54 protein-coding genes (2 of these 54 running past the window's edge) are annotated in these 55,774 nt (G+C 62.9%); 21 read left to right on the top strand and 33 right to left on the bottom strand.

From position 1 onward, the window contains the following. Together HNQ60_RS20400 and HNQ60_RS20405 are read right to left on the bottom strand one after the other, a co-directional pair. Positions 1 to 161: the 5' portion of a YihY/virulence factor BrkB family protein gene (locus HNQ60_RS20400; RefSeq protein ID WP_184334632.1), read on the bottom strand. Its footprint begins 679 nt before the window's first position; the window shows 161 of its 840 coding nt (coding positions 1-161); the start codon lies at positions 159 to 161; its stop codon lies beyond the left edge, outside the window. Between the two features lie 93 nt (positions 162 to 254). Then, positions 255 to 2,417 carry a xanthine dehydrogenase family protein molybdopterin-binding subunit gene (locus HNQ60_RS20405; RefSeq protein ID WP_184334633.1) on the bottom strand — a complete coding sequence of 721 codons (2,163 nt, stop codon included), beginning with the start codon at positions 2,415 to 2,417 and terminating at the stop codon, positions 255 to 257. Positions 2,418 to 2,536: 119 nt separating this feature from the next. Between HNQ60_RS20405 and HNQ60_RS20410 the strand changes: the two genes are divergently transcribed. After that, entirely contained in the window at positions 2,537 to 3,403 is an 867-nt protein-coding gene (locus HNQ60_RS20410; RefSeq protein ID WP_184334634.1) for a LytR/AlgR family response regulator transcription factor, read from the top strand. Between the two features lie 29 nt (positions 3,404 to 3,432). On the opposite strand, the gene HNQ60_RS20415 is transcribed toward HNQ60_RS20410, so the two are convergent. Continuing rightward, positions 3,433 to 4,986: an MltF family protein gene (locus HNQ60_RS20415; RefSeq protein WP_184334635.1), complete on the bottom strand. Its 1,554-nt coding sequence runs from the start codon at positions 4,984 to 4,986 to the stop codon at positions 3,433 to 3,435. Positions 4,987 to 5,187: 201 nt separating this feature from the next. Between HNQ60_RS20415 and HNQ60_RS20420 the strand changes: the two genes are divergently transcribed. The 3 genes from HNQ60_RS20420 (at position 5,188) to HNQ60_RS20430 (ending at position 8,734) form a co-directional block, all read left to right on the top strand. Then, positions 5,188 to 6,780 (top strand): DUF3300 domain-containing protein, encoded by a 1,593-nt coding sequence (locus HNQ60_RS20420; RefSeq protein WP_184334636.1) that lies wholly within the window; start codon positions 5,188 to 5,190, stop codon positions 6,778 to 6,780. 27 nt (positions 6,781 to 6,807) lie between these two features. Continuing rightward, complete coding sequence (locus HNQ60_RS20425; protein ID WP_184334637.1) at positions 6,808 to 8,091, top strand: DUF2950 family protein; 1,284 nt, start codon at positions 6,808 to 6,810, stop codon at positions 8,089 to 8,091. Positions 8,092 to 8,170: 79 nt separating this feature from the next. Next, positions 8,171 to 8,734 carry a hypothetical protein gene (locus tag HNQ60_RS20430; RefSeq protein WP_184334638.1) on the top strand — a complete coding sequence of 188 codons (564 nt, stop codon included), beginning with the start codon at positions 8,171 to 8,173 and terminating at the stop codon, positions 8,732 to 8,734. Between the two features lie 66 nt (positions 8,735 to 8,800). On the opposite strand, the gene HNQ60_RS20435 is transcribed toward HNQ60_RS20430, so the two are convergent. Both HNQ60_RS20435 and HNQ60_RS20440 read right to left on the bottom strand, forming a co-directional pair. After that, entirely contained in the window at positions 8,801 to 10,273 is a 1,473-nt protein-coding gene (locus HNQ60_RS20435) for an amidohydrolase family protein (protein ID WP_184334639.1), read from the bottom strand. 238 nt (positions 10,274 to 10,511) lie between these two features. After that, positions 10,512 to 11,756, bottom strand: coding sequence for a dipeptidase (locus tag HNQ60_RS20440; RefSeq protein WP_221304338.1), 1,245 nt, complete (start codon positions 11,754 to 11,756; stop codon positions 10,512 to 10,514). Between the two features lie 161 nt (positions 11,757 to 11,917). Here HNQ60_RS20440 and HNQ60_RS20445 point away from each other — a divergent pair, with 161 nt between their 5' ends. After that, positions 11,918 to 12,823, top strand: a complete 906-nt coding sequence (locus tag HNQ60_RS20445; RefSeq protein WP_184334640.1) for a DMT family transporter — start codon at positions 11,918 to 11,920, stop codon at positions 12,821 to 12,823. On the opposite strand, the gene HNQ60_RS20450 is transcribed toward HNQ60_RS20445, so the two are convergent. Both HNQ60_RS20450 and HNQ60_RS20455 read right to left on the bottom strand, forming a co-directional pair. After that, a complete protein-coding gene (locus HNQ60_RS20450) occupies positions 12,824 to 13,699 on the bottom strand; it encodes a DMT family transporter (RefSeq protein WP_184334641.1) in 876 nt (291 codons plus the stop codon). A gap of 74 nt (positions 13,700 to 13,773) precedes the next feature. Beyond that, on the bottom strand, positions 13,774 to 14,451 hold the full coding sequence (locus tag HNQ60_RS20455; protein WP_184334642.1) for an outer membrane beta-barrel protein: 678 nt from the start codon (positions 14,449 to 14,451) through the stop codon (positions 13,774 to 13,776). Between the two features lie 277 nt (positions 14,452 to 14,728). Between HNQ60_RS20455 and HNQ60_RS20460 the strand changes: the two genes are divergently transcribed. From HNQ60_RS20460 to HNQ60_RS20475, 4 genes are read left to right on the top strand one after another with little or no spacing between them, the layout of a single operon-like run. Continuing rightward, a complete protein-coding gene (locus HNQ60_RS20460; protein WP_184334643.1) occupies positions 14,729 to 15,859 on the top strand; it encodes a dipeptidase in 1,131 nt (376 codons plus the stop codon). A gap of 30 nt (positions 15,860 to 15,889) precedes the next feature. Then, entirely contained in the window at positions 15,890 to 16,516 is a 627-nt protein-coding gene (locus HNQ60_RS20465; RefSeq protein WP_246433772.1) for an NUDIX domain-containing protein, read from the top strand. An 18-nt stretch (positions 16,517 to 16,534) separates the two neighbouring features. Next, entirely contained in the window at positions 16,535 to 16,801 is a 267-nt protein-coding gene (locus tag HNQ60_RS20470; protein ID WP_184334645.1) for a hypothetical protein, read from the top strand. Positions 16,802 to 16,845: 44 nt separating this feature from the next. Further along, entirely contained in the window at positions 16,846 to 18,294 is a 1,449-nt protein-coding gene (locus HNQ60_RS20475) for an amidohydrolase (RefSeq protein WP_184334646.1), read from the top strand. 277 nt (positions 18,295 to 18,571) lie between these two features. On the opposite strand, the gene HNQ60_RS20480 is transcribed toward HNQ60_RS20475, so the two are convergent. From HNQ60_RS20480 to HNQ60_RS28375, 3 genes are all read right to left on the bottom strand, one after another. Continuing rightward, complete coding sequence (locus tag HNQ60_RS20480) at positions 18,572 to 19,261, bottom strand: coiled-coil domain-containing protein (RefSeq protein ID WP_184334647.1); 690 nt, start codon at positions 19,259 to 19,261, stop codon at positions 18,572 to 18,574. Positions 19,262 to 19,669: 408 nt separating this feature from the next. Continuing rightward, complete coding sequence (locus tag HNQ60_RS20485; RefSeq protein ID WP_184334648.1) at positions 19,670 to 20,269, bottom strand: DUF2946 family protein; 600 nt, start codon at positions 20,267 to 20,269, stop codon at positions 19,670 to 19,672. Positions 20,270 to 20,367: 98 nt separating this feature from the next. Then, on the bottom strand, positions 20,368 to 20,583 hold the full coding sequence (locus HNQ60_RS28375; protein ID WP_184334649.1) for a DUF3565 domain-containing protein: 216 nt from the start codon (positions 20,581 to 20,583) through the stop codon (positions 20,368 to 20,370). 123 nt (positions 20,584 to 20,706) lie between these two features. On the opposite strand from HNQ60_RS28375, the gene HNQ60_RS20495 reads away from it, so the two are divergent. Both HNQ60_RS20495 and HNQ60_RS20500 read left to right on the top strand, forming a co-directional pair. Then, complete coding sequence (locus HNQ60_RS20495) at positions 20,707 to 21,663, top strand: ABC transporter ATP-binding protein (RefSeq protein WP_322096891.1); 957 nt, start codon at positions 20,707 to 20,709, stop codon at positions 21,661 to 21,663. Continuing rightward, positions 21,660 to 22,421 carry an ABC transporter permease gene (locus tag HNQ60_RS20500; RefSeq protein ID WP_184334651.1) on the top strand — a complete coding sequence of 254 codons (762 nt, stop codon included), beginning with the start codon at positions 21,660 to 21,662 and terminating at the stop codon, positions 22,419 to 22,421. Before HNQ60_RS20495 ends, HNQ60_RS20500 begins: the two co-directional genes overlap by 4 nt. A 66-nt stretch (positions 22,422 to 22,487) precedes the next feature. Here HNQ60_RS20500 and HNQ60_RS20505 read toward each other — a convergent pair whose 3' ends face one another. Further along, on the bottom strand, positions 22,488 to 22,685 hold the full coding sequence (locus HNQ60_RS20505) for a DUF6496 domain-containing protein (protein WP_184334652.1): 198 nt from the start codon (positions 22,683 to 22,685) through the stop codon (positions 22,488 to 22,490). A 222-nt stretch (positions 22,686 to 22,907) separates the two neighbouring features. Between HNQ60_RS20505 and HNQ60_RS20510 the strand changes: the two genes are divergently transcribed. Beyond that, the gene (locus HNQ60_RS20510) at positions 22,908 to 23,684 is read left to right on the top strand and encodes an acid phosphatase (RefSeq protein ID WP_184334976.1); all 777 of its coding nucleotides are present in this window, start codon (positions 22,908 to 22,910) and stop codon (positions 23,682 to 23,684) included. A gap of 84 nt (positions 23,685 to 23,768) precedes the next feature. Continuing rightward, positions 23,769 to 24,827 (top strand): L,D-transpeptidase, encoded by a 1,059-nt coding sequence (locus HNQ60_RS20515; RefSeq protein ID WP_184334653.1) that lies wholly within the window; start codon positions 23,769 to 23,771, stop codon positions 24,825 to 24,827. Here HNQ60_RS20515 and HNQ60_RS20520 read toward each other — a convergent pair whose 3' ends face one another. The 3 genes from HNQ60_RS20520 to HNQ60_RS20530 form a co-directional block, all read right to left on the bottom strand. Further along, positions 24,828 to 25,670, bottom strand: a complete 843-nt coding sequence (locus HNQ60_RS20520) for a hypothetical protein (protein ID WP_184334654.1) — start codon at positions 25,668 to 25,670, stop codon at positions 24,828 to 24,830. Positions 25,671 to 25,882: 212 nt separating this feature from the next. Further along, positions 25,883 to 26,722: a hypothetical protein gene (locus tag HNQ60_RS20525; RefSeq protein WP_184334655.1), complete on the bottom strand. Its 840-nt coding sequence runs from the start codon at positions 26,720 to 26,722 to the stop codon at positions 25,883 to 25,885. Positions 26,723 to 26,793: 71 nt separating this feature from the next. Continuing rightward, complete coding sequence (locus tag HNQ60_RS20530) at positions 26,794 to 28,065, bottom strand: Na+/H+ antiporter (protein WP_184334656.1); 1,272 nt, start codon at positions 28,063 to 28,065, stop codon at positions 26,794 to 26,796. A 121-nt stretch (positions 28,066 to 28,186) separates the two neighbouring features. Here HNQ60_RS20530 and HNQ60_RS20535 point away from each other — a divergent pair, with 121 nt between their 5' ends. Then, positions 28,187 to 28,780, top strand: coding sequence for a hypothetical protein (locus HNQ60_RS20535; RefSeq protein WP_184334657.1), 594 nt, complete (start codon positions 28,187 to 28,189; stop codon positions 28,778 to 28,780). 12 nt (positions 28,781 to 28,792) lie between these two features. On the opposite strand, the gene HNQ60_RS20540 is transcribed toward HNQ60_RS20535, so the two are convergent. The 3 genes from HNQ60_RS20540 to HNQ60_RS20550 all read right to left on the bottom strand — a co-directional run bounded on the left by HNQ60_RS20540 (position 28,793) and on the right by HNQ60_RS20550 (position 30,942). Next, positions 28,793 to 29,176, bottom strand: a complete 384-nt coding sequence (locus HNQ60_RS20540) for a response regulator (RefSeq protein WP_184334658.1) — start codon at positions 29,174 to 29,176, stop codon at positions 28,793 to 28,795. Between the two features lie 138 nt (positions 29,177 to 29,314). After that, entirely contained in the window at positions 29,315 to 29,980 is a 666-nt protein-coding gene (locus tag HNQ60_RS20545; RefSeq protein WP_221304340.1) for a response regulator transcription factor, read from the bottom strand. Between the two features lie 26 nt (positions 29,981 to 30,006). Next, positions 30,007 to 30,942, bottom strand: coding sequence for a sensor histidine kinase (locus tag HNQ60_RS20550; RefSeq protein ID WP_184334659.1), 936 nt, complete (start codon positions 30,940 to 30,942; stop codon positions 30,007 to 30,009). 185 nt (positions 30,943 to 31,127) lie between these two features. Between HNQ60_RS20550 and HNQ60_RS20555 the strand changes: the two genes are divergently transcribed. Then, positions 31,128 to 32,183: an AraC family transcriptional regulator gene (locus tag HNQ60_RS20555; protein WP_184334660.1), complete on the top strand. Its 1,056-nt coding sequence runs from the start codon at positions 31,128 to 31,130 to the stop codon at positions 32,181 to 32,183. A gap of 27 nt (positions 32,184 to 32,210) precedes the next feature. On the opposite strand, the gene HNQ60_RS20560 is transcribed toward HNQ60_RS20555, so the two are convergent. From HNQ60_RS20560 to HNQ60_RS20585, 6 genes are all read right to left on the bottom strand, one after another. After that, complete coding sequence (locus HNQ60_RS20560) at positions 32,211 to 33,041, bottom strand: porin family protein (RefSeq protein ID WP_184334661.1); 831 nt, start codon at positions 33,039 to 33,041, stop codon at positions 32,211 to 32,213. A gap of 53 nt (positions 33,042 to 33,094) precedes the next feature. Then, positions 33,095 to 34,204: a DUF1513 domain-containing protein gene (locus HNQ60_RS20565; protein WP_184334662.1), complete on the bottom strand. Its 1,110-nt coding sequence runs from the start codon at positions 34,202 to 34,204 to the stop codon at positions 33,095 to 33,097. A 5-nt stretch (positions 34,205 to 34,209) separates the two neighbouring features. Then, a complete protein-coding gene (locus HNQ60_RS20570) occupies positions 34,210 to 35,649 on the bottom strand; it encodes a di-heme oxidoreductase family protein (protein ID WP_184334663.1) in 1,440 nt (479 codons plus the stop codon). Next, entirely contained in the window at positions 35,649 to 36,866 is a 1,218-nt protein-coding gene (locus HNQ60_RS20575) for an imelysin family protein (RefSeq protein WP_184334664.1), read from the bottom strand. The genes HNQ60_RS20570 and HNQ60_RS20575 overlap by 1 nt, the downstream gene beginning before the upstream one ends. 280 nt (positions 36,867 to 37,146) lie before the next feature. Next, on the bottom strand, positions 37,147 to 37,368 hold the full coding sequence (locus HNQ60_RS20580; protein ID WP_184334665.1) for a hypothetical protein: 222 nt from the start codon (positions 37,366 to 37,368) through the stop codon (positions 37,147 to 37,149). Between the two features lie 135 nt (positions 37,369 to 37,503). Further along, a complete protein-coding gene (locus HNQ60_RS20585) occupies positions 37,504 to 38,112 on the bottom strand; it encodes a superoxide dismutase (RefSeq protein ID WP_184334666.1) in 609 nt (202 codons plus the stop codon). A gap of 253 nt (positions 38,113 to 38,365) precedes the next feature. Here HNQ60_RS20585 and HNQ60_RS20590 point away from each other — a divergent pair, with 253 nt between their 5' ends. Both HNQ60_RS20590 and HNQ60_RS20595 read left to right on the top strand, forming a co-directional pair. After that, positions 38,366 to 38,719: a hypothetical protein gene (locus HNQ60_RS20590; protein ID WP_184334667.1), complete on the top strand. Its 354-nt coding sequence runs from the start codon at positions 38,366 to 38,368 to the stop codon at positions 38,717 to 38,719. Positions 38,720 to 39,011: 292 nt separating this feature from the next. Then, complete coding sequence (locus HNQ60_RS20595; protein ID WP_184334668.1) at positions 39,012 to 41,669, top strand: TonB-dependent receptor; 2,658 nt, start codon at positions 39,012 to 39,014, stop codon at positions 41,667 to 41,669. Positions 41,670 to 41,773: 104 nt separating this feature from the next. Here the strand turns inward: HNQ60_RS20595 and HNQ60_RS20600 are convergent, their stop codons facing one another. Then, entirely contained in the window at positions 41,774 to 42,445 is a 672-nt protein-coding gene (locus tag HNQ60_RS20600; protein WP_184334669.1) for a nitroreductase, read from the bottom strand. A 157-nt stretch (positions 42,446 to 42,602) separates the two neighbouring features. Between HNQ60_RS20600 and HNQ60_RS20605 the strand changes: the two genes are divergently transcribed. Continuing rightward, positions 42,603 to 43,460 (top strand): alpha/beta hydrolase family protein, encoded by an 858-nt coding sequence (locus HNQ60_RS20605; RefSeq protein WP_184334670.1) that lies wholly within the window; start codon positions 42,603 to 42,605, stop codon positions 43,458 to 43,460. 503 nt (positions 43,461 to 43,963) lie between these two features. On the opposite strand, the gene HNQ60_RS20610 is transcribed toward HNQ60_RS20605, so the two are convergent. From HNQ60_RS20610 to HNQ60_RS20650, 9 genes are all read right to left on the bottom strand, one after another. Next, a complete protein-coding gene (locus HNQ60_RS20610; protein WP_184334671.1) occupies positions 43,964 to 44,392 on the bottom strand; it encodes a VOC family protein in 429 nt (142 codons plus the stop codon). 157 nt (positions 44,393 to 44,549) lie between these two features. After that, complete coding sequence (locus tag HNQ60_RS20615; RefSeq protein WP_184334672.1) at positions 44,550 to 45,368, bottom strand: helix-turn-helix domain-containing protein; 819 nt, start codon at positions 45,366 to 45,368, stop codon at positions 44,550 to 44,552. A 5-nt stretch (positions 45,369 to 45,373) separates the two neighbouring features. After that, a complete protein-coding gene (locus HNQ60_RS20620) occupies positions 45,374 to 46,282 on the bottom strand; it encodes an Fpg/Nei family DNA glycosylase (protein ID WP_184334673.1) in 909 nt (302 codons plus the stop codon). Positions 46,283 to 46,298: 16 nt separating this feature from the next. Further along, positions 46,299 to 47,489, bottom strand: a complete 1,191-nt coding sequence (locus HNQ60_RS20625; RefSeq protein WP_184334674.1) for an ABC transporter permease — start codon at positions 47,487 to 47,489, stop codon at positions 46,299 to 46,301. Further along, positions 47,490 to 48,641, bottom strand: coding sequence for an ABC transporter permease (locus HNQ60_RS20630; RefSeq protein ID WP_184334675.1), 1,152 nt, complete (start codon positions 48,639 to 48,641; stop codon positions 47,490 to 47,492). Between the two features lie 22 nt (positions 48,642 to 48,663). Further along, entirely contained in the window at positions 48,664 to 49,353 is a 690-nt protein-coding gene (locus HNQ60_RS20635) for an ABC transporter ATP-binding protein (protein ID WP_184334676.1), read from the bottom strand. Between the two features lie 216 nt (positions 49,354 to 49,569). Then, the gene (locus HNQ60_RS20640) at positions 49,570 to 50,811 is read right to left on the bottom strand and encodes an efflux RND transporter periplasmic adaptor subunit (protein WP_184334677.1); all 1,242 of its coding nucleotides are present in this window, start codon (positions 50,809 to 50,811) and stop codon (positions 49,570 to 49,572) included. A gap of 145 nt (positions 50,812 to 50,956) precedes the next feature. Then, positions 50,957 to 51,820: a c-type cytochrome gene (locus HNQ60_RS20645; protein WP_184334678.1), complete on the bottom strand. Its 864-nt coding sequence runs from the start codon at positions 51,818 to 51,820 to the stop codon at positions 50,957 to 50,959. A gap of 189 nt (positions 51,821 to 52,009) precedes the next feature. After that, entirely contained in the window at positions 52,010 to 53,131 is a 1,122-nt protein-coding gene (locus tag HNQ60_RS20650) for a sensor histidine kinase (protein ID WP_184334679.1), read from the bottom strand. 474 nt (positions 53,132 to 53,605) lie between these two features. Here HNQ60_RS20650 and HNQ60_RS20655 point away from each other — a divergent pair, with 474 nt between their 5' ends. From HNQ60_RS20655 to HNQ60_RS20665, 3 genes are all read left to right on the top strand, one after another. Next, on the top strand, positions 53,606 to 54,166 hold the full coding sequence (locus tag HNQ60_RS20655; protein WP_184334680.1) for a TetR/AcrR family transcriptional regulator: 561 nt from the start codon (positions 53,606 to 53,608) through the stop codon (positions 54,164 to 54,166). A gap of 67 nt (positions 54,167 to 54,233) precedes the next feature. After that, the gene (locus tag HNQ60_RS20660) at positions 54,234 to 55,412 is read left to right on the top strand and encodes an efflux RND transporter periplasmic adaptor subunit (protein WP_184334681.1); all 1,179 of its coding nucleotides are present in this window, start codon (positions 54,234 to 54,236) and stop codon (positions 55,410 to 55,412) included. A gap of 3 nt (positions 55,413 to 55,415) precedes the next feature. Next, positions 55,416 to 55,774, top strand: partial view of an efflux RND transporter permease subunit gene (locus HNQ60_RS20665; protein WP_184334682.1) — the beginning only. The gene runs 2,803 nt beyond the window's last position; only the first 359 of its 3,162 coding nucleotides appear in the window; its start codon is at positions 55,416 to 55,418; the stop codon falls past the right edge of the window.

Consider the following 55,774-nt stretch of genomic DNA (forward strand, 5'->3'; position numbering starts at 1 on the left):
AGATTCGCGTGCGCGGCTTCGAGGCCGACGATCCAGCCCATGAACGTGACCAGAATGATGAGCAGCGGCGCCAGCGAGAATGCGCAGTAGAACGCGAGTGCAGCGCCCAGCGTCGGCGCTTCGTCAGCGGACCAGTGGGTCGCTGCGCACCGCAGGTGCATCCATCCGGATCTAAGCCAATGATCGCGTCGCAAGGTTGGAAATCCACGCTCTCACATCGCAGCAATGCGCTGCGGCGAGCAGCGGTTCCGGGATCAGGCGCCGAGGATTGGCCAGGTCCGGATGCGTCGCCCGAGAAGCCGCGACGCGGCGTTGCTGACCGCGGCCATGGCAGCAGGGGTCACGATCTCCCCAATGCCGCAGATGCCTGAGTCGCTCGGCACCAGCACGACTTCGACGGACGGACATTCGTTCATGCGCAGGAGCCGGTAGTCCGCGAAGCTTCGCTGCTCGACTGCGCCGCCCTGCAACGAGACGCGCTCATGAAGCGCCGCGGAGGCACCCATCACGAAGCCGCTGATGGCCTGTGCCTCCACGATGCCGGGATTGATGACGGTCCCGACATCGACGGCGACGGTCGCTTTCAGAAGCGTCGGTGTACCATCGCGCAAGGTCATCTCCGTGATCACAGCCGCGTGGCATTCAGGCGAGTCGTAGATACCGCAGGCGAGGCCGCGAACGACATCCTTGTCTGGAGGTCGCCGCCATCCCGCGCGGTCAGCCAGCGAGGTCAGCACCTGCCGCATCCGCTTCGGATCGAACGTCACGCGCGTCTCCGCGTTGACGACGAACGATTGCGGCTGGGCATGCAGATGCCGGAGGCGAAACTCGAGCGGATCGTGACCGCATTGCTGCGCAGCTTCGTCCATGAAGCATTCGACTGCCGTCGTCACGTTGTTCCAGTACGTGCCGCGCCACCACGCGCAAGGCGTCATGGGTTTCGCGGCGCGATGCTCGATGCGAATGTTCGGAACGTCATAGAGCAGCGAGACGAGGGGCGTGGCAATCGTCCAGTCGGCGCCTGCGGCGTCGATCTGCGATGGTTCCTGCTGACGAAGCACGGATTCGGCGGCACAGCGATGTTCGAAGCTCACGAGCCTCCTGCTCGCATCGATGCGTGCGCGTAGACGATGCACGCTGGCCGAGCGATAGAGACCGAATTGCACGTCGTCTTCGCGCGTCCAGAGCACTTGCACGGGCCGTCGCAGCGACTTCGCGAGTCGCGCCGCTTCGAGGCCGTAGTCGATCTCCAGGCGGCGTCCGAACGAGCCGCCGATCAGGCATGAATGAACGACGACTTTCTCCGGCGCGAAACCGAGCTCGCGGACGATCGCGTCCTTGAGGCGCGTCTGGCGCTGGTTGCCGCACCACACTTCGATGCGGTCATCGACGATGTGGGCCGTCGCGTTCGGCGGCTCCATCGGCACATGAGCGAGGAATGGCTGTCGATACTCCGCCGCGATTGTTCTGCCGCCGTCGATCTGTCCGCGTTCGAGCGATACGATGCCCGGCTCGTTACAAAGCCGCGCCAGCGCTTCGAGCGGGGAGGGCGTGACCGTCGAGGGCTGCGTCCATTCGACGCGAAGTGCTTCGCGTGCGCGCTGCGCAGACCAGGAGTCCTCGGCGACGACCGCCACCGCATCGCGAACGTGATCCGTCGACGGCCACGCATTCCCGGGCTGTGCGACCGTAGCGATAAAGCCGGGGGTCCTGAGTGCAGCGGAATCGTCGAAGCGTGCGAGTTTTGCGCCGAGTACCGGCGCGCGTACCAGCACGGCAAAGCACAATCCCGGCAGGCGCTTGTCGATCCCGTAGGCCGCCCTGCCAGCGATGATCTCTTCGTGATGCGCAACCCTTCCTGGTCGCCCGATGTATCGCCATGTCTCCGGCGTTTTGAGGCTCACGGCCTCCGCGGCGGGAGGCGTCAGCGCGGCAGCCTCATCGACCAGTTCGTTGTAGGCAATTTTTCGCCCGGTCGGCCGATGCGTGATTTCCGCATCGAAGGTACTGAGCTCGGTGATCGGAACGGTCCAGCGTGTCGCCGCGGCCTGCAGCAGCATCGAGCGAGCCGTCGCGCCGGCTCTGCGCATGCGGTCTTGCCAGCCCGCGACCGTATAGCTGCCGCCCGTGAGGATCATGCCGAAGCGGGGATCCGAGGGCACCTGCACGATTTCGATGCGGCGCGGGTCGACGTCGAGTTCTTCGGCCAGCAGGGTCCTGAGCCCGGTATGTGCCCCCTGGCCCATTTCCACGCGGCTGGTCAGCATCAGGATACGGCCGTTGCCATGGAGCTCGACCCACCATTGCGGGGCCAGAACGCGCTGCGGTGCTGCTTTGCACCCCACGAAGGCGAGGCCGATGCCTCCGACCAGCAGGATTTGTGCAAATTGTCGTCGTGTCAGGGGAACCTGGGTCATCGCGATCCGTCCGAAGGTTTCGGCGACTGGGCGCGCAGGCGGCGAAGCACTATTCTGCGCGGCGCGGTCCGGCCCGAACCGGTCCTGTGCTCAACGACGGCTCCATGTGACGAACGGCTATGACGACACTCACTGAATTCCCGATGCTTGCGAGCGTGCAGCGCCGACTCGTCGGCAATCGCATGAATTGCCTGTGGCTGCTCGGTCCTTCGCTGGTCCTGGCATTGATCGGCTGGTGCGAGCTGCACACCACGCTGTTCGGCGGCACGTCCCCGGGCCTGTGCGTCTCGGGTGTCTGGGCGGTGCAGGTGGCGGCGGGCTGGATCCTGGCGGGAGCCGCACTGCTGCAATGGGGAGACAGGATCAGTCAGATGGCACGGGCCCTCGGGCATCCGGCTGTGGCCATCCTGATAGGAGCCGCGGTCATCGCAGGATTCACACTCGTCAGCGAATGGGCGCTAGCGCATCCGGACGCGATCTTCATGAAGTTCGTTTACGGACGCGCGCCCTTGCACGTGGCCGTAGCAGCGCTGCTCGTCGCGAGTTTCGTGTGGATGCAGCGCGATCGTGAACAGCCGGAGGTCGCGACAGCAACGACTACTGTCACGCCGCCCGCTGTGGAGAGGGTGTCCGTTGAAGAGATCGAGCCTGAGCCCGCGCCGGTGACTATCTCTCAGGACTTCCTGCGGACGCTGGAAGTCATGACGGGACGGGGACGCACTACCGTCAACGTCAGCGAAGTCGAATGTCTCGAAGCCGATCGCAACTACATCAGCGTATTGCACTCGTCAGGCCGGACGTATCTCGTTCGTCAGACGATGGCATCGATCGAGCAGCTGCTCGATCCCGGGATGTTCGTGCGCGTGCACCGGTCCACGATCGTGAATCGCGAGTGCCTGCGTGAGCGTCGGGCGGGCGGCGTGCTCGTGCTGCGGTCTGGCCGCACGGTGAAGATCGGACGGGCGTATCGCGAACGGGTGAACTGACTCCTGCGCTGGAGCCGGAGTGTGAAATCCTAGTTAGTCTTCGCCTGACGCTCCTTCTCCCGCTGCTCCGAGACCAGCGAGTACGCCACGTAATACTTGTAGATGTTGCTGACGTACTGAACGGTCTCGCGGCCGACTTTCTCCGAGACCACCACCTCGACGTTGTTGAACCATTTGTTCGGATCGAGGCCGCGCTTCGCGGCCGTCTCGCGCAGGCTGCGGATGCGGTTCGGTCCGGCATTGTACGAGGCGAACGCGAACAGGGCCTTGTTGACCTCGTCCATGGGTTCGTCGGCGTAGTACTGGTCGATCATGAAGCGCACGTACTTCACGCCGGCGTGAATGTTCGGTTCGATCTGGCGGATGTCGCCGACTTTCATGTCTTTGCCCGTTGCCGGCATTATCTGCATGACGCCGATGGCGCCGACGTGGCTGCGCACTTTCTGGTCGAGACCGGATTCCTGGTATCCCTGCGCGGCCATCAGCAGCCAGTCGATCTGGTACTGCTCGCTGTATTTCTTGAACAGTTCAGCCAGCTGAACGAACTTCTGGCGCTCCGCATCGGAGGTGGCGCTCTTCGCCCAACGCGTGTTCTGCAGGTATTTCTGGATGACGACGTTGCCGAAGGTCGTGCCGCGCTTGTTCTTCTCGATGAAAGCATCGAGCTCGGCCTTCAGTTGCGGGCTGTTCTTGCGCACAGCGAAGGCAATGTCGCCGGCCTCGCGCACGACCAGGTCCTCGCGAACCTTCATGTCCTTGTAGATCTGGCTCCAGAACATCGCGAGATAGCGGTCGACGACGCTGTATTTCACCAGGCCGGCGTTCACCATCTCCAGCACGTCTTCGGCCTCGAATGTCGGCGGCGCATCGCGCAATGCGATCGGTGCCTTGCCCCGCTTTTTCAGGTCGGCATTCAGCGCCGTCAGGCTGCCGTAGTAGCTCGACGTTCGCTGCACGAAGATTTCCTTGCCGGAGAGGTCGTCGAGCGACGCGATCGGCGGCGCGTCGGCTGAGGTGACCACGATCTCCTTGACGCCTGTTGCCAGCGGTGTCGTGAACTCGACGAGCTTGCTGCGCTCCGGTGTGACGGTCATGTTCGCGGCGATGACATCGCCATGCCCGGCATTGAGCTGCGGAATAAGTTGGTCGCGCGACGTGGGGAAGAACACCACGGCGACGCGCAGTTTGGTGAGCTTGTGCTTGGTGTTCAGCGTCTTGTCGAACTCCTGCATCAGCTCGTAGCTGAGACCGCGCTGCGTCGCATTGTCGAGGAAGTAGAACGTCTTGCTGTAGGGCACGAGCACGCGGATCATCCGCCGCTCGATCATGCCGTTCAGATCGCCGGTCCATGGCTTGGTGTTGACCTCGAAGTTGAGGCCATCGTCGACACCCTCGTCCTCCGCAGCGGACTGCGCGGTCGGACTATCTGCAGGCAGAGTCTCGGCGGGTGCCGCAGTCTGCGCAGCGGGCTCTGGTGCGCGCTGATCTGCAGGCGCAGCAGCAGGCGGCTGCTTCTGTTCAGGCTGCCCGTCGCCGCATCCCGCAGCGAGAAGAGAACACAGGAACAAGGGGCCAAACCGCATTTCCGCTCCGGCAAGGCGCGTCACCCGCCCCATTGTCGGCTGTGGGGAGGCGAGATGTATCCGTAGTAGGTGAAAGCGGGCATCCGCGAGGGCTGCAGCGGATATTTCGGCGATTTGCCCCGCCCCGGGCGCTGCCCACTTCCCCTATTTTCGCCGCTTCCGAGTCGGTCCACAGTGCCGCCTCGACCTCGGAGGCCACCCATGCATGCGTCGTTGACCGATCCACGCCGCGCCGTTTCGCGCGGAGTATTGCTAGTCGCCATCGCCGGTACCGTCTGTGCGTGCGGGTCCAAGACGGAACCGACCGGCCCTGCCGCGTCGACAGATCCGGCTGCGCAGTCAACCGGCATGACACAGGCGGGAGCCCCGGCCGAAGTCGCGCCTCCCGTTCCGGCGCCCGCGGTGACGCAAGCATCGTGGGCTCCCGATGCACTCGAGGAGTTGCTGGCGCCGATTGCGCTGTATCCGGATCAACTGCTCGGTCAGGTCCTCGCGGCGTCCGTGAATTCGCAGGAAGTCCTCGATGCGGGCAACTGGCTGCTGCAGAACGAGAGCCTGAAAGGGAACGAGCTCGACGCCGCCGCGCAGAAGGCCGGGTTCGGTCCGGCCATGCGCTCGCTCGTTCAGTTTCCGACCGTCGTCGACATGATGTGCCAGCAGATCGACTGGACGCGGCAGGTGGGATCGGCGTTCAGCTCCGATCAGGCGGCAGTGCTCGATGCCGTGCAACGGCTGCGCGTGCAGGCCCAGGAGACGGGCAACCTGAAATCGACGAAGGAGCAGAAGGTCGAAACGAAGACGGAGAACAGCAAGGTCGTCGTGGAAGTGAAACCGGCCGATCCGCAGATCGTCTACGTGCCGACGTACAACCCGCAGACGGTCTACACGACGCCACCGCCTGCACCGACGACAACGACGACGGTGGTCCACGAGGAAGACACCGTGAGCACGGGAGCCGCTGTGGCCGGCGGCCTGATTGCATTCGGGCTGGGCGTCATCATCGGCAACGAGATGAACGACGACTATTACCCGCACTGGGGATACGGCAGCGTTTACTACGGCCCGCGTCCGTTCTATCCGCCCGCGTATGTCTATCGACCTGCGTACGGCCCGGCGTTCCGGCCCGCCTACGGCTACGCGTCGCCCCCGGGTTATCGCTACAACTACAACAACGTCAATATTCGTAACGATGTGAACATCAACATCAATAACGACTACTTCAACCGATTCGACAACAATCAGAACCTGCGCGGCAACACCAACAGTCCGCTGCGTCCGACGCAACAGCCGCGCGTCGGTCAGACAGGCGGCACGCAGCGGGTGGGTCAGACGGGGGGCACACAACGCGTCGGCCAGGCGAAAACCGCCGAGAACTGGAAGGGACAATCAACGTACCAGGGCGCGAAGAACCCTGCGACCGCCGAGCGGCTGAATCAGGCAGCGGGCGGCCGTGCGGGCACACATGAGTCGCGCGATGTCGGTGGTGCCGGCGGCACGCGCAATCCCGCACTCGCTCAAACGCAACAGCGTGAGCAGCCGGCGCGCACTCAGCATGCGGATCGCGGTTACGGAGGCTCGACCCGAACCGACGCGAGGGAGCACACGCCGACGCGAGATCTGGGTGGCGCAACCGCGTCGCACCGGCCGGCAACTCAGCATGCGGCACCCGAAAGGCGCGACAACGCATTCTCCGGTGCGCATCGGGAAGGCGGTGGATCGTTCGATCGCGCAGCCAGCACGCGCGGCCATGCGAGCGCTGGTCATGCACGCAGCGGCGGCGGACGTCGGCGCTGATCATAGGCAATGGGTGGAGTGACTCTCATGAAGTTTGCGTTCGCGTTGATGATCGGACTCGCGTTGACGTTGAGCGTCGGCGGTTGCAGCAAGCAGGCCAGCAGCCCGTCGGACGCCACTCAGGCATCCACCGGATTCGAAACGCCGGAAGCAGCCATCGAGGCGCTTGTTGCCGCGGTCGAGAAGAACGACAGCGCGGCGTTGAAGGCGCTGCTGGGTTCTGGCACGCAGGATCTCATCAGCTCAGGCGATGAAGTTCAGGATCGGGCCGAACGCGAAGCTTTCGTTGCACGCTACCGCGAGAAGCATGCGCTGGTTGCCGGCGGGCCCGACGACCAGGTCCTGCAAGTCGGTGCGGACGATTGGCCGATGCCGATTCCTCTCGTGAGAAAGAACGGTCAGTGGTATTTCGACGGCGAAGCGGGCGCGAACGAGGTGGTCGTTCGGCGCATCGGTGCGAATGAGCTGCGCACGATCGATGTGATGCGCGGCTACGTGCAGGCGCAGGATGAGTACGCGTCTGTCGGACGCGATGGCGGTCAGCCGGGTGTATATGCCCAGCGGCTACGAAGTCAGCCCGGCAAGCACGATGGATTGTACTGGGAAGCCGTCGCAAACGAGCCGCAGAGTCCCGCGGGTCCATTCCTCGCCGATGCATCGGCGGAAGGTTACGACGCGAGCAAGAACTCGCCGTATCACGGTTACATTTATCGCGTGCTGTCCGGGCAGGGCGCTGCCGCGAATGGCGGCGCACGCGAATACGTCGTCGACAGCAAGCAGACAGGCGGATTCGCACTGATCGCGTGGCCCGCGAATTACGGCGCAAGCGGCATCATGACTTTCATGGTGAATCAGGACGGCGTGGTCTGGCAGCGAGACCTTGGGGACGACACCGCGGACATCGCGGCGGCTATCGCTCAGTTCGATCCGGATGAGACGTGGACACCGATCGCGACGGAGGCCGATCAATCCGACGAGCCGGTCGCACGGGCGAATCCGGCATCGGAGAACTGCATCCAACAGGGCGGCAATCTGCGGATCGAGAAGACTCCGCGAGGCGACGAGTACGGCGTCTGCACTTTCGAAGACAACTACCAGTGCGAGGAATGGGCGTTGTTGCGCGGGGAATGCCGGGCCGGTGGCGTTCGCGTCACGGGCTATCTGACGGATGCTGCGCGGTTCTGTGCGATCACGGGCGGCCGGTATGTCGTGACGAGCGATGGTCCGCCGGAGCAGGGAACGTGCACCTTCCGGGACCGCAGCTGCAACGCCGACGCCTACTACCGCGGGGATTGCGGCAGAAACAGCTGACATCGATTCCCGCTCCCGCAGGAACGAAGGTGAGCCCGTTGGCGTTGCAGTGACAGCAGCTGCAACGTGCGAGGCCGTCATGAGTCCTGCTGCCGATGCCGGCAAAACACCGGCAATGATCACTGGGCTGTTCAATCGCGCAGCCGACACCGAACGAGCCTATCGGGCCACGATGGCCCTGGGCTACACGAGCGACGAAATCAATCTGGTGCTCTCCGAGGAAACGCGCCAGCAGCATTTCACGCTGGGCGAGGTGAGTGCGGGTCTCGCACGAAAAGCGAAGGAAAGCACCGAGCACAAACCTCCGGATGCGACTGAACTCGGCGGGCCGGCCGGCGCTACTGTCGGAACGATCGCACCTGCCGCAGCCGCCGTTGGCACAGCGCTGCTGTTGCCTGGGCTCATATTCGCGGGACCCATTGCCGTTGCGCTCGCAGCAGCAGGTGCGGTCGGGGTCGCGGGCGGACTCGCCGGGGCGCTCACGAACTGGGGCATTCCGAAAGGCCGCGTCGAATCCTACGAGAAAGAAATCCGCGACGGCGGCATCCTGATGGGCGTGAAGCCGAAGTCAGCGGAGGATGCCGCTGAGCTCGCGATTCAGTGGGAGAGTGCGGGTGGGGTGATGGTGAAAGAGAGGGAGTGAGGGACGTCCGTCATCCCCGCGCAGGCGGGAATGACATTGGTGTGATTGCCCGAGTCGGTTCCCATATCACCTGTCCGCTGCCAACGCCTCGCGCTCAATCACTTTCCCCCTCAGCACCACTTTGTCGATCTGACTCCACGCCCGGATCGAATCCAGCGGATTCGCATCGAGCAGCAACAGGTTCGCGACCCTGCCCGTCGCTACCGTCGAATAGGTCTTTTCCCAGCGGAACTGGCGGGCGCTGTTGATCGTCCCGGCGCGGAAGACATCGAGAAGCGGAATGCCCGCTGTCGCCATCAGGCGCATCTCGCGGTAAGTGTCGTAACCAGGTTGATTTCCGTAAGTCGGCGCGGACGGCGTATCGCTGCCGAGCAGCAGCGGATGTCCCAGGTCGTGCAGATAGCGCGCCGCACGCATGCCTTGTTCGCCGATCTGCAGTTCCATCGATGCGATCTTCGCGTCGGGCAGGTCGCCATAGTTCTGCTTCATGACCTTCTTGAACCATTGTCCGGCGTCGGTGCGATACCACTCGAGCAGCGGTGCCGGAACGACCTTCTTGTAAGTCGGATCTTCGAGCGTGTCGGCGCGGAACAGGTCGGCGGTTCCCGCCAGCACGCGGAGCGTCGGCTGATATCCCGTGCCGCTCTTGTGGATGCGATTCATGTGAGCGGCGATCTCGGGCGGCACGCCGGGCTTGCCCGACGCAGGCCCCCAGTTCCAGAGGCCGTGTGCGAGGACATCCACTTTCGCATCGAGGGCAATGCGTTGCATGTCGAGTGCGTTGGCGTGCGCCAGGATCGGCAGGCCTCGCTTCGTCGCAGCGGCACGCAACCGCTGCAGCGATTCCTTGCTCAGCACGGGCCAGTCCGATGAATCGCCGAAACCGTTCTCGATGAAGATCTTCACGCAGGCGGCGCCGCTGGCAGCTATGCGGTCTACGATGGCTTCCGGCGTGTGTGCAGCAGCGTCCGCGCCTTCAGGAAGAGGATGCTTCGCTGCATTCGCCGGCTCGTAGATGTAATCCGGCATCGCGGTGTAGCGCAGTGGCTTGTCGACGAATACGGAAGGGTAGCCATCGAGCGGCATCGTCGCGCCGCATCGAAGCAGATCCGGATGCTGCGGCTGAGCTTCGAACGCTGCGATGGCCTCCGGGACGTTCGCGAGATCGAGAACCTGCGTGACGCCGAAGTACAGATAGCTGCGCGGTTGCTGGCGATAGAACGCGTCGGTGAGCGGCTTGAGCTCCGACAGGTGCGCGCCCTGGGGCAGTCCCACTGCATCCGATACATGAACGTGCGAATCCGTCAGGCCAGGCGTCAGGAATTTTCCGGCGCCCGGCACCCGCTGCGCACCCTTTGCGTCGATGGGCTTCGAACTGATCTGTGCAATCCGTTCGTCGCGGATCAGAACCCATTGTGAGCGCAGTGGCTGCGATCGTTCCGGCGAGACGATCGTGACGTTCTCGATCAGTACGTCGGCGGCCGGGGCCTGCTGGCAGAGAATCGCAACTGCAAGCGCGGAGGTTATCTTTCGCAGCATCCGTTCACCTTCCCGTAGTGCAGGCAAGACTACGGGAAATGCAGCGGATCGGGTACGGCGTTGGCCGGCGGAACGGTGCCGCAGGCCGGCTACGAGGCTCGCCAGCGGTCATTCCTGCGAAAGCGGGAATCCATTCTTGGGAAGCCGGATGGACTCCCGCGTGCGCGGGAGTGACGGACTGCCTATCGGCATGACGTCCGGCTGAAGCCGGACCCACAGCCAGCGTCGAATCGAAAGCTCAATTCCCCAGTCCCGGCGGCGCCGGCTCGCTCTTCATCGAGCGCGCGACCGCTTCAGCCTTCTCCATCGCACGCAACACATTCTCACCGGCCAGCAGGGTGAGGTCGCGATCGCTCCAGCCGCGGCGGATCAGTTCGGCGAAGAGATTGGGGTACATGGACACGTCCGAGAGTCCTTCTGGCCAATCGGAGTTGCCGTCGAAGTCGCCGCCGATGCCGACGTGCTCGACGCCGGCGACCTTGCGGACGTACTCGATGTGATCGGCGACCTTCGCGATGCTCGTGACCGGCATCTTCAGTTTGCCCATGACTTCGTCTTCGATGCGCTGCTGCTCTTCGAGCGACTTGCCCTGGGCGCGGCGTCGATATTCTTCCATGGCCGGCATCTGCACGGCCGCCACGGCCGGATCGATGAAGCCCGCGACGAACGTCACCATCACGACGCCGCCGTTCGCGCCCAGTCGCTTCAGGATGTCGTCGGGCACATTGCGCGGAACGTTGCAGAGTGCGCGTGCGGACGAATGCGAGAAGATCACCGGCGCTTTCGATACGCGCAAAGCATCGTCCATCGTTTCCACGGCCACATGCGACAGATCGACCAGCATGCCGAGGCGGTTCATCTCGTGGACGACTTGTTCGCCGAATGGCGTGAGTCCGCCGTGCTTCGCCGGCAGCGCGGCGGAGTCCGCCCAGTCGGTGTGCACGTTGTGAGTCAACGTCATGTAGCGCACGCCGAGGTCGTAGTACGTGCGCAGCGCGCCGAGCGAGTTCTCGATCGCGTGACCGCCCTCGATGCCCATCATCGAAGCGATGCGCTTGTTCTTGTGAGCCGACCGGACGTCCGCCGCCGTCAGCGCGACCCGGAAGGCATCGGGGTAGTGCTGGATCATCCGCGTGGCGATGTCGATCTGTTCGAGCTGCGTGCGGGCGTAGTGGCCGGGCGCTTCGCCGGGCGTATACACCGACCAGAACTGGCCGCCCACGCCACCTTCACGCAGTCGCGCCAGATCGGTCTGGCCCGGTACCTTGCTGCGCAGGTCGTAGGCTTCCACGTTGCCAGGTGCCTGCTTGTCGTTGCGGATCGCCCAGGGCAGGTCGTTGTGCCCGTCGATGAGGATGACTTTCTTCAGCAATTCCCGGGCGTGAGCCAGCGCGGGATCTGCCTTGTCGGCAGCCTGAGAGGAGGCTGCCATCAGGGAAAGCAGGAGCGTGCTGGCGAGAGCGAGGCGATTGGTTGTTTTCATGGAAGCGCCGGAGAGGTGACCGGACGAGGAGAATAGACGTCCGCACGCATCGAAGGGAACCCCGGCCCGCGCAATCGCGGGTGGCGAGGCTCACATCGTCGATGACGAAGTCGTCATGCGGAGCGGTCCGCATACAATAGGCCGAGCCAAGCGCCCCTCTCATGCAGACCGCAACCGAATCCCTTCCGCGTTCGACCTGGCCCGGCATCCTGCTGGCGAGTGCCGGCGCGATCGCGTTTTCAGGCAAGGCGATCATCGTGAAGCTGTCGTATCGCTACGGCGTGGATGCGGTGACGGTGATCATGTACCGCATGCTGTTCGCGATGCCGCTCTTTCTCGCGCTCTCCTGGTGGGCGAGCCGGGACAAGCCGGCGCTCAGCGCCCGGGACTGGACGGTTCTCTTCGGTCTCGGCTTCAGCGGCTACTACCTGGCCAGCTTTCTCGACTTCGCCGGATTGCAGTACATCACGGCGAATCTCGAGCGACTCATCCTGTATCTCAATCCGACGATCGTGCTGCTGCTCGGAGTCGTGCTCTTTCACAGACCCGTGACGAAACGGCAGTGGATGGCGCTGGGAGTGAGCTATGTGGGCGTGCTCGTCGTCTTCGGGCACGATATCGCGATCGGTGGAGAGAACGTGCTGCTCGGCGCAGTGCTCGTATTCGGCAGCGCCGCGAGCTACGCGCTGTATCTCGCTTACAGCGGCGAAGCTGTGAAGCGCATCGGCGCGCTGCGAATCACGGGAGTTGCGACCAGCATTGCGTGCGTGCTGTGCATAGCGCAGTTCTTCATCCTGCGGCCTGTATCAGCAATGGAAGTTGCGCCGCAAGTCATCTGGCTCGCGATACTGAACGCGACGTTGTGTACGTTCGTGCCCGTGATGATGGTGATGCTGGCAATCGAGCGCGTCGGCGCGGGCGTCACTGCGCAGGTCGGAATGGTGGGCCCGCTGTCGACGATCGCGATGAGCTTTCTTCTGCTCGGTGAGCCGTTCACTGCGTGGATGGTGGCGGGGACAGTGCTCGTGCTCGCCGGTGTGTGGTTGCTCGCACGATCGAAGCGCTGATCAGGCCGGCGCAAGCTCCGGTGTCCGGCTGCTCGCGAGCCACGAACCGCCGAGAATCATCGCGAATCCCACGACGGTGCTGACACCGAACGGCTCATTGAGCACCAGCACGCCGAGAAGCGTGGCCACAGCCGGATTCACGTAAGCGATGAGCGCGGCACGAGCCGCACCGGCTGTTCCTATCAGGTGGAAGAACAACAACAGGGCGAGCGCAGTGCAGACGAGCCCGAGCACTGCTACGGATGCGATCGTGAGCGTCGAAGGCATCTGCGCAGGCGCGGAAGCGAGTGCGAACGGCAGCAGGATCACCGACGCAATCACCAGGCTCAGCGCGAGTGCACCGAGCTCATCGACATCGGCCAGGTGACGCTGAACGATCAGCGGGCCAATGGTGTAGCCGATGATCGCGAGCAGCATCGACGCGACGCCGACCCACAGCATCGGCCCGTGCCCCGGATCGAGCCCGAGCAGCGTCACGACGCCTGAGAATCCGATCGCGAGGCCGGCGAGCCGCCGCCCGCTCAGCTTTTCATGCACGCCGAAGAACGGCGCGATGACGACAACGGTCAGCGGCACCGTCGCAATCAGGATTCCCGTGAGCGAAGACGAGAGCCATTGTTCGCCGAAGGCGATCATGAAGAAGGGGACGACCAGTTCGGCGACCGCGAAAGCAGCGACCATGCGGATGCGCCCGACGGCAGGACGCAGCACGCCTCGCTTCCATGCGATCGGCACCAGGACCACGGCAGCAAGCGTGATGCGCAGCCACGCAACGCAGGCGGGCGAGAGCTCGAGCAATGCGAGCTTGATGAAGAAGTACGGTACGCCCCAGATGACGCACAGAACCGCAAACACGATCCACGTGCGCGCGCTCATGGACGTAAAGATCTCCCGCGTGGAGTGAAGCCGTCGTCTGCCGGCGGCCTCGCCCCAGACGTCATTCAATCATTCTACAAGCGGAAGAATACGCTGAACGAGACGGTTTCGATCGCGGCCTCGGCCGACATGAGCGTCGCTGCAAGCTTGGCCGTGCGCAGGTACTCCGCCCGTAGCATCCAGCGATCCGCCACGGACCAGTCCACTCCGGCACCACCGAACCAGATCTCTTCGCCGAAGGTCATCTCTTGCGATCCGCTGGTGAATTGCGTTTCGACGTCCTGGTCGGCAAACAGCATTCCGGCGCGCAGGAAGAGATCGACGCGTCCGAGTGGGAGCGACCCCAGCACCGAAACGGCTGGGCCCGACACCGTGGACGAGTATCGATTCTTGAACTCGATGGGCGCCGGGAAAGGAAAGCCGGGATCGATTCTGTAGGTCTCGGTCACTTCCGATTCGCCGAAACTCAGGTAGGCGACTTCCGCGGCCAGGTAGCGATTGAGTCGGTAGCCGATCGTTGCCTGCCATCCAAGATTGCCGTCCTCCACCTGAACCTCTTCCGGGAACGCCTGGAACACGACGCCGAACGGAGGTCCGATCCCGATCACCGTGCCCTTGCTGTCTCCCATCTCCTGCCACGTTTCGCCGATACCGGCGCCCATGTAGAAGCCCGGCTCCGCGCCGAACGCACTGCTCGTGAGTGTGATCAGGCCAAGTGCTGCCGCAACCTGCAGTTCCCTGTTCGTTTTCATTGGATTTTCCCGCTCCGTCGTTCGTATGCGCACGCATTGTGCGGCACGAATGCCCCGTGCGGCGCATGCCACGAAACTTCTTTTTCTTTCCGGATTTCATTCGTTTCAGAGATTTCGCGGGCCACATTCGTTGCCCGTCGAGTGACGCCAGCTCAGGGAAAGCCGCAGCGCCTGCGATGGGCCTGTATGCAATGGATTGTGCGGGCAACACCGCGAGCCGGCCGGCGAGCTGTCGTGGCAGACTTGCCGGGAGGGCGGATCAAAGATGGGCGGGCAAATGACAACGACAATCACGCGTCGTGATGTCCTTGCGGCTGGGCTTCTGAGCGCGGTGCCGTTCGGCATCGCTCGCACGGCGGACACGAGCTGGGGCGGATACGATCAGGCCATCGTCATCGAGGGGCTCGGCGGTCCCGGGAGCCTGACTGCGGATTCCAATACCGCATGGACTCCCGAGCATCTGAGCGACGTTCGCGCCTCGGGGCTTACGTGCGCGCACATGACGATCCTTCCTGTCGGCACGACCCCGACGGATGCGGCATTCACCGCCGCCGTGCGTGGCATCGCCTGGGTCGAGCGCGAGATCGACGCGCATCCTGATACCTTCGCCAGGATTCGCACGGTTGCAGACATCACGGCGGCGAAGCGTGCGAAGCGCACGGGCTTGATCTACGGCTTCCAGGACGGCGTCGCCTTCGAGACGGATCTCGACCGGCTCACCGATCTGCACTACTTCGGCATTCGCGTGATCCAGCCGACCTACAACCGCCGCAATCTTCTTGGCGATGGCTGTCTCGAGCCGGCCAATGCGGGCCTGAGTCGTACTGGCTTCGACGCCATCGAACGGATGAACACCCTCGGTATTCTCGTCGATCTCAGTCACTGCGGACGTCAGACCGCTGCCGACGCGATAAGGACGTCGAAGAAGCCGGTCGCCTTCACTCACACGGGATGCTTCGCGCTGGCGAATCATCCGCGCAATCGCACGGATGAGGAGCTCCGCGCCGTGTCGAAGACAGGAGGAGTGTCGGGCCTCTACATCATGCCGTACCTCTCGGGCGGCCGGCAGCCGACGGCGGCTGACGTGATCCGCCACCTCGAGCACATGATCAACGTCGCAGGCGAGGATCACGTCTCCATCGGCACCGACGGCACGATCTCTCCGGCGGTGCTCGATCAGGCCTACAAAGACGCCTTCGCCCGCAGCGTGCGCGATCGCCGGGCCGCCGGAATCGGCGCGGCGGATGAGAACGAAACGGGCTATCTGTTCGCAGGCGATCTCAATACGCCGCGCCGGTTCGAAACGCTTTCCGCGATGCTCGCCGGACGGGGACACAGCACGTCCCGGATCGAGAAGGTTCTCGGCCGCAATCTCATGCGCGTGTTCGCGGATACCTGGAAGAGTTGAACGCAAGGAAGGACGCCCCCCGTGAGTAAAATGAGTAGCGTGAGCGATGAGAGCAAACTGACCGCGACGATCGTTTCATCGACGCGCCTGTCGAGCGGTTTCATCAAGCTCGATCGCGTGGAGTTCGATACCGCCAAGCACGCAGGCGGACGCCAGCGCGTCACACGCGAGATCACGGATCGCGGACATGCGGTGGGCGTGCTGGGCTACGACCCGGATCGCGATGAAGTGGTGCTCATCAACGAATTCCGTCCTGGCTGTCTCGTCGCAGGCGATCCTGCCTACACGGATAGCGTGGTGGCCGGTGGCATGAGTGCTGACGAGTCGCCGCTCGAAGCCGCCGTGCGCGAAATGCAGGAGGAGACAGGGCTCGAGCTGTACGACCCGGTGCTGGCGCACCCAGGGGCGTATGTCAGTTCGGGCGGCAGCACGGAAAGGATGGCGATCGTTGTCGGATTCGTCGACACGAACGGGGCAGGCGGCGTGCACGGCAATGCGGAGGAATCCGAGGACATCCTCACCGTCGTTGTCCCGTGGCAGAAATTCATGCTGCGCGTCCGGGACGCGCAGATCACGGACCTCAAGACACTCGTCGCTGCGTACTGGCTGGCCGAGCATCGCGACCGGCTCCGTGCGCAGCGACGCACACATCGATAGTTCGCGGAGAATCGAATCATGCGGTATGAGAAGCAGACATTCAGGAACGAGACGGTCACGCTCGACGGCAACGAGTTCATCGAATGCACGTTCGCGGGTTGCCGGTTCCAGTACAGCGGCGGTGATTTCAACATCGATCGCATTCGTTTCGATTCGCTCGAGTTCACGGTCGACGGCCCCGCGGCCCGGACCGTGTTGTTGCTGCAGAGTTTGTGGAGCAACGAGGTCGGGCGCCAGGCCGTGCAGTCGATGCTCGAAGGGACCGCGAAACGCGCGGACGCATAGGAAGGCTTTCCGGATTCAATGAACGAAATAACCACGGAGCCATGATGACAATCGCATCCAGCGTACTGCGCGGATTCGCCGCGCTTCCGATCGTTGCGAGCCTGGTGCTCGTGACATCAGCCAGTGCGGCGACCAGTTCGACCAAGAAAGCCGCCGTGCAATCGGTCGATCAGCACTCGGCGGAACTGATCGGGCTTTCCGATCAGATCTGGGCGTTCGCCGAGACGGCACTGAAGGAGCATCGTTCCGCGGCGGCGCTTGCCGACTACGCGGAGAAGCAGGGCTTCAAGGTGGAGCGGGGCGTCGGCGACATGCCGACGGCGTTCATCGCGTCCTTCGGCTCGGGTCGGCCGATCATCGGAGTGATGGGCGAGTACGACGCACTGCCGGGCATCTCGCAGAAGGCGGTTGCGGAAAAGACGCCACTGCAGGAAGGCGCGGGCGGACACGGCTGCGGGCACAACATGTTCGGTGCCGCGAGCCTCGGCGCCGCGGTGGCGATCAAGGAACAGATCGCAGCCGGAAAGCTGAAGGGCACGATCCGGTTCTACGGCACGCCAGCTGAAGAAAACATCGGCGGCAAGACCTACATGGCGCGCGACGGCTTCTTCAATGACCTCGACGTCGTGCTCGCCTGGCATCCGGGCGACAAGACACAGGCCGATACGACATCGAGCCAGGCGATGGTCGATCTCGCGATCGAATTCCGCGGCAAGGCAGCGCATGCAGCGGGCGATCCGTGGAACGGGCGCAGCGCGGTCGACGCGCTCGAGTTGTTCACGCACGGCGTCAATCTCATGCGTGAACACATCAAGCCGACATCGCGCATGCACTACACGATCGTCGCCGGTGGCGATGTCCCGAACGTCGTGCCCGAGTACGGCAAAGTGTGGATCTGGCTGCGCGACTGGCAGCGGGTCGAAGTCGAGGGGTTGCTGGGCCGCGTGCGCAGACTTGCCGAGGGCGCAGCGACGATGACCGAAACCACATCGACGGTGACGGTCCAGGGTGGAAGCTGGGAGATTCTCAACAACCTGACGGGCGCAAAGCTGCTGAATGCCAACCTGCAGTGGCTCGGCACGCCGATGTACAGCGCGGATGAACAGGAATTCGCCAAGAAGATTCAGCGCGCGACGAGCGTCCCTGACGTCGGCATGGACACGAAGATCCATCCGCTGGAAAACCAGGAGCAGGAAGGCGGCTCGACGGACGTCGGTGACGTGAGCTGGATCGTGCCGACGCTCCATTTCACCGTCGCGACTTCACCCTCGAAGGCGCCATGGCACGCCTGGCCCGTCGTTGCGACCGGCGGCATGTCGATCGGCCACAAGGGGATGGTGCTGGCGTCCAAGACACTCGCGGCCACGATGGTCGATCTCTATGAGCAGCCTGCCACGCTGAAGGCAGTGCGCGCGGAGTTCGAACAGAAGCGCGGCGGCGTGGTGTTCGATGCGTATATTCCGGATGGGCCGCCGCCGGTGCCGAAGGAGTAGGCGACGAGCGGTGAGCGACGAGCCATGAGCCGGAGAGAGTTCCCGTCACTCCCGCGAAAGCGGGAGTCCATGCCTTGATCGGGATGGATTCCCGCTTTCGCGGGAATGACAGCTTGGTGTGGGTCCGGCTTTAGCCGGACGTCATGCGAAGCATCGCCACTGGCGATCACGTCCGACTAGAGTCGGACCCACAATCAGAGCAAAGCCACGAAACAAAAAAAAGGCCCGACACAGTCGGGCCTTTCTCGTTCTGGCTCGTCGCTCGCAGCTCGCGGGCTTACTTCTTTTCCTTCCCGTTCTTCCCATCCGGCTTCGCATCCGGATTCTCGATTTCCTCGAGCAGCTTCGCGTGCAGGTCCGGGAGCGCCGGCAGATCCTTCTCGTCCTTGACCAGCGGCTTGAGTTGTTCGTGGATCTTCGTGGTCGCTTCGTGCAGTTCCTTGTAGGTCGTGACGAGGCGGCCCGTGCTGTCCGTCATCTTCGCGAGCTTCTGATCCTGCTCCGCCTTTTCCTTGCGCAGCGAAGTGAAGCTCGTCTCGATGTCACGGCGCGCATCGGCTTCTTCCTGCCGCTGCTTCTTCAGCGTGTTCATCTTCTTCAACACGTTCTCGGGCGTATCCGCGAGTGCAGTGTTGATGGCCTTGAGCTGCTTGTCCTTCTCGACGACGCGATCCTTGAGCGTCTGGATTTCCTTCGCCGAGGCGGTGCGCGCGGACGCAGCCTGCTGGTTGGCGTTGTCGAGCTTCGCGGTCAGGTCGACGACCTGCGCTTCAGCGACAGTCTGCGCCTTCTGCGCCGTGGCCAGCTTCTGCTCCATGCCGAGGATGGAGGACTTGGCCTGCTCGCGCGCGGTGACGACGCTGGCGTCGGCTTCCGCGACCTTCTTCAGGGCTGCCTCAAGCGCCGTCTTCAGCTCTTCCTGACTGCAATTCGGGTCGAGTTTCAAAGCCTCTGCGGCGGTCCGCATGAGCATCTGCTTGCTGATCGCAAGCTCTTTCCAAACTTTAAGCTGAAGTTCCAATTGCGCTTGTTCCACCATGTGTCCTGCTGTTACGAAGGGAAGGAAAATTCGGGCCGGCGATTGTATTCCAGGAAGGGCGTTTTGCGGCACGTCTTCTTGAAAATCCGCCGTTTCGACGCTCGTGTCAGCGAATCCGACGGCGGCAGTACGCGGATCCGCAACTACTTGTTCCCGCTGGCTTTTGCACCCGGAACGCGCCCACAGGGCGTAAGCCACTGAGCGGCCTAGACATTCCCTGTATCGCAACTCAGTCCGCGACTTAGGGCCGGCATTGAACGGAATGGGGTGCGGTGTCCGGTAGATGGGTCTGGAGCGACCGCAATCAAGCCGGACAGCGCCCTCGCGGCGGGACGGTCAGTCGGCGACCCGCGTTGCCACCCGCTCGTTTTCGCGAGGAGCGGGGTCGCGAACGAATCCCAGATGACCGGGCAGCGCTTCGCGATCCATGCGCATCACCCGAAGCTGCCGATCGCCGATCGAGATCTCCAGCGCGGTCATGCTTCCCGACGGCGTTTCCAGTGCTTTCGTCAGGGCGTACTCGTCCAGCGGCCGGCCCGCATCCGTCATGTTCGCCAGCGCCCAATCGAGGTCGGTATCGAGCAACGATCCTGCTCCATGTTCAGTGGCGATCGCTACACCGCCGTCTTCATCGATGAGGACTTGCGCGGGCGCCCGTACGACCCGCTGGGTGTGTGTCAGCAGCACGCCGTCGTTGACCGAGAGGACGAGCGGCGCGGTTTCGACACTGACGAATCCCCGTTGGGGGCCGTTCTGGAAAAACCAGCGGCCGTGGGCGTCGGCTTCGTAGTTGCCGTTGATCGTATCGATGATCTGCGGCCGGGTGATGACTTCGCCCCGGATCAGCCAGCGTCCGCGGCGATCGAGTCCAAGCCACCCGAAGAGCGCGGGCACATTCGGCCAGCGTTCCATTGCGCGCAGGGCCCACGCTTCCAATGGCTGCTCCGTCCAAAAGTGAGGGGAGGCAACTATATAACGCTGGTCGCGCGTCCGAGGCGCGTGGCCGGATGATGGAAGACGCTGCGAGCGATGAGCTACGAGTGGCGAGCCGGACTGGAGGGCTCGTCGGGCCCGCACAAACGGCATTCGAGGCAGGTGCCGACCGCTGCGGAACGTCCTTCCTCAGTGGTCACCCATGTGCGGACGAACCACGGTGGATTGTGGCGGACGTGCTGGTTGTGGCCGCATTCGAGATGGGCGACCCAGTGCTGCTCTTCGTCCTGATGAAATCCGACGATCCGGCGCTGCATGAGAAGAATTGTACGCGCGACGACAGTGTCGGGCGGGCGGGTGGTCGTGCGTCCTCTAGCGGAGTACCTGATCGCGCGCCGGTGTCTCCTATAATCGGCCGGCTCGATCCAAACGGGGGCGATGTGACAGAAACAATCGGACAGCCGATCATCAGCGTAAAGAACCTGGTGAAGACGTACGCGTCGGGCTTTCAGGCGCTCAAGGGCGTCGATCTCAGTATCCGCCGCGGCGAGATATTCGCCCTGCTGGGGCCGAACGGCGCCGGCAAGACGACATTGATCAACATCGTCTGCGGCATCGTGAATCCGACTTCCGGCGTGGCGACCGCCGACGGGCACGATGTGATCACCGACTACCGGGCCGCGCGGTCCAAGATCGGCCTCGTGCCGCAGGAGCTGTCGACCGATGCTTTCGAGAGCGTCTGGGCCACCATGCGCTTCAGCCGCGGACTCTTCGGCAAGGGACCCGACGACGCGCATCTGGAAAAGGTCCTGCGCGACCTGTCGCTCTGGGACAAGAAGGATCAGAAGATCATGGCGCTGTCCGGCGGCATGAAGCGGCGCGTGATGATCGCGAAGGCCCTGTCGCACGAGCCCCAGATCCTGTTTCTCGATGAACCCACGGCCGGTGTCGACGTCGAGCTCCGCCGCGACATGTGGGAGATGGTCCGGTCGTTGCGGGCGAGCGGCGTCACCATCATCCTGACGACGCACTACATCGAAGAAGCCGAGGAGATGGCCGACCGGATCGGCGTCATCAACAAAGGCGAGATCGTGCTGATCGAGGACAAGCACGTCCTGATGCGCAAGCTGGGCCGCAAGCAACTGACGCTTCACCTGCAGACACCACTGCAGCAGATTCCGGCGCAGCTCGCGAATCGCCAGCTCGAGCTCTCGGCGGATGGGAACGACCTGATCTATACGTTCGACACGCAGTCGGATTCGACGGGCATCGCGAGCCTGCTGCGCCAGTTGAACGAGCTGGGCATCGACTTCAAGGATCTACGGACGGAAGAGAGCTCGCTCGAGGAAATTTTCGTGAGCCTGGTGAGGTCGTCCCAGGTGAGGTTGTCCCAGTGAACACGCACGCCATTCGCGCGATCTATACCTTCGAACTGGCGCGCTGGTTCCGCACGCTCGTGCAGAGCGTAGCATCGCCCGTCATCTCGACTTCGCTCTACTTCGTCGTGTTCGGTGCGGCGATCGGCTCGCGCATCGCAACCGTCGACGGCGTGAGCTACGGCGCGTTCATCGTGCCGGGCCTCATCATGCTGTCGATCCTGACCGAAAGTATTTCGAACGCCTCGTTCGGAATCTACATGCCGCGCTACGCAGGCACGATCTACGAAGTGCTTTCCGCGCCGGTGTCCTTCGTCGAGGTCGTCACCGGCTATGTCGGTGCTGCCGCGACCAAGTCGGTGTTGCTCGGGCTCATCATCCTTGCGACGGCCCGATTGTTCGTTCCTTTCCACATCGAGCACCCGGTGTGGATGATTTCCTTCCTGATCCTCACCTCCGTCACGTTCAGCCTGTTCGGATTCATCATCGGGCTTTGGGCGAGCGGCTGGGAGAAGCTCCAGGTGATTCCCATCCTGGTGATCACGCCGCTCGCGTTCCTCGGCGGCAGTTTCTATTCGATCAGCATGCTGCCGCCGCTGTGGCAGAAGATCACGCTGTTCAATCCCGTCGTGTACCTGATCAGCGGTTTCCGCTGGAGCTTCTACGGCATCTCGGACGTGGGCGTCGGCATCAGTCTCGCGGCAACGCTGGGATTCATGGTGCTGTGCGTGATTGTGATTGCGTGGATATTCAAGACGGGGCATCGGTTGAAGAACTAGCAAATGAGCGATGAGCAGTGAGCCAGAGGGCTCTGGCTCATCGCTCGCGGCTCATCGCTCGTCCGGCTATTTCTTCTTGCTGCTCGTCTTTCTCTTCTTCGGCACCTTGCCTCCTGCCCGTCGTGCCTCGGACAAACCGATGGCGATGGCCTGCTTGCGGCTCGTGACTTTCTTGCCCGAGCGGCCGCTGCGCAACGTGCCGCGCTTGCGTTCATGCATCGCCCGTTTCACTTTCTGCGATGCTTTTTTGCCGTAACGCGCCATGACGATACCTCGCGGTTGCGTTGAGACATGGCAGCAAGGGGCTGATGCATCGAATTGTTCCTGACGCGGAACATTCGCTTGCGCGGGCCGGAGAACAACGCATGAACGGGCGAGTGATGCGCACGTAGCACTGGATCGCGAAGGCGTTTATCGTGCGGTGCTCGCTCATCGAGGCCGGAGGCTCCAGTGGAACTGCATCGCGCGACATCGCTCGCCGCCCTGATGGCGGTGCTTCTTTCAGGCTGCGCACACCAGGTGCCCGCAACGGTGCCGGAAGTCGCCTCCGGATTTCTGAAGGGCTATCTGTCCCGCGAAACCCTTCCCAACAGCAAGTTGCTGCTTCCGCCTCCGCCCGCAAAGGATTCCGCGGCCTTTACCGCTGATGAAGCCGCCTATCGGTCCACACGCTCTCTGAAGGACACACCGCGCTGGGCGTTGGCGATCCAGGATGCGGAACTGAAATTCCCAGAGGTGACGGCTGCTTTCTCCTGTGCGGTCAATGCGCCGCTCACACCGGACGCAACACCTCGCCTGTACATGCTGCTGCGCCGATCGGCGACTGACGCGGGCCTCGCGATGAACGCAGCAAAGGACAACTACAAGCGGCCGCGGCCGTTCATGGAGTTCAACGAAACGAGCTGCACGCCGGCGGATGAGCCGTCGTTGCGCAGGAACGGATCGTATCCCTCGGGGCATACGGGGATCGGCTGGGCCTGGGCGTTGATCCTTGCGGAAGTCGCGCCCGATCGAACCGATCCGATTCTTTACCGCGGCTACACCTACGGTCAGAGTCGGGTGGTCTGCGGCGTGCATTGGCAGAGCGATGTGGAGGCGGGGCGCGTTGTGGCAGCCGGGGTCGTCGCCCGCTTGCATGCTGATCCGGTATTCGAAGCTGATCTCACCGCAGCCAAGAGGGAGATCGCCGCGGCGCGCGAAAAGCAGCTGTTGCCTACGCGAGATTGCACTGCCGAAGCGGCCGCGATGGCGATCCACAAGTGACGCCGCGCTAAGCATTTTCCGCAGCGTGCGCTGCCGCCAGTGGCGCGGCTGACAGAATGGCCGCCTGCACGAGAGGAGAGCGGCATGGGACGCATCGGGATCATCGATCGGTTCGTCCGCTGTACATCGCTGGTTGCGCTGTTGCTTGCGTCAGTCAGTGCCTTCGCCAATGTCCCTTTCTGGGGCGCGAAGCAATCGATGCCGGCGGATACGCTGATCACGCAGCTCAAGCACGGCGAATGGATCTGGCTCGGCGATGCGATCCGCACTGGTCCGATCGTCATGGTCGTGAGTCTGGACGAGCAGCGCGCCTACGTGTATCGCAATGGTGTCGCGATCGGCATCACGACGGTGAGCACCGGCAGGCCGGGTCATGAGACGCCGACTGGCGTATTCACGATTCTGCAGAAAGACAAGGATCACCGTTCCACGATCTACAACAGCGCACCGATGCCTTACATGGAGCGGCTCACGTGGGGCGGCGTCGCATTGCATGCAGGTGGCTTGCCCGGGTATCCGGAGTCGCATGGCTGCATTCATCTGCCGAGCGAGTTCGCGCGGCTCTTGTTCGAGATTACCTCGACGGGCATGACGGTCGTCATCGCCAGCGCGGCGACGCAACCGACGGAAGTCAGTCATCCGGGGTTTCTTGCGCCTGTCAGCACGAAGGGAACGCTGCTGCAGTCGCAGCCGTTGCAGCAAACGGAATCGACGCGCTGGCAGCCGGATCTATCGCCGACCGGTCCCGTCAGCGTAATACTGAGTCGCGTGAGTGGCCGCGCGATCGTCTATCGCGACGGCATCGAGATCGGGCGATCGCGGGTTGTGTTCCGGGGAAGCGAGCCGATCGGCACGCACGCGTTGATTCTCGCCGCCGGTTCGGCGACTAACCCGCGCTTCGTGCCCGATCCCGCCACCGAGCATTGGTTGCGCGTCGGAATCGCAGGCCGCACGGATGAAGCGAGCACGGAGCCCGATGCGGTCAATGCGAGTCGCATCGAGATTCCCAATGATTTCCTGAGTGCCGTCTATGGTGTTCTGGAAATCGGATCGACGGTGCTGGTGACCGACGAGGCGATCACGCCGGCAACGACCGGAACGAAGCTCGACGTCGTGAACGCTGATCCGCCAGAAGCGCTTTGACTAGAACGTCGCCCGCAGATAGAGCTGCCCGCCCTCATACCGCCAGTCCAGCTTGCCCTGGAAGTCGTCGCCATCGTCGATGTCGACGTCGGTCTGAAAGAGGTTGTACGAGAGACCGACACCGACGTGCCTGGAGAACTGCCAGAGAATCCCCGCCTGGTAGTCCTGGATGACGCCGTCGTACTCCTCGTACTTCATCTCGAAGTACTGCGCGTGCGCCTGCAGGTGGAAATTGCCGGCGAAGTTCCAGTGGCCGCGCAGGCCGATCACGGGCAGCGGCGCGTCGGTCTGAACATCTTCGCTCGCCGTCTCGGTGAGCGTCGTTTCGGGAACGAGTACGCTGCCCGTCAGCTGCGTCTTGAACGCCACATTGTGGACGCCGATCGATGCACCGAGCTCGTACTTGTCGCGCCTGAGGAAATCGTATTCGTACGCGAGCTCGAAGATCTGCCATTGCAGCCGGGCGTCGATCTCCACACCGATCGGGAACGTGACGTCGCCGAAGTCGATCTGTCTCGACGCCGTCGCCGACGATGAGCGATCGCTGTCGAAGTACATGAGCCGCAGTTTGTGCTTCGGGAAGAATCGCCACGCGCCTTCGAGCCGGAAGACCTTGTCCTCGGTCATGTTGAAGAGCTCTTCGATCTTGATCGGATCGCCCAGGATCCGGCCCACATCGACGCCGTCGATGCGATCGGCGCGGATCCGCGTCTGCGAATCCATGAAGTAGTAGCCGAGATCGAGCGTGAAGCGGTCGTTCAGCGGACCGCCTTCATCGGCCGCCGAGGCGATGGAGCTGACGAGCAGGATCGCCAGGCCAAGGAACTTTGGGCACGCCGGCATGCAACCTCCCTCGCTGCATTCTTATGCGTATATTTTGTCCCTGAGTCGTGCAGATGAACGCAGGGTGTCTGTGGCCGAGTATGCAATATCCGGCCGTTCTGAAGTACCTGCTTTTAGGGGCGGTCGCCATGCCCCCTTATGTAGCAAGCGGGGGCGGCAGAGGAGGCATGGATCCCCGCTTTCGCGGGGATGACGCAGAGCCTGCGTCACTTTCAGAATGTCGCTCTGAGGTAGACCTGGCCGCCTTCGTACGTCCAGTCGAGCTTGCCCTGGAAATCGTCGCCGTCGTCGATGTCCACGTCGGTCTGAAAGAGGTTGTAGGAGACGCCGACGCCGATGTGCCGCGAGAACTGCCACAGAACACCGAACTGGTAGTCCTGGATGCTGCCGTCATAGCCTTCGTACTTGAGCTGAAAGTACTGCGCGTGTCCCTGCAGGTAGAAGTCGCCGGCGAAGTTCCAGTGGCCGCGCAGCCCGATCACCGGCAGCGGTGCATCGGCCCTTACGTCTTCCGTTGTCGTCTCGGTCAGCGTCGTTCCGGGGATGAACACGCTGCCCGTCAGTTCCGTCTTGAATCCCACGTTGTGAATACCGAACGATGCGCCGAGCTCGTACGTTTCGCGCTTGAGGAAATCGTACTCGTACGCGAGCTCGATGATCTGCCACTGCAGCCGCGCGTCGATCTCCACGCCGATGGGAAAGACCACGTCGCCGAAACTGAGCTCGGTCGAGGCGGTCGCAGTGGAGGAGCGGTCGCTGTCGAAATACATGAGTCGAAGCTTGTGGCGGGGAAAGAATCGCCACGCGCCTTCGAGCCGGAACACGTCGTCGTCGCTCATGTTGAACAGCTCTTCGATCTTGATCGGATCACCGAGGATCGGCTGGACGTTGACGCCGCTGATGCTGTCGGCGCGGACCTGCGTGTCCGACTGCATGAAGTAGTAGCCGAGGTCGATGGTGAAGCGGTCGTTGAGCGGACCGCGCTCGGAAGCGCCGGCACCGGTCGATGCGAGGAGCAGGGCCAGAATCAGGAATCTGACGAACGCGGGCATGAAACCTCCCCTGTCTGCATTGGTGGATACGTGCTCCGCCCGGCCGGCGAACGTTGTGCAATGCCGGGCCATCACTCTCGTGATCTCGACGACAGCCCCAGCGCGCGAATCAGCGGGGGCAGCGTGAGTCCCTGTCCGACGAGCGTGACGAGAATGACTGTGAACGTCATCACGATGATGATGTTGCGACCGGGGAAGGGTTCGCCGTTGTCGAGCGTGTGCGGCAACGCAATCGCCGCAGCGAGCGCAACGACTCCCCGCATGCCCGACCAGCCGATCACGAGCGTGCTGCGCCATGACGGCAGCGTCTCGGGTTGCCGCAGGGCGTGGCGCTGAATGACATAAACGAGCCACGCGCCGGGATAGACCCAGACGATGCGCAGGACGATCAGCGCGACTGCGAACAATGCGGCGACGAACCACAGGCGTTCGCGATCCGCCTGCGCGATCGAATCCAGGATCCATGGCAGTTGCAGGCCGATGAGCACGAAGGCGACGCCGTTTAAGATGAAAGCGAGCGTCTCCCACACCGCTGTGTGCGTGATCCGCGCGGTTGCGTTGAAGTGAGCGCTGTCGCGATTGCCGAGATAGACGCCGCACGTCACCGTGGCGAGGACGCCGGAAGCCTGCAGGTTCTCGGCGGCAAGGTAGGCGAGATAGGGTGCCGCGATGCTGAGCGAGATTGCGATCGACGGTTCATCGATCCGGCGCAGGAGCAGATGCAGGACGCGGCCCAGCACGATGCCGATCAGGATTGCGGCTCCGACGAGGTACACGAGCTTCCAGCTGGCCTCGAAAACACCAGGCATCTGTCCGGACACGATGAGCCCGAGCGCGATGTTCAGCGCGAGCAGTCCGGTCGCATCGTTGATCAGGCTTTCGCCTTCGATGATGTCAACGGCGCGCTTCGGCAGCCTGAGCCTTCTCGCGATCGATGTTGCCGCGAGCGCATCTGTCGTCGAGACAACGGCGCCCAGTACGAGACCCATCCGCCAGTCGAAGCCGGGCAGGATCAGGTGGCCTATCGCGGCACCGCCGATAACCGTCAGTCCCACGAGCCCGAATGCCAGCAGGCAGATGCTCAGCATGTTGGCCCGCATCCGCGCCCATGAAGTCGCATAGGCGGCGGCGAACAGCAGCGGTGGCAGCAGGACCAGGAACACGAGATCCGGATCGAGCACGACCGGCGGAACGAGCGGGAAGAAACCGAGCACCAGGCCGCCCAGGACCAGCAGTATCGGATACGGAATGCGCAGACGTCGTGCGAGCGCGGAGAGCCCGATCACGAGGAGCAGCAGCAACAGAGCCACGAGTTCGATGCTGAGAATGGACTCGTTGGGCATGGACTCGACGCTACCTGTGCTCGCGCTGCCCGGCAACTGCGGGCTGATGGGTACGTGGGCGTGCCCCTTGAACATCTCGCCGCGCTTGGCCAGTCTTGGGCAACCTCGACGAGGGTCTGTGATGGCGAACGAACTGGGCGATCCGCATACGCTCTTTTTTCATGTCCGCATGGTCATGGGCATGGTGATCGGCCTGGCCCTCGCGCACTTGCTGCGAGGCGTGGCCCGCGTGATCGAACATCCGGGCGACCGCGCGCTCTACTGGGTGCATCTGCTCTGGGTGTTCTTCATGTTCATGTACCTGGTGCACTTCTGGTGGTGGGAGCTGTGGTTCTCGACCCAGACGCACTGGACCTTCGGTATCTATTTCTTTCTCGTGCTCTATTCGCTGCTGCTGTATCTGCTGGCGGCGCTGGTCTTCCCCGAGCATCTCACCGACTACTCGAGCTATCGCGATTATTTCTACTCGCGCCGCGTGTGGATCTTCGGCGTGCTTGCGCTAGTGTTCGTCGTCGACTTTCCGGATACGTGGCTCAAGGGGAAGGAGTATGTCGAGCGCCTCGGGCCCGAGTATCCGATCCGGAACATGGGGTTCATCGTGCTGAGCATCGCTGCGATGGCCACGCGCAATGCCACCTTTCACGCGGTCTTCGCCGTTGCCGCGATCGTCTACCAGCTCAGCTGGATCGTGCGGCTCTACGATGTGCTGGGTTGAAGAGCGCCGCCCTCACGACTTCGCGCTGGATTCCGTGACGATGCGCTTCACCGCATCGACGAGAAGCCTGCCCGGGAAGGGCTTCGTGAGGTACTCCGCCGCGCCGATCGATTGGGCCTGCCGACGGCTCGATGCGTTGTCGTGCGCGGTGACGATGATCACCGGAGGCAGTGGTCCGGCGAGCGACAGGCGATGGAGGAATTCGTAGCCCGTCATGTCGGCCAGGTGCACATCCACGACGAGACAGGCCGTCTTCCGCGCGGATTGATCCGCAAGCGCGGCTGTCGCCGTGTCGAATCCCACCGCTTCGAATCCCGCCGCCTGCAAGAGTCGCAGCACGGCCTGATTCAAACCCGGGTCGTCTTCGACGATCACGATTCTGCCCCGGTCGGCCATCGCATCTCCGCCAAGAAACGCCCGCTTTCCTATGAAGATCGAACGCACGGCGGCATTGCCGTGGGTTGCAAGCGTGACAGGGAGAGACCCGAGGCTGTATCAGTAAATGGGGAGTATCCGGTTGCCCGTCAGGGCGTGTCACGCCACCTCATCCGCGATGAGTGTCTCCGCCGGGGCGATCCCCAGGACCCTCGCGATGCGGACCAGGTCGGCGAGTGACGCGGCCCGCAGCTTGGTCATCATCCGTGCCCGATGCGTCTTGATCGTGCGTTCGCACGTGTCGAGTTCGACGGCGAGCTGCTTGTTCAAGGCGCCGGCGATGACGCCGAGGAAGACCGACTGTTCCCGCGAGGTCAGGCTCTCGTAGCGTTCGCGCAGTTCACGGACTTCCTGTCGTGCGTTGCGGCGTTCCCGATCGAGGTCGATCGCGCGTTTGACGCGGTCCAGCAATGTGTCGGTCCGCACCGGTTTGGTGAGGAAGTCGACAGCGCCCGATTTCATTGCATGGACGCTGGTCTGCACGTCCGTGCAGCCGGTAACGAAGATCACGGGCGGTGCGGATTCCCTCAGGCTCAGCGCATCCATGAGTTCGATACCGCTTGGGCCCGGCATGCTCACGTCGAGAACGACACAACCCGGAGAGCTGGCTGCATCCGACAGCAGGAACTCGCCTGCGCAGCGATAGCCGATGGCATGAAGTCCGGAAGCGTTCAGGACGCGTGTCAGTCCGGTCCGGAAGCTGTCGTCGTCATCGACGACGTGAACCTTGAATCCCCGTTCCATTGTCGTCATCGCCATGGTCATGATGCCTTCCTTCGATCGAAGCCTGTCTAAGCGGCCATCGGAATCGTGAACGTGAATGCTGCACCGCGTGCGCCGTTGCTCTGTGCCCAGATGTTGCCGCCGTGTGTCTGCACGATCGCCCGCGCAATCGACAGTCCCAGCCCCATGCCCTGCGGCTTCGTCGTATAGAAAGAGTCGAACAGCCGGGACAGCTCGCTCGCTTTCACGCCGGCCCCGCTGTCGATCACTGAGACTTCGATCGAGCGGGTGTCGCGCCGGCGGGTTGCGATCTCGAGGCGTCGATCGTCCGCGGGAACTTCGCTCATCGAGTCCATCGCGTTGACGATGAGATTGAGCAGTACTTGCTGCAGATGCACCGGATCGCCCTGCACGTGAGGCAGATCGCCGTCGAGCTTCGTCGTCACCGCGATACCGCGTCGCGCCGCATCCGCCTTGATGAGCAACAGCGCGGTCCGGGCAATCTCGTTCAGATCGACAGACTCCATCTGCACTTCGCGCTTCGTCAGCAGCTTGCGAAGGTTCCTGACGATCTCGTGCGCGCGCAGGTCGTCGCGGCGGATGTCGTCCAGGATCTGTCGAATTTCGTCGAGCGGCGGCGGTGTTGCACTGAGCAGAATCTCCGCCGCGTCGGCATTGCTCAGGATTGCGCTCAGCGGTTGGTTCACTTCATGCGCGATCGAAGCGGTGATCTCGCCCACCAGCACGAGTCTCGCTGCGTGCGCGACTTCGGACTGCTGTCGCTTCGTGTCGTCCTGGGCTTGTCGCTGCCGGTGGTTCTGCACCATCAGCACGACGATCAATGCAGTCTGCACGATGAGCAGTCCGACGATGCCGGTGAGCAGCGCGCCATCGCTGGAGAGAAAGCGATCGACGAGCGACGCATGCGCGTGTGCAGTGGGCACGACCGCGATTGCAACGAACAACGCTGCAGTCGGCGCAGAGAATGCCTCTCGATGATGCATGTGTACCCGCAATGGCGTCCCGCTCACACGATCACAAACACAAGTGTTTTTATGATTCTTGTGCAGTGCTCAATCTAGTCGCGCGGTTGCGAGCGCATCTGTGATGATTCGGCAACAAATGCGTATCGTCATACGTACAAACTGTCTGTAGTGTGCGCGACCTGGCCCCAAAGGGAATAGCGCTTATGGGAAGGCACGCATACGCGGATTTCGATGAGTTCGCCGATGCCATCGATGGGCTTGCAGGACGGTTTGTACCTACGGCACGTTCGAACGGCGAATGGTGGATCGACAAGATGGCGCTGCGCGGCCATCACCTGCAGTACCTGCAGGTCGGCGGCGCGACAACATTCGCAGGCGACGGAACACCAGGAACGGTCACGCTCGGCATACCCATGACCGATCCGGCGGCGTTGCGCTCCGACGGGCAGCCGCTCGCCGACAACACGTTCAACCTGATCATCCAGAATCAGCCGTTCACGTGTTCGAGCCGGTCGCTGAGCCGCTGGGCCGCGGTGGCCGTGCAACAGGACAAGCTCGCGAAACGCGAGGCGTTCCTCGACAGCCCGACGCCGGGCGGTGCGCGAACACAGACGGACAAATCGCTGCTGGACAACGTGCGCTCGCTGATCCTGAGGATCTGGAGCGACGACCAGGCGGTCAAAATCGTCGACCCTGCGGCGCAGGCTGCCGTGGAAGACGAGATGATGCATGCGGTGACGAATGTGTTGCAGGCGAGCAATCGCGCGAACGACCGTCATATCGGCCGGCCGCAGGTGTCGCGTACCCGGGTGATCGCTCATTGCCTCGAACTGATCGACGCGAGCGAAGGACAACCGCTGTTCATCGACGATCTCTGCAACGCGACCCAGGTCAGCGAACGGACGCTGCGGAATATCTTCCAGGAGTATTTCGGCGTCGGGCCGATGCGCCTGCTGAAGGTGCGGCAACTGCGTGAGATTCGCAGTGCCTTGCTGCGCGGGGATCCGGTCGCCGATACAGTGACCAAGATCGCGGCACGATTCGGCGTGTGGGACTTCAGCCTGTTCGCCCGTAACTATCGGGCGCTGTACGGCGAGGCTCCTTCGCAGACGCTGCGCAAGCCGCGCGATCGGGGTATCGCAGTGCGCGAGGATGAAAGATTGACTCCGACCTGGATCGCGTTCGCAGCGCGCCAGTTCGCGCTGCAGCAGCCGATGCAGGCTTCGGACGGGTCGCCGATGCGGATGGCGGAGAGCTGACCCGTCTGATCGAAACGATCAGAGCGATCAGAGGCTCGCGCGGGCGAAGAGCAGCGGGCCGTCCATATCGAGCTTGACGAGGCCCGGGTCGTTCTCGTCGCGGGAATCGATATCGATCGAGAACGTGCGGTAGCCGAGCCCGAACACCAGGTACGGGTTCATGCGCCACGTGACGGCGAGCCGTGCATCCAGAATGGAGCCGTCGACCTCTTCCACATCCGCCGTCAGGTACTGAACGCGCACCTCAGTCGACCAGTGCGGCGTGAAATCGTAACGGCCTTCGATGCCGATCATCGGCAACGGCGCAACGCCGTTCTCCGCTTCCCGGATGACGCGGCTGCGAACGACTGCGTTCACGTCCACGCTCGCGACCTGAATGCCGAACGTGGCGGCCAGCTCGGCGCGGTCGCGAACGATGAAGCGGTAACCATACGTGAGACCGAACATCGTCAGGTCCATCTGGCTATCGACGCGCTCACCGGGCTCGTAGACTTCATCGTCCCAGAAGATTTCTTCCTCGAGGATCTTCGAGGCGGAGCGTCGCGTCGAGAAGCCGCTCAGGCGCAGCAGGTGATGCTTGCCCGGCAGCAGTGTGATCTCGGCTTGCGGCATCAGATCGGAATCGTCGAGACCCAGATCGTCTTCGGCATCGAGCAGTGTGCCCGGCAGCGTGAGCGACTGGTCGACACGCAGCTTCGTGTCGATGCTGGCGCCGAGCAGGTTCACTTCGACGCGGAAGCGATCCTCGATGACGTTCGGCTTCGGTTCGGGGGAATAAGAAGGCGTCTGCGCCGAGGCCATGCCCGCCGCGAGCAGGGTCAGTGTCGGCCACCAGCGAATGTTCGAAAGCCTCGTCACGATGCTCTGTCTCCCATATGTACCGGGAGCCAGAACGACGTTTGCAGGCTCCGCTATACCGCCACCCAATGATCGTCCCAGCGAATGGGTCTTTCATCGTTCACGTGCAGAAAGTGTGAACGCAGTGGCGTTTTGTCGATCTCGAAGGCCTGGCCGTCGCGTTGCGACGCGATGATCGTCCCGTCGGCAAGTCGCGACACCCCGTAGCTTTCACCCGCGGGGACGAACCCTGCGTAGCGATGATCCGGTGAAGCGCTCCAGCAGGCGACGCCGTTGTCGTAGGGACAGGCGGCGGCGATCAGTCCTTCACGTTCGCTGATCGTGACACTCGCGACGTAAGCGCGAAAGTGTCTGCGCTCATCGACAGGGGGCGGCAGGAGATGAAGACCGGCGCCGGGACGATACGCGGCAACGATGCCCGGTGCGTTCGCAGGCTCGCCTTCGTACTGCAAGCCCACCGCGGTGACGCCGTCCTGGCCAACGGCCAGGTGCCTAATGCTCAGCAGATGATCGGGCAGGCGCCATTGCTCGGCGCAAGTGCCATCGCGGCTGTCGATCACGCACAGCGACGGGTCCATCGTCGGAATGTTGAGTTTGCGACGGAACGTGCGCGGGTGAGTCATGATTCCGCCGTTCGCGACGAGCATCGATCGACCATCGGGAAGCCATGCGATCTCGTGTGGATCGATGCCGCGTGTGTCGATCTCATCGATGATGCGAAAGTCACGCGAATCGCGAACGGCGACGACACCGCGCTCGCGCGCGTAGTCGTGCTCCGGCGTATAGAGCAGCGAGCCGTCGCGGGAGAAGAGACCATGTCCCGCAAGGTGCCGACCTTCAGGGGTCTCGAAGATCGTCCGGACCTGCATCGAATCGCGTCGCAGCTCGAACGCGACCGTTCCCGGCCGCCGCGCAAAGAAAAGCACTCGATCAGGATCGTGAGGATCGATTGCACAGCCGTGAGCGCGCGCCGGCACCTTTGCGCCGAAGACGCGCAAGTCATCGAGCGACACTCCACCGACGTACTGATCGCCGCGTGCGTCCTCGAACGCCGAGAGCAGCGTTCCGTGTGGGGACCGATCCCGCAGCTTGAACGCGACGCCTGCCGCAACGCCACCGAGGGCGATCGTGGTTCCGATGAGAAAGCGGCGTCGGGTCGTCATGTCAGTCACAGTGAATCGATGAAGGCGAGCAGCGCCGCGCGATCCGATTTCGACAACGTGCGGTAGGCCTCTTTCGCCTTCTCGGCTTCACCTCCGTGCCAGAGGATGGCTTCGCTGACATCGCGCGCGCGACCGTCATGCAGCAGGCGGGTGTGGCCGTTCACGATCTTCTGCAGACCGATGCCCCAGAGCGGCGCGGTTCGCCATTCGCTGCCGCTCGCATCGAAGTCAGCGCGACCGTCAGCGAGACCCGGTCCCATGTCATGGAGCAGCAGATCGGTGAAGGGATGGAGGGTCTGGCGACTCAACCACGGCCTCTCGGGCTGGTCGCCCGTCGTGAACGCAGCGCGATGACAGGACTCGCAACCGGCATCGAGGAACAGACGCGCGCCGCGCTTCACTTCCGGTGCATCGAGATGACGGCGTGCCGGCACGGCCAGCATCTGCTGATAGTCGACGATGTGCTGGAAGATTTCGTCACTGATTTCCGGCGAGCCGCCCGTCGGGGCGGCGAGGCAGGCCGTCTGCACGCTGGTGCAGATCTGGTCAGGACGCAGCGAAGTGCTCATCCCGATCTCCGAAGAGAACGCACCTGCTGTCTGATGGGCGATGTCGGGCTGATTCAGCTTCCAGCCGAGCCGGCCGATGACGAGTTTCTTCAGCCGATGATCCCAGACGCGATTCGGCTTTCCGGAGATTCCGTCGCCGTTCGAGTCTTCCAGGTCGGCGCGTTCCAGGATCGTACTCTCGGGAATCGCTTCGAGCAGGCCCATGCCGAAGGCGCTCGGCGCAACACGGGGCGAGAACTGGTTGTCGTGAGCAAGTTCGCCGTACGCAAGCTCTTCGAACGTGTACTCCGGCGCGAGGAGCGTGTAGGACTCACCGTCGCCGAACTGTCCCTGTATTTCGCGATGCGTGATGCGCACCGTGCCTTCGGCGTCGACGCCTCCGATGGCGAACGGATTCAGATTCCCGCCGTAACGCGGATCGCTGCCCGGCTCATTGTTATCGCCGGGGACAGGTGTTGCGAACTGAATCACGAGCGAGACGAGGCGCTCGCCGTCGCGTTCCGGCGGCCGGCCACGGCCATCGTTGTTGTGGCAGGCATCGCAGCTGCGCGCATTGAACAGCGGCCCGAGTCCATCGCGTGCGCCCGCCGAAGCCGGCGCGACGACCCAGGGACTATTGAAGAACGCATTGCCGATGAAGAACTTCGCGCGGCGCTGAACGTCGAGATTCGCCGCTGGTTGCGCGTACGCCTTGTGAGTAGCGTTCTGCACCGTCGTCGCGCCTCCGGACGTCGCCTGTAGCAACTGTGTTGTCTCGTCGTTGCGCCCGCAGCCAGCAATCGATAGCAGGAGTACAGACCAGCAGACACCCAGGTGCGGCCAGACTCTCGCTCCCGCCAACCGCCAACCGCTAACCGCCAACCGCTTCTCCTTCATCAATCGCCAAGCCCTTCGAGGTCAGACAAGAACACCTGCAACGACTGGGCTGCACGGCCTATGGAAAGAGCTTCAGCGCGCAGCGAATCGATCGCTGCCTGCACGCGCTGCTGTCCTTCCTTGTTGTCAGGCTGGATTTCACGATCGAAAGGATCCTTGATGGCGGCGAGGGCTTCGCGGGTGCGGTCGAGTCGTTCGGTCATTTCATCCGCGACGCGTGCGTCTGCCTTCTTCACGAAGTCGGCGAGACTCGGGCCACTGACGGTTTCGCCATTGGGACGCTTGTAGCTTCCCGTGTAGACGATCTCGATGCCGGCGCCGTTGTTGCGCAGATCGGCGGCGGTCGTGTCGCTGAAGCATGATTGTTCTTCTTCCTGGTCGCCCGAGAGCAGCGGAACGTTCATGCGCTCGCCCGCCATCTCGATCTCGGCAAGCGCTGCAATGCCGGTGAGCATCCGCTTCAATCCTGTGTAGACGTCGCCCGCAACGAACTTGGCGCGATAGTTCGGCGTAGCGCCCGGCTGCGGGCTCCAGGCTGCGACGAGTTTTTCGAGGTCGCTGATCAGTAGCGTGGTCGTCGCCTTCAAATATTGGCCGCGGCGCGCAGCAGCATCCGTCGCCGGGTCGCCCTTGGCGACGAAGTCCGTATACGAACGCTGCCCCGCGCTGGTCGGCGGATCGTTGCGATCCTGTCCCCACAACAGGAACTCGATCGCATGCCAGCCGCTGGCGATGTTCTTCTCGCCCCCGGCTTCGTTCTGTGCGGCGACGAGCTCAGGCGTGATCTCCGGGAACGCCTTCGCATCGCCGATGATGTTGAGGCCGGGTGCTGCGTTGTACGTGTCGGTCTGAACGGCGTCGATGTGATTCTCATCGAGCGGCCATCCGTTCATCTGCGGCTCGGGGCCGCCTTCCGCATCGACCGGTCCGCCGTAGAAGCGGAAGGCCTCGGAGTGGCTGTAGGGAACGCGTGCCTCGCGCCAGCGCTCACGCGCAGCAGCGAGTGCTTCTTCGCTCGGATTCGCGAGTAGTTGATCGACGGCAGTATCGAGTGCGCGCGTTGCTGCAAGCGTGTCTTCGTACGTTGCGTGAACGATGCTGGCGTAGTTCTCGAGCACCGGACGACGCGGATCATCGGGTGGCGTGCGCGAGCAGCCGGCGCACATATATATGAGCGCGAGCAGGGCGACCGAGGCACTTCGGATCGAATAGGACATGTCACATCCGGGGCTGACGGGTGATCGTTTTGAAGTTGCGGGTCCGGGCGATGGCTGAGGACGCGCGCAGCTCGTCTTTGCGTCAGAGCGCGGATGACTCATCGTCGGCGTCTGGCGCGACGAATTCTATTCGCAATCGAGAATGACTCGCAATTGGGCAGAGCAGGAGTTTCACACGGAGGTCACGGAGATCACGGAGTTCAGACGGAAGGACCCTGCGTGCATGTCCTGCCTTTCCGGGGCTCCGTGGACTCCGTGTGAAACCTCTTGGGTTTCGGGTTCAGTGCCTGACGAAAGGCACGACGGTCGCGGAGGCCCGGCCCGGATAGGCGATGTCGTCGAACAATCGCAGCGTCTGGCGACGATGCAGGATTTCCCGGAGCTCGGCGCCAGCGACCCCGAGTTGCTCGGCCGCCTTGTCGATCGGCAGGCCTTCGCAGACGATCAGGCTGACTGCCGACCAGTAGAGCGCCGCTTCCGTGCGTGTATCGTGCTTATGCATGTAGGCACCGGAGCTTTCGGCCACGGATGGCAGCATGGTGCTGCGCGCGCGTGCCCGGAGGCAGTCACAGTTATACGTACGCAGATACGTGAAGTTGAGGTGAACCCGTGCGGGTTCTCTCGACGCTTACAGCGCTTATTTGTCGCTCTCCACGAGGCGCTTGCTCACGAACTGCCAGTTCGCGAGGTTCTCGACCACGGCCTTGGCGAACTTCGCGCGTTCCTGCTGATAGTCGAGGTAGTACGCGTGTTCCCACACATCGCAGGTCCAGAGCGCATGGCTGCCTGACGTCAGCGGATTGTCGGCGTCGTGCGTCGTAACGATGTCGAGTCTCCCATCGCTGACGACCAGCCAGGCCCAGCCGCTGCCGAACTGATTCACGGCAGCGTCCACGAACTTGTCGCGGAAGTTCTCGAGCGAGGAGAACGATGCTTCGATGCGCTTCAGCACCGGCTCGGGCGGCGTGCCTCCGCCGTTGGCTGCCAGCGAGTCCCAGAAGAAATCGTGATTCCAGGTCTGGGCCGCGTTGTTGAAGATCTTCTTGTCCCTGCCTTCGGCGCCCGCGGTGGCCCGGATGATCGATTCGAGATCCTTGTTCTCGTGCTGCGTGCCCGCGATCAGTTCGTTCAGCTTCTTCACGTACGCCGCGTGATGCTTGCCATGGTGATGTTCGAGGGTCTGCGCGGACATCGTCGGACCCAGCGAATCCTTGGCAAAGGGGAGGGGTTTCAGGGTGAAGGCCATGGCGGGGTCCTCCTACGCGGACATGAGCGGCGTGCTATGGATCTAACGCGAAGGGGGTGTGGGGGTTCCGGAGGGCCCAACCGGCGGATTCGTGAATTTGCACCGCATACAAGCGGCGCCCGCGGACCAAATCGTGCGTTGAGTCGAACTTTTCAGCGGCAAAACCGGGTCCGGCGATGCGCGAATGCGCCGGACAGACTATATTTCCGCCATACGGTTGACTCGTCCCTTCAAGAAGTTCGGGCAGCCGTCGATGAAACCGCGCACTTTGTGGGGCAGGGGGGAGACGATGACCTTGACCAGAACGGTCTTGATCACAGCCATTGCAGTGGCCTGGGCTGCATTGGGCGCGCCGTCGTCCCGCGCGGCTGACGAGGCGCCCGCCGCTTTCGTGGCGCTCAAGTTCGAGGGCGCCTGCGACGGTCAGAACAATCGCCTCTGGCTCACCAATACCCATACCTTCAAGACCATCGCCGTGAAAGTGCGCTGGCGTGCCGCCGGTGGCAAAGATCTCGAAGACCAGTTCTTCCCTCAGCCGAATTCGGTGCGCGAGATCGGCTGCGCTGCAGAAGCGGAAATCCTCGAAGCCGGTTTTGCCGATTTCTGATCGGATTGTCCGACAGAAAGCCTCACCTATTGACCTGTCCCCGGGCGTCCTGCCCGCGTTCGTGAGTTGCACGCATCTGGATTGATGCGGATTGCAGCCGGTTGAGACCTCAACCGACGCTGCATACATCCATTGGACTACACGTCAAATGTTTGGACTGCGCATCCAAAGTGACATACTCGTGCTATCGCGGGGCGCCTGGTCACCCGCGTGTCAGCCGCCCGACACGAGTGCGTGCTGGATGAGCTGATTGATTCGTCTCCGCAAGCAAATCAGAAGAAGGAGTACGCGAATGAATCTGGGGGTCATCAAGTCGCGGCGTGCGCGCGTTCTGGCGCTCGCTGTCGCTTCCACACTGGCAGTCACACAAGCCCAAGCGCAGGAACCACCGAAGAGAACCGAGCTGATCGACATCGTGATCGTGACGGCTCAGAAGAAGGAAGAGAATCTGATCGATGTGCCCATCGCCGTTTCCGCATTCAATGCCGAAGCGCTGCAGAGAAAGCAGATCGACCAGGCGACGGATCTGCAGCTGAACATTCCCAACGTTTCGTACACCAAGACGAACTTCACGGGATCGAACTTCCAGATTCGCGGTATCGGTGTGTCCTCGGTCGGCGGCAGTTCCGACTCAGGCGTCGAAACGCACTTCAATTCCGTGCCGATCAAGAGCCCGCGTCTGTTCGAGACGGAATACTTCGACATCGAACGCGTCGAAGTGCTGCGTGGTCCGCAAGGCACGCTGTACGGACGCAACGCCACCGGCGGCGCCGTCAACGTGCTGCCGAAGCGGCCGCAGATCGGCGACTTCGGCGGCGACTTTGAAGTCGGCGCCGGCAACTACGGCGAAATCAAAGGCAAGGGCGCGCTGAACGTGCCGATGGGCGAGATCATGTCCCTGCGCCTCGCCGGCCTCTATTACCAGCGCGACGGATACACGGACAACATCTTCACCGGCAACGACATCGACGGTCGCGATCAATGGGCGGCGCGCGCGGGCTTCCGCATCAAGCCTTCCGACGATACCGACATCAACCTCACGGTGAATCACTACAAGGAAGACTCGTCGCGCATGCGCGCGGGCAAGCAGTTGTGCCATCGCGATCCGACCGGTGCTTATGGTTGCTTGCCGGATCGGCTCGCGTTCGAGGCGGGCAATCTCCGTGGCACGCTCGGCGGAACCCTCGGTGAATTGCTGCCCATCGTGGCAGGCGCGGGAGCAGTGGCGCTGATCGCTCCGGGAACCGACATGAACGCGGGCGCTGTCGTGCCCGATGACTATCGCAAGGTCAGTGCCGAATTCGATCCGACTTACGAGGCAGATGAGACGATCGCGACGCTGGAGTTCTTCCATGACTTCGGTTCGCTCACGCTGACCTCGGTCACTGGCTACCAGGAAACGACGCTGGTCAGCCGCGCCGACTACAACTGGGTTGCAGGCACCCGGAACTACGACGGTGGCGGCATGCCGATCCTGTTCGGCGGCAGCATTCCGCTGAGCCAGATCGACCTCAATGATCTCTCCGGCTCGCTCGGCGGCAATACCATCGGCCGCTTCACGGCGTCGACGGGCTATGACCAGTCGGATCAGAAGGCGGATCAGTGGTCGCAGGAATTCCGGATCGCGTCCGAGTTCGATGGCCCGCTCAACTTCCAGCTCGGCGTGTTCTACTTTGAAGCCGACGACGACACGAACTACAGCATCGCGACGACGGAACTCGACTACGCAGCCGGCTTCCTCGGTTCGCAGCCACCGATCTACAACAACGCAACACCGCTTGCCGGCCTGAAATCGACGGCAGTGTTCGGCGAGCTGTACTGGGACATGACCGAGTCGTGGCGCTGGACCGCTGGTCTGCGCTACACGAAGGACGACAAGGAAATCCGTGACCGGCAGCTGCTACTGAGCGTCGACATCGGTGAGCCGTTGCCGCCCTTCCGCGAAGACGAAACCACGTTCGAAGAGTTCACCGGCCGCTTCGGCTTCGACTGGAAGCCAGGCTGGTTCGACGACTCGACGATCTATGCCTTCTACTCGCGCGGCTACAAGGCAGGCGGTTTCAACCCGCCGCTCGATCGCACCAACCCGGCCTTCACCGGAACGCCGGAAGTGTACGAGCCCGAGTTCGTGGATTCGTTCGAGATCGGTTCGAAGAATCTCTTCGCCAACGGACGCGTCCAGGCGAACTTCGGTGCGTTCTACTACGACTACCAGGGACTGCAGGTCTCGAAGATCGTGGCGCGCACGTCGGTGAACGAGAACGTCGATGCAACGATCTACGGTTTCGAAGGCGAGTTCGTCTTCCAGCCGGTCGAAGATCTGCAGTTCGACCTGAACGTCTCGTATCTCAACACGAGCATCAACGACTTCTCGAGCATCAACCCGCGCGATCCGAGCAACGGCGATCCGAATTTCACGGTCGTGAAGGACGTGTCGACGGCGGCGAACTACGTGATTCCGACGGCATTGATTCCGACGGCACGCGGTGCGGGATGCTTGTTGCCGGCACAGCTCGGCGGACCGTTCGGCCTGGGTGCGCTGGTGCCTGCCTGCGCTCCGTTCTTCCAGGACGGTGTCGCGCAGGATCTCGATGGCAATCAGTTGCCCTACTCGCCGGAGTGGTCCGCGAAGATCGGCCTCCAGTACAGCTTCAACTTCGGCAACGGCATGAGCCTGACGCCGCGGGTGGACTACTACTGGCGCGACGATTTCTATGCACGGATCTTCAATCGTCCGATCGATCAGATCGAATCCTGGGATGTGCTGAACGCCCAGATCGATCTGAGTTCCGCAGACGATTCATGGTACGTGCGCGCCTACGTCAACAATGCCATGGATGACGACAACATCACGGGCATGTACGTGACCGACGCGTCGTCCGGTCTGTTCACGAATGTGTTCGCACTGGAACCGATGACCTACGGTCTGGCCGTGGGCTTCCGGTTCTGAAGAAACCGGATGAAGAACTCCACGGGGTACACGGGGCGCACGGGGTAGGAAAAAAACTCTCTGACCCCGTGTTTCCCCGTGAGCCCCGTGGAAAGTCTTGCTCTTCAAAATCCCCGCAACGTCGCGAACTCCTCCAGAGGCGCCCGATCGGTTCGCAATGAATTGATCGGCGCGCTCTCATCGCGATAGCCGAGCGCCATGCCGCAGAAGAGCATGTGGTCGGCCGGCAGCGTCAGGTACTCGGCCACTGATTTGTGCCACACCGCCCAGGCTTCCTGGGCACATGTGTGCAATCCCTGTTCTCGCGCGAGCAGCATGATGTTCTGCATGAACATCCCGACGTCCGCCCATTGGTCCTGACCCATGCGGCGATCGACCGAGAAGAACAAGGCGACGGGCGCGCCGAAGAATTCATAGTTGCGGGCGAACTGCATCAACCGCTGCATCTTGTTGTCCCGCGCGATACCGATCGTCGCGTACATATCCTCGCCGCACTTGAATCGACGCGAGCGATAGGGTTCGTGGAGGTTCGGCGGGTACACGTCGTACTCGCTGCCTTCGCCCATCGGCTGCGTCGGCAGCTTGCGCTGGATGATTCCGGCGAATTCTCGCAGCGGCTCGCCCGTCAGAACGTGCACCAGCCACGGTTGCAGGTTGCCTCCAGAGGGCGCGCGTTTCGCTGTTTCCAGGATCTGCACAACGGTTTCGCGCGGGATCGGTGTATCGAGGAACGCGCGGCAACTCATGCGGGTCTCGATGGCGGTCGTCACATTCATGGTGTGTAGTTTTTCGAAGAGAGACGAATGACGCGCATGATGCGCCAGGAGCGACTTGCCCGTCACGTGGGCCGTACTTTCGTCAGTTGCTGTCCCCGACGCGGTGCGCCTACATTTCCTGCTCCACTTGCCAGGTCCCGATCATCAGGTGTCGATCATGCCTTCCACGGAACACACGCTTGCTGTCGGAGAGGGTGCGCGCTGCGTCGTGCGCGTATTCGAGTCGTCATCGACATCGCCGCCCAGGGGAACAGTGGTCATTCCGTCGGCCATGGGTGTCGCGCAGAGCTACTACGGCCGTTTCGCGGAGTGGCTTTCGACACAGGGCTATTGCGCGATCACGTTCGATTACCGGGGGATTGGCCGTTCGGCGCCATCCAGTCTGCGTGGATTCGAGGCGACGATCTTCGACTGGGCCCGCGATTGCGATGCTGTCATCGAATTCGCGAAACAGCGCTGGCCCGAGCTGCCGCTCTTCTGGGTTGGGCACAGCCTGGGTGGACAGTTGCTGGGTCTTCTCGCGAACCGCGCACGGATCGAGCGCGTCATGACAGTCGCAACCGGCAACGGCTACTGGCTCGAGAACAGTTGGCCCACGCGCAGATTCGTGTGGTGGATGTGGTACGTCGCCGTGCCCGTCGCAACTCGACTGGTCGGCTACTTTCCAGGCAAGCGGTTGCGCAAAGTCGGCGATCTGCCGCGCGGCGTGATCGAGCAATGGCGACGGTGGTGCCTCGATCGCGAGTACGTCGTCGGCGTCGAGGGCGAGAACGTCAGGGCAAGTTACTCGTCGGTCGAGATGCCGATGGTCTGCGTTTCCTTCACCGACGACGAGATGATGTCGGAGCAAAGCGTCCGTTCGCTTCACCGTCTCTACAGTCATGCACCCATCGAGTATCGACGCATCGCGCCTCGCGACATCGGCGTCCGTCGCATCGGTCACTTCGGTTTCTTCAGGCCGCAGTTCGAGCAGACGCTCTGGACGATGGTACCGAGGTGGCTGGAAGCGCAATGAGCTGTGAGCCAGAAACACCTTTCGGTTCTGGCTCATTGCTCATCGCTCGCTGCTCGCCGCTGTCTGGAAAATCAGCGGCCACTTGCGTGGCCGCCCGTCACGATTCCGTCCTCCTGCGAGAGGCGTATCGCTTGTTAGTCGAGTGCGGGGCGGGTGGGTTTAAAAAGAAGCGTGCGTAACATTCGTGGTGTTACGCACGCCCTGCATCCGAGATGGCTCAGGGGGATAGTCAACCACCGTCGTAAGCATGTTTAAAGCATCACCGGAGAAACCACCCCGGAGGGTGTTGGTCTTAGTAATGCACGAGGTGTGCCAGCCGCGTGAGGCGCGCCAAGTGGCGTGTTTTCGAGGTTTCTGACGCAGAACGACTGTGTACATGCACTCGCGATGTGCAGGTTCGACGATACCGCGCTCCATTGACGATCAATATTGATCATCCGATGAATTGCGTCCACCGCCGCGCTCAGGGAATGCCTGAAGTCGGCAGCGAGCCGTGATCGTTCTCAAACCGCCTTCCACGGATCGTAGCTGCCGAAGGTCCACACGTGACCTTCGAGATCGGCGCACGTGAAGCTGCGCCCACCGTAGTCCTCGTCTTTGATCGCGATGAGGATGCGCGCGCCGGCTGCAGTTGCGCGGCGGTGAATCTCGTCGGGATCGTTCGTGACGACACAGATGCTCTGTGTCACTCGCCCTTCGATCTCATCAGGCTGTCTCAGCAAGCGGCCGTAAGCGGAGTCGCGCACGCTGCCGAGCATGATCATCCCGTTCCCGAACTTGAGCTCGCAATGCGCGATGCCGCCCTCGTTGTCCGGATAGACGGCGTGCTTCTCGAAACCGAAGTTCTTGCAGAGCCATTCGATCGCGGCCGGCGCATTCCGGTAGGTCAGGCACGGCGTAACGGTGGCGACTGTCGATGCGGCGAGTGACATGGCGATTCTCCGGGTGCGGGGACGATGCCGGCAGGCTAGAACACCAGGCGGTGTGTGGGATTGGAAAAATGCGAAATCGCGAGAAGGTCCCTGTCATTCCCGCGAAGGCGGGAATCCATCCGGATGGACTCCCGCTTTCACGGGAGTGACGAGATCCTCACCCCACCGCCACATGGTTCGTTCCACCCGTCCGCCGTGCCTGCAATTGCTCAGGCGTGTAACCGGAAATCTCCCGGCAATCGCGGATCAGGTGCGATTGATCGAAGTAGCCGCACCGCGCCGCGAGGTCGCTCCAGTCCGCGTCGGTGCTGAAAAACTGCAACGCACGCTCGAACCGTTTCACCCGGGCGTACAGTTTCGGCGTGAGGCCGGTCTCGATTGCGAACAGCCGGGTAATTCGCCGGCCGCTGAGTCCCGCGCGTTTGCTCACGGACGCAATCGAGCGATCCGGGCGATGAGTCAGTTGTGCGATCACGAAGTCGATGTCGGCACGTCGCTGCAAAGGTCTCAGTGCCCTGCGCAACAACTCTGCTTCGACCACTTTCAGGCGCGAGTGCGGCGTTGCAGCTGCGAGCACGCGCTCGCGCAGCGTCGATCCATGAGTGCCCCACACATCGCACAGTCCCGAGTGAGTGTTGCTGAGCTCGTCCGCCGCAGGATCGAAGAAGGGCATCATGCCGCCAGGCAGGAAGGTCACGCCCAGGACCGCACGCTGCTCGCGCGTGTCGATCACCGTGTAACGGGAGCAGGCACCGACGATCACCGCGCCGGGATGGACGGCGACGATGCTGTCGTCAGGCCCGCTGTAACTGCGGATCTCGTCTTCCGCGAGATTGATCACGAGGCTCGCGCCGCCGGTCGGCATCAGGCGATCCTTGGCATGCGAAGGCGGCGTGCCTTCCCAGTACCACAGGCGCTCGACGAAGCGGTCGAGCGGCGGTGCGGGTCGATAACTGCAATGAAGATCCGGTTGCATGAGCGTCACGGAAGGTCGTTGCGTTTCTGGTTCTCCAGCGCTTCGATGGTGCGCGGCCAATCGTCTTTCAGCAGCCGCGACAGCGCCCGATCGGCGAGCAGCTTGCCGCCTGTCTGGCAGCGCGGGCAATAGTTGGTTTCATTGTCGGCGTAACGAATACGCTGGACCGCGGTGCCGCACACGGGGCAGGGCTTGCCGTAACGTCCGTGCACGGCCATGGAGTCGTGGAATGCAGTGACACGCTCCGGGAATGCGCTGCCCGCTTCGCCGCGCAGTGCGTCGGTCCAATGCCGTAACGTCTCGCGCGTCGCCTCGAACAGGGTTTGCCACTGCGCGTCGTCGAGCTGCCGCGTCTGCGCCATCGGCGACAGCCGGGCGCGATGCAGGATTTCATCCGAGTACGCGTTACCGATGCCGCTCAGGATCGTCGGGTCCGTGAGAGCCCGCTTCAGCGTGTGATTTACGCGCGCGAGGCGCTCGCGAAACTGGGCGAGTGTCGCTTCCAGCACTTCCAGCCCGCCGCGATCGTGAGTCGCCAACGCAGCTTCGCCTGTAACGACATGTAACGCCGCACGACGCTTCGTACCTGCTTCCGTCAGCGTGAGCGAGCCATTCCCGAATTCGAGCAGCAGCAAGGGCGCCCGCATCTTGCCGCGATGATCGCTCGCATACCAATGCAGCCGGCCAGCGATCATGAGGTGGATCACGAGCCACAGGTCACCTTCGAGCCCGATCGCGATGCGCTTGCCGAGCCGGCGCAGCGCCACCACCTTGCGGCCTTCGCACGCAGAGAGCGGAGGATCGACCGATCTCAGCAGGAACGGGTTCTTGAGAACGGCGCGCTTCAGTGTCTGCCCGACGATGCGCGCCTGCAGCGCTTCCAGATAGACGGTGATGTCGGGAAGTTCGGGCATGGGCGAGCCCGGAGCGTCAGAGCTCTCTGAGTCCGGTCGTGATCGGCAGCTTTGCTGCCCGCAGGCTGGGAAGCAATCCGCCGATGAGGCCGAGCGCGAGTGCATAGATCAGCGCCTGGATCAGCAGCGCCGGCGTCACTGTGAACGCGAACGTGATCTGACTGAACGTCGCGAAGTTCATGGTCGACGCCTGCATGCCGTTGAACGAGAAGTACGAGATCAGCATGCCAGCGACGCCGCCGATGAGGCCAAGGAACAGCGACTCGACCAGTACGGACACCACGACAGGACCCGATCCGAACCCGAGCGCGCGCAGTGTCGCGATCTCGCGCGTACGCGATGCGACTGCCGAGTACATCGTATTCAAAGCGGCGAAGACGGCGCCCAGGCCCATCAGGACTGCGATTGCGGTACCGAGCGTGCGAACCAGAGCCGTCAACGTTCGTGACTGGTCCTCGTAGAACTGCTTTTCCGTGAAGACCTTGAGATTCAATCGCGGGTCTGAAGTGAGCGCGTCCTTGAACCCTTGCAGTGCGTCCGCGCTCGTCAGCTTGACGCGCATGGACTGGTACGAAGCGCCGCGGTTGTACGCGCCCTGAAGTGCCGCGACGTCAGTCCAGATCTCCGATTCGGCGACGCTGCCGCGATCCGCGAAAACGCCCGTGACCGTCCATTCGGTCGTGCCCCAGCGCAGCTTGCTGCCGACGGTGAGACCCGCGAACTGTTTGACGGCGCCGCGTCCGACGATCACCTCGAATTTGCCGGGCGTGAACATGGTGCCTTCGACGATGCGGAAATCCTGCCGCAGTTTGCTCGAATTGGGCGACGCGCCACGCAGCGGCACATTCGCGCCGGTGCCCGTGGCCTGAAGCGGCACGTCGACGACGACGTACAGTTCAGGAGCCGCGATGGCGCCGTCCGCGTCGCGAGCGACATTGGGAGCGTCGGCGATCAGCCGGCTCTGTTCGAGCGAAAGATTGCTGCCCATCTCGTCGGTCGCGCCGCCGCGCAGGACGATGGCAACGTCCGCGGCGCCGGATTGGTCGAGCACGGCGCGGAAGCCTTCGCCGATGGAGAGCACCCCGATCAGTACGGTCACGACGCCCGCGATGCCGACCAGCGCGACGACGGACGAAGTCAGACGTTCGCGCAGATTGCTCAGGTTGAGCGCGGTCACGGCCGCGATTTGTGAGGCGACGCCAGACATTTATGCCTTCCTCAGTGCATCGACGATCTTGAGTTGCCAGGCTTGCGCGCAGGGCAGGGCGCCGGCGAGCGTGCCGAGCCCGACTGCGACCAGCGCACCGATGACATAGGTATCCGACGGCATGCCCAGCGTCGGGAAGAACTGCTGCATCGCCTTGGCGAGCCCGGTGGCGGCCAGCGCAGCGATAGCGAGTCCGATGACCGCACCCAGCAACGTGATCAGCAGCGCTTCGGCCAGGACCATTGCCGTCACCTGGAAGCTGGAGAAGCCCAGTGTCTTCATCACGGCGAGCTCGTTCGTCCGTTCGCGAACCGATTGACCCATCGTGTTGGCGATCACGAGCAGCATGGTGAAGAACACCGCGGAGGCGACCGCGGTCACGATCGCGCCGATGTTGCCCATCTGATTGGCGAAGCCCTGCACGAAGGCTTTCTCGGTGGATGTCTTCGTCTCCGTGGAAGAATTCGCGAAGAGCGCATCGACCGTGCGTGCGATCTCAGCGGACCGGTTCGTGTCGTTGATGCGCATGACGATCCAGCCGATCTGGTCGCGGCCGAATGCGCGCGACTCGTTCAGATAGTCGTACTGGAAATAGACGCTGTTGTTGTCGCCGTTCGTCGCATCGAAGATGCCGACGATCTTGAGATCCCAGACATTGCCGCCATCGGCCTTGGTGTAGATGTTGGAGCGCAGCGGGATCGTGTCGCCGAGCTTCCAGCCGAACCGCTCGGCGATGATTTTGCCGACGATGGCGCCCGTACGATCAGCACGCCACGCGGCGCGCTGCTCCTCCGGCAGCGGGTACTCGGGGTACACCTCGAAGAAGAGGTTCGGGTCCGCCGTCATGGCGACGACCTGGTTGCGGTCTTCCTGGTAGACACCGCCGAACCAGTCGTGCGACATCGCGACGCGCACGCCTTCGACACCGCGCACCCGATTCAGATAACTCTGCGGCAGCGACTGGATCAGCGAGACCTTGTGGATGGTGACCAGTCGATCGACGCCCGCGAGATCGGCGCCGCCGGTCAGCGCGGCCCGCATGGTCTGGAGGATGCCGAAGAGCAGGAAGGCCACCACGATCGACGCCAGCGTCAGCCAGGTTCGCAGGCGCTTGCGTTGCAGGTTCGCCCACAGGAGGTGGAGAAATTTCATATGAGTTGACCGTCAACTGGCTTCAGGCCGCTTCTCTGATGAGCTGTCCCTTCTCGAGATGCAGTGTGCGCTTTGCACGCGCCGCCGCGTGAGGATCGTGCGTCACCATGATGATGGTCTTGCCCTGCTGCTGATTCAGCGCCTGCAGGAGATCGAGGATTTCATCGCCGGACTTGCGATCGAGATCGCCGGTCGGTTCGTCGCACAGCAGGATCGTGGGGTCGGACACGATCGCGCGGGCAATGCCGACACGCTGTTCCTGGCCACCCGACAGTTCGCGCGGCTTGTGACCGGCACGTTCGGCGAGGCCGACGAGGCTCAATGCAGCGCCTGCGCGTTTGCGTCGCTCGGCGGCGGACAGCTTCGTGAGCAGCAGCGGCAGTTCGACGTTGCGCTGCGCCGAAAGCACGGGCAGCAGGTTGTACATCTGGAACACGAAGCCCACATGGTTCGCGCGCCACCGGCCGAGTTGCGCATCGCTCAGCGTATCGGTGCGCTGGCCGGCGATCTCGAGCGTGCCGGACGTCGGCCGGTCGAGGCCGCCGATGAGATTGAGCAGCGTCGATTTGCCGGAACCGGACGGTCCCATCAGCGCGAGGAAGTCGCCCTTGGGAATATCGAGATCGAGTGCGTGCAGGACGTGCACTGTCTCCGCGCCCCGCTTGTAGTCCTTGGCGAGCCCGCGAATGCGGACCAGAGATTCTTCAGCCACGATTCCACCCCGCTGCTCGAATGTTGACCGTCGACGTCATTGTCAGCTCTCAACCATGACATCCCGTGTCATGGACGTTTGAATTCTCTTGAATGAAGACGGGGTGAGGATGCGGATCCCGACAGGCTGGCGGCGAAAACCACTTCGTCATTCCCGCGCATGCCGAATCCATCCTGGTTCTTCGGAATGCACTCCCGCTTTCGCGGGAGCGACGAACTATCCACCCGCCGCTGCCGCCTCCACACTGTCCCCTTCCTTCAATCCCTCCGCCGGCGCGACCGCAACCGTCTCTCCCGCATTGATGCCCGAGAGGACTTCGACCTGGCCATCGCGCTCTCCGCCAGTGCGCACGGCGACGCGCTCGACCTTCTCGTCGCGGATGCGCCATACGAATGTGGTTTCGCCTTCGCGCACGATGGCATTCGCAGGCAGCTTCACGATCGCGCGAGGCGCGGCGTTCTGTTCCGGGCCGCCGCGATCTTCGAGGAAGCTCACCTTCACGCCCATGTCCGGGAGGATGCGCGGCTCGAGCTGGTCGAAGCCGATCCGGACGCGAACCGTTGCCTTCTGCCGGTCGGCCGTCGGCACGATGTTGATCACGTGGCTCGGAATGATCCAGTCGGGATACGCATCGAGCACCGCTTCGGTCCGCTGGTTTTCGCGCACGCGGTTGATGAATGACTCGTTGACATCGACTTCGATCTCGCGCGAGGTCATGTCGACGATCGTCGCGATACCTGTGCGGGTGAAGCCGCCGCCCGCGGAGATCGGCGACACCATTTCGCCGGGCTGCGCGTCCTTGGATACGACGACGCCGTCGAACGGTGCGCGCACGAGCAGGTCTTCGAGATCCTGGGCACGAACGCGAACGGTCCCTTCAGCTACCTCGACTTCGCTGCGCAGGGCTTCGAGTCGCGCGCGGGTTGCAGCGACTTCGGACTGCGAAGCATCGAGTGCCGATTCGCTGACGAGCTTGTCTGCGCGGAGTTTTTCAGTGCGGCGCAGCGTGCGTTCGGCTTCCGCGAGCCGCACTTCCACCTCGCGCAGTCGTGTGCGGGCGGACTCGAGCTGGCTCTTGCTCAGCGCATACGTCTGACGTGCCGTGCTGTCGTCGAGGCGGGCGATGAGCTGGTTATCTTTCACCTCCATGCCTTCCTCGATCATCACTTCCGACACTTTGCCGGTGACTTTGGAGGACACTGTCGCCTGACGGCGGGCGACCACGTAGCCCGATGCGTTCAGCACGGCAGGACCGCTGCCCGTGCCGGTTGTCGCGGCAACGGCGGTCGCTGTCTGAACCTGAATAGCGTCGTTTCTCAGCAGTGCCCACGCAGCCGCGGCCACGGCGATCACGAGAACGACGATGAGGAACCCTTTGTAGGACTTGCCGGATGCCGTTTCCGGCTCGGTGTTGCGATCGATGCGCAGGCTGTCGAGCGCGTTCTGGTCGAATGACATGTTGCTTCTTTGTGAATGGCCAGCGTTGACAGCGCCGGATTCTAGTCTGCGTCCGGGCTGGCCGTAAGCCGAAACCGGTGAACGGCGTGTCAATGCCGGCCGAAGAAGCGCGGCCGGGACGTGGAATTCGCGGCGAGCGGCCGGTTCAGGGCAGCGTGTCGCCGCCCTGCTTGGCGAATGTGTCCAGGTAAGAGCGAACGGCGAGAATCTCCTCGTCCGTGAAGTGCGCGAAGCGCGCCTTGGCCACGTGCGACATCAGGCCGAGATCGCGATCGCCCAGGCCCTTGCCGTCGCGCATGAGCCGCTCGAAGTTCTCATCGGAATAGGCGGCGGCGATGGCGAGATTCGGTGCGCTGATGAGCGGCCAGCCTTCGAGCCGCGCGCCATGGCATTCCGTGCACGCGCTCATCACCAGGTACCGGCCCACCGACAGCGGATCAGCGGGATCGGGCGCGGGCACCTTCGGCAGCGATGCAATCCGGTCGGCCTGCGGAGGAAACTTGCCCATCAGGATGCCGACGCGGCCCATCGTACGAATGTTCGTCAGCGGTTCCACGCCGTCCGTCTCCGGAAAGCTGCGCACGTAGGCGGTGATCGCGCCGAGATCTTCGTCGCTCAGATGGTTGAACATCGACGAAGGCATGATCCAGGTGCTGGTGCCGTCGCTCTTGATGCCGTGGCGCATGAGTCGCTCGAACTCGGCATCGGTGTAGTTCTTGATCACATGAGTGAGGTTCGGCGCCGTGATGTGCACGATACCGGGCTTGTCGAACATGTCCGTGCCCTGCAGCTCCGCGCCGTGGCAGTTGGTGCAACCGTAGATGGCCGCGAGACGTTCGCCCTTGCGCACGGATTCGCGATCGCTCGGTGCGTTGAAGGTCGACAGCGGGACTTCATACGTCCGCGCCACGACGCGCTGGGACGCAATGAACAGGTAGGCCGCGGCGCACAGCGCCAGGGTTGCCAGCGAGCCGATGGCCACGCCCAACCACTTCACGAATCGCTTCATTTCCTTACGTCCCGCACGAGGAGTTTCGAGGCGGGGGAGTTTCCGCGCGCGGATGCAAGCGAGCATCGGCCGGAGGAGCCATCTCGCGCCGGCGGCAGGAGCCATCGCGGCTGCGATCCACAGGAATCGGCAGATGCAGGCCCCTGGTGTGGGTCCGGCTTCAGCCGGATCCACGGGAGCACTCTGCGATCAGGCCGGCGCTGCTGCGGCGCGCAACGGATCCTGGTGAGCGGGGGTCTCGGGCAGGCTCACGTAGAAGGAGGCGCCCTGGTTGATCTGGCCTTCGGCCCAGATGCGGCCCCCATGGCGTTCGATGATGCGATGGACGGTCGCGAGACCGATGCCCGATCCGTCGAACTCGGAAACGCCGTGCAGCCGCTGGAACGGCTTGAAGAGCTTCTGAACGTAGGTCATGTCGAAGCCGGCGCCGTTGTCGCGCACGAACAGAGTGGTCGTGCCCCCTTCGGTACGCTGACCGATCTCGATGCTGGCACCGTGCGTCTTGCCCGTGAACTTCCAGGCATTGTCGATGAGATTGAAGAGCATCTGGCTGAGCAGCCGGCGGTCGCCATGCGCGTGCATGCCGGATTGAACGGTGATCTTCACGTCGCGGGCGGGTTCGCGCTGTCTGAGATCCGCCACGACGTCGTTCGCCAGCGCACTGACGTCGATCTCTTCCCGCTGCAGCGTGTGCCGCGAGATGCGCGACAAGGCGAGCAGTGCTTCGATCAGCTCCGACATCTTCTTCACGCTGGCCTGGATTCGCTGCACGCGACGTTTCTGTTCGTCCGTCGCGTGCTCATCGAGCGACAGTTCGAGCATGCCGGCCTGGCCCGCGATCGTGGACAGCGGTGATCGCAAGTCATGCGACACCGAAGCGCTGAATGCCTCGAGTTCGCGATTGGCGCGCGCGAGCGAATCATTGGCATCGCGCAATTGATTCTGCGTGGGCAGCGCAAGGATTGCCGGCATCGCACGCCACAGCATGATCGCAGTGGGCACCGAAGCGGCAGCGGTGATCGCCTTGATGATGCCTTCGAGCCAGTACTCGGCGTGCCACACATTCCAGATGTCGATCACATGCGTGGCGCCGCAGGCCACGATGAATACGCTGAACCAGACGAACAGCGAATGGAACGGCAGATCCTGCCGCCGCCGGGTCAGATGAAAGAGCACGAAAGGAATCGCGAAGTAAGCCATCGCGATGAGGATGTCGGGCAGCACATGCAGCCAGAGCACACCGGGCGTCCACAGGTAACAGTGCCCGTGCGGCATGAAGTTGGCTGTGCTGAAAATATCTGGCGCCGTCATGACCGGACTCCCCGCGTGAAGGCGGCATTGTACGGAGCGCGGAAAGGAGGCTTGCGGGAGCAAGTGCGTATTCCATGAGGAATGAAGCTGGCTACCCGGCTAGCCACTAGCCAGAGTCGAGCCGGAGAAAGAGAGGGGGTAGCGGTCCGGGGGCGTGTATCCGGATGGATTCCCGCTTTCGCGGGAATGACAGCTGCCCCTCGTCACTCCCGCGAAAGCGGGAGTCCATCCCTTCCGGATCCCTGGGCTAGCCGGCTAATAGCAAATCTGGCTAACAGGCTATCTAAGCCACTGATTTGTTTATTTTAATATTCATAAAAACTGAACTGAGGCGCCCATTGCGGCTGGCCTCCTCCCGCTCTGCCGGGCCAAAAACCGGTTGAACTGAACCGTCCAGCCGGTTTACCTTACCGTCCAGCCGGTACAGTCCCGTTCGGAGCGCTGTCCGCCACTTCCTTCGAGGGTTTCATCCAAATGGTTGCAGAACAGGCTGCGGTGGGCTCGGCCCGTGAGCGCGTTCTTGAAGCTGCTGAACGTGTGGTCACCGAGGTCGGCGCCGCGCGATTGACTCTCGATGCCGTGTCGCACGCGGCCGGTGTCAGCAAGGGTGGCCTGCTCTATCACTTCCCTTCGAAGGAATCGTTGCTGACGGCGCTTGCACAGCGCTATGTCGATTCCATGCAGGGCTGCATCGACACCGCCAAGGGATCGCTCGAAGACCAGAACGGTCGCGATCTCAAGGCCTGCATTCTCGGGATCCTGGGCAGCGATCCGCGCCTGAAGGCGATGGGAGCGGTGCTCCTCGCAACGGCTGCGAACGATCTCACGCTGCTCGAAGTCATTCGCGAGCGTGTCGCCGAACACACGCGCGAGCTCGCTGCCTCGGGCGGCAATTTCGCCCGGGCAGCCGTCGTGATGCTGGCGATCGACGGTCTGAAGATGCGCGAATCGCTGCGGATTTCGGCATTCACGCCGGAGCAGCGCGAAACGATCGTGAAAGAGTTGCTCACGCTGGCGGACGAAGCGTACCGCTGATGATGGTTTTACGACCGCTCGTACGTCCTTGGGCGGTCAGTCGATCGAAGTTCATGGGGTAGAAGTCATGTCGAAGGTCAAAAATCGCAGTTTCTGGTGGTTGAGCGCGGTCGCGATGACGGGCGCGCTGGCCGGCTGCGGTCAGCAGCAGCAGGCATTCCAGCCGCCGCCTCCCGAGGTCGCAGTGCAGACGGTCGATTCGGCGCCGGTGCCGCTCGATCTCACGTACACCGCGCGCACCGTCGGTTCACGCGAAGTCGAAGTCCGCGCCCGGGTGGGAGGCATCCTGCTCAAGCGCCGTTACGAAGAAGGCAGTCGCGTTCGCGAAGGCCAGCCGATGTTCCAGATCGATCCGGAACCGATCCGCGCCCGCGTTGCATCGGCACGCGCAGAGGTGTCGGTCGCGAAAGCCCGCCTCGATGAAGCGAGCCGCCAGCGCGATCGCGTGCTGCCGCTGTTCGAGAAGAACGCAGTCAGTCAGAGCCGTCGCGACGAAGCCGTATCCGGGTTCGAAGTCGCACAGGCAAATCTCCTCGCTGCGCAGGCAGCGCTCAAGACGGCCGAGCTCGATCTCGAATACAGCGACGTGCGTGCCCCGATCTCCGGTCTCACCAGTCGCGAAATGCTTTCCGAAGGCAGCCTCGTGTCGACCGATCAGAGCTCGAGCCTGCTGACGAAGATCGTGCAGATCGATCCGCTGTACGTCGAATTCTCGGTGCCGGAAGCGGAAGCAGCGTTGCTGCGAACTTCGCTGGCCCCCGTCAGCAAGAGCACACCGCCCGTCGTGAAGCTGCTGCTCGAAGACGGCGCCGAGTATCCGGACGCTGCGAAGCTCACGTTCGTCGATAACGCAGTCGATGTGCAGTCCGGCACCGTGCGCGTGCGCGCAGTACTCAAGAACTCTGGCGCACAGCTCATTCCCGGCCAGTTCGTGCGTGCGCGCGTCGAAGGCGTGACGCTTGCCAACGTCGTGTCGATTCCGCGCAAGGCGGTGATGTCGAGCGCGCAGGGAAGCTTCGTCTGGATCGTCGGTGCCGAGGACAAGATCGAAATGCGTCCCGTCCAGGTCGGGCGCACCATGCGCAACGACATCGTCGTCACGTCTGGCCTGTCCAAGGGCGATCGCTATGTCGTCGAGGGTGTGCTGAAAGTGCAGCCCGGCATCCAGGTCAGCGCCGTGTCCGTGGACGCGGCCAGCCGCCAGGCCGAAGGCGAACAGCCGAAAGTGCCGGCGAAAGAGGGCTGATCCATGCTTTCCCGCTTTTTCATTACGCGCCCGATCTTCGCGTGCGTGATCTCGGCGTTCATCGTGCTGGCCGGCCTCGGCGGCATGCTGTCGCTGCCGATCTCGATGTATCCGAACATCATCCCGCCGACGGTGACGGTTACCGCGCAGTATCCCGGCGCGACCGCGGAGACGATCGCCGAGACCGTGGCGGCGCCGATCGAGGAGCAGATCAACGGCGTCGAGAACATGCTGTACATGACGTCCGTGAACTCGGGCGACGGCACGCTGATGATCACGATCACGTTCGCGGTCGGGTCCGATCCGGACCTGTCCACGATCAACGTCAACAATCGCGTGCAGGCTGCCGTACCGCGGCTGCC

The sequence above is a fragment of the Povalibacter uvarum genome (assembly GCF_014202975.1).
GTDB classification, from domain to species: domain Bacteria; phylum Pseudomonadota; class Gammaproteobacteria; order Steroidobacterales; family Steroidobacteraceae; genus Steroidobacter; species Steroidobacter uvarum.

What these genes read in the sequence shown, in the direction of transcription:
- HNQ60_RS20405 (WP_184334633.1), bottom strand. Translation starts at nt 2,417, where the DNA reads ATGACCCAGGTTCCCCTGACACGACGACAATTTGCACAAATCCTGCTG.
- HNQ60_RS20410 (WP_184334634.1), top strand. Translation starts at nt 2,537, where the DNA reads ATGACGACACTCACTGAATTCCCGATGCTTGCGAGCGTGCAGCGCCGA.
- HNQ60_RS20415 (WP_184334635.1), bottom strand. Translation starts at nt 4,986, where the DNA reads ATGCGGTTTGGCCCCTTGTTCCTGTGTTCTCTTCTCGCTGCGGGATGC.
- HNQ60_RS20420 (WP_184334636.1), top strand. Translation starts at nt 5,188, where the DNA reads ATGCATGCGTCGTTGACCGATCCACGCCGCGCCGTTTCGCGCGGAGTA.
- HNQ60_RS20425 (WP_184334637.1), top strand. Translation starts at nt 6,808, where the DNA reads ATGAAGTTTGCGTTCGCGTTGATGATCGGACTCGCGTTGACGTTGAGC.
- HNQ60_RS20430 (WP_184334638.1), top strand. Translation starts at nt 8,171, where the DNA reads ATGAGTCCTGCTGCCGATGCCGGCAAAACACCGGCAATGATCACTGGG.
- HNQ60_RS20435 (WP_184334639.1), bottom strand. Translation starts at nt 10,273, where the DNA reads ATGCTGCGAAAGATAACCTCCGCGCTTGCAGTTGCGATTCTCTGCCAG.
- HNQ60_RS20440 (WP_221304338.1), bottom strand. Translation starts at nt 11,756, where the DNA reads ATGAAAACAACCAATCGCCTCGCTCTCGCCAGCACGCTCCTGCTTTCC.
- HNQ60_RS20445 (WP_184334640.1), top strand. Translation starts at nt 11,918, where the DNA reads ATGCAGACCGCAACCGAATCCCTTCCGCGTTCGACCTGGCCCGGCATC.
- HNQ60_RS20450 (WP_184334641.1), bottom strand. Translation starts at nt 13,699, where the DNA reads ATGAGCGCGCGCACGTGGATCGTGTTTGCGGTTCTGTGCGTCATCTGG.
- HNQ60_RS20455 (WP_184334642.1), bottom strand. Translation starts at nt 14,451, where the DNA reads ATGAAAACGAACAGGGAACTGCAGGTTGCGGCAGCACTTGGCCTGATC.
- HNQ60_RS20460 (WP_184334643.1), top strand. Translation starts at nt 14,729, where the DNA reads ATGACAACGACAATCACGCGTCGTGATGTCCTTGCGGCTGGGCTTCTG.
- HNQ60_RS20465 (WP_246433772.1), top strand. Translation starts at nt 15,890, where the DNA reads ATGAGTAGCGTGAGCGATGAGAGCAAACTGACCGCGACGATCGTTTCA.
- HNQ60_RS20470 (WP_184334645.1), top strand. Translation starts at nt 16,535, where the DNA reads ATGCGGTATGAGAAGCAGACATTCAGGAACGAGACGGTCACGCTCGAC.
- HNQ60_RS20475 (WP_184334646.1), top strand. Translation starts at nt 16,846, where the DNA reads ATGACAATCGCATCCAGCGTACTGCGCGGATTCGCCGCGCTTCCGATC.
- HNQ60_RS20480 (WP_184334647.1), bottom strand. Translation starts at nt 19,261, where the DNA reads ATGCGGACCGCCGCAGAGGCTTTGAAACTCGACCCGAATTGCAGTCAG.
- HNQ60_RS28375 (WP_184334649.1), bottom strand. Translation starts at nt 20,583, where the DNA reads ATGCAGCGCCGGATCGTCGGATTTCATCAGGACGAAGAGCAGCACTGG.
- HNQ60_RS20505 (WP_184334652.1), bottom strand. Translation starts at nt 22,685, where the DNA reads ATGGCGCGTTACGGCAAAAAAGCATCGCAGAAAGTGAAACGGGCGATG.
- HNQ60_RS20510 (WP_184334976.1), top strand. Translation starts at nt 22,908, where the DNA reads ATGGCGGTGCTTCTTTCAGGCTGCGCACACCAGGTGCCCGCAACGGTG.
- HNQ60_RS20515 (WP_184334653.1), top strand. Translation starts at nt 23,769, where the DNA reads ATGGGACGCATCGGGATCATCGATCGGTTCGTCCGCTGTACATCGCTG.
- HNQ60_RS20520 (WP_184334654.1), bottom strand. Translation starts at nt 25,670, where the DNA reads ATGCCGGCGTGCCCAAAGTTCCTTGGCCTGGCGATCCTGCTCGTCAGC.
- HNQ60_RS20525 (WP_184334655.1), bottom strand. Translation starts at nt 26,722, where the DNA reads ATGCCCGCGTTCGTCAGATTCCTGATTCTGGCCCTGCTCCTCGCATCG.
- HNQ60_RS20530 (WP_184334656.1), bottom strand. Translation starts at nt 28,065, where the DNA reads ATGCCCAACGAGTCCATTCTCAGCATCGAACTCGTGGCTCTGTTGCTG.
- HNQ60_RS20535 (WP_184334657.1), top strand. Translation starts at nt 28,187, where the DNA reads ATGGCGAACGAACTGGGCGATCCGCATACGCTCTTTTTTCATGTCCGC.
- HNQ60_RS20540 (WP_184334658.1), bottom strand. Translation starts at nt 29,176, where the DNA reads ATGGCCGACCGGGGCAGAATCGTGATCGTCGAAGACGACCCGGGTTTG.
- HNQ60_RS20545 (WP_221304340.1), bottom strand. Translation starts at nt 29,980, where the DNA reads ATGACCATGGCGATGACGACAATGGAACGGGGATTCAAGGTTCACGTC.
- HNQ60_RS20550 (WP_184334659.1), bottom strand. Translation starts at nt 30,942, where the DNA reads ATGCATCATCGAGAGGCATTCTCTGCGCCGACTGCAGCGTTGTTCGTT.
- HNQ60_RS20555 (WP_184334660.1), top strand. Translation starts at nt 31,128, where the DNA reads ATGGGAAGGCACGCATACGCGGATTTCGATGAGTTCGCCGATGCCATC.
- HNQ60_RS20565 (WP_184334662.1), bottom strand. Translation starts at nt 34,204, where the DNA reads ATGACGACCCGACGCCGCTTTCTCATCGGAACCACGATCGCCCTCGGT.
- HNQ60_RS20570 (WP_184334663.1), bottom strand. Translation starts at nt 35,649, where the DNA reads ATGAAGGAGAAGCGGTTGGCGGTTAGCGGTTGGCGGTTGGCGGGAGCG.
- HNQ60_RS20575 (WP_184334664.1), bottom strand. Translation starts at nt 36,866, where the DNA reads ATGTCCTATTCGATCCGAAGTGCCTCGGTCGCCCTGCTCGCGCTCATA.
- HNQ60_RS20580 (WP_184334665.1), bottom strand. Translation starts at nt 37,368, where the DNA reads ATGCATAAGCACGATACACGCACGGAAGCGGCGCTCTACTGGTCGGCA.
- HNQ60_RS20585 (WP_184334666.1), bottom strand. Translation starts at nt 38,112, where the DNA reads ATGGCCTTCACCCTGAAACCCCTCCCCTTTGCCAAGGATTCGCTGGGT.
- HNQ60_RS20590 (WP_184334667.1), top strand. Translation starts at nt 38,366, where the DNA reads ATGAAACCGCGCACTTTGTGGGGCAGGGGGGAGACGATGACCTTGACC.
- HNQ60_RS20595 (WP_184334668.1), top strand. Translation starts at nt 39,012, where the DNA reads ATGAATCTGGGGGTCATCAAGTCGCGGCGTGCGCGCGTTCTGGCGCTC.
- HNQ60_RS20600 (WP_184334669.1), bottom strand. Translation starts at nt 42,445, where the DNA reads ATGAATGTGACGACCGCCATCGAGACCCGCATGAGTTGCCGCGCGTTC.
- HNQ60_RS20605 (WP_184334670.1), top strand. Translation starts at nt 42,603, where the DNA reads ATGCCTTCCACGGAACACACGCTTGCTGTCGGAGAGGGTGCGCGCTGC.
- HNQ60_RS20610 (WP_184334671.1), bottom strand. Translation starts at nt 44,392, where the DNA reads ATGTCACTCGCCGCATCGACAGTCGCCACCGTTACGCCGTGCCTGACC.
- HNQ60_RS20615 (WP_184334672.1), bottom strand. Translation starts at nt 45,368, where the DNA reads ATGCAACCGGATCTTCATTGCAGTTATCGACCCGCACCGCCGCTCGAC.
- HNQ60_RS20620 (WP_184334673.1), bottom strand. Translation starts at nt 46,282, where the DNA reads ATGCCCGAACTTCCCGACATCACCGTCTATCTGGAAGCGCTGCAGGCG.
- HNQ60_RS20625 (WP_184334674.1), bottom strand. Translation starts at nt 47,489, where the DNA reads ATGTCTGGCGTCGCCTCACAAATCGCGGCCGTGACCGCGCTCAACCTG.
- HNQ60_RS20630 (WP_184334675.1), bottom strand. Translation starts at nt 48,641, where the DNA reads ATGAAATTTCTCCACCTCCTGTGGGCGAACCTGCAACGCAAGCGCCTG.
- HNQ60_RS20640 (WP_184334677.1), bottom strand. Translation starts at nt 50,811, where the DNA reads ATGTCATTCGACCAGAACGCGCTCGACAGCCTGCGCATCGATCGCAAC.
- HNQ60_RS20645 (WP_184334678.1), bottom strand. Translation starts at nt 51,820, where the DNA reads ATGAAGCGATTCGTGAAGTGGTTGGGCGTGGCCATCGGCTCGCTGGCA.
- HNQ60_RS20650 (WP_184334679.1), bottom strand. Translation starts at nt 53,131, where the DNA reads ATGACGGCGCCAGATATTTTCAGCACAGCCAACTTCATGCCGCACGGG.
- HNQ60_RS20655 (WP_184334680.1), top strand. Translation starts at nt 53,606, where the DNA reads ATGGTTGCAGAACAGGCTGCGGTGGGCTCGGCCCGTGAGCGCGTTCTT.
- HNQ60_RS20660 (WP_184334681.1), top strand. Translation starts at nt 54,234, where the DNA reads ATGTCGAAGGTCAAAAATCGCAGTTTCTGGTGGTTGAGCGCGGTCGCG.